The sequence below is a fragment of the Alteromonas sp. G4i13 genome, from assembly GCF_054960505.1.
In genome coordinates this window covers 115,343-173,013 of the sequence record NZ_JBHNYX010000004.1, presented here as the reverse complement: position 1 = coordinate 173,013, position 57,671 = coordinate 115,343, and the positions used below count along the sequence as shown (strand labels likewise).

The window sequence follows — 57,671 nt, the reverse complement described above, 5'->3', positions numbered from 1 at the left end:
TGAACGTGGCACCCGCTTGAAGCATCTTTGCTACGCAACGATTTGTGTTTTTCGGAATCGCGTGTGTGGCTAACCAATCAGGATTTCCTGCTGCAGTTGGCAATCCTTCAATGTGAAACAAATCTTTCACTGCCAGACCTAGTCCGCTAAGCGGCAATTTACTTTGACTTTTTGCCTGATTCAGCGCTTTTCCTGACGCCGAAAATGCGTCATCTTTAACACTACCGTCAAGACTGAATGCGATTTCTAGGTTTTTAATTGCCTGTGTGAACTTGGCATCACAGGGCTTCAGTACAAAAGGAGAGCTCACAGCGCGTTACTTATTCGTTATTGTTTCTTTATTCGTCTTTAGATTAATGAAACAACTGTTTCATTAAAAAGTCAAGAGAAACGAACGTTACTTCATTGGGCATTTTAGTACGTACATTATTTTCTGTGAGTTACATAATTGGTAAAGCGCTGAGTAAATCGTTAAAGAACACTAAATAAGTTGCTAAAAGCCTTGGGGGTTTTGCTTCAGGTATGCAACTTCTTCTGGTGTCGACTCGCGCCCTAAAATTCGGTTGCGGTGAGGGTAGCGGCCAAACATTTCAATTATCTGTTGATGGCGCTTTTCAAAGGAGAATTCTCTTTCAAGGCCTTCTTGTGAAAATAGTTCCAATGCGACGTCGTGGATTGCGAGTGATTCACTATGCATAAACGGCATATACAGAAACGCTCGCTGCTGCGGTGTAAGTACCTTATCGGCTTCAACACTTACCGCTTCTTGCGCAAGAACCAAAGCAATGCTGTCTGCACTGAATGCATCTTTGTCATTGCGATGAATATTTCGCGAGAATTGATCGAGAAGAATTATTTCGGCAAGACGACCGGTAGCCGTCGCTCGCCAAGGCCACAACTCGCCCTTTATGGCTGCTGCACGCAATTTTGAAAATCGCGAAGTGATCGTTTTATCTAGTGCTGCATCTTCCTTAAACCATTGCTCTGGGGAGAGTTCTCCAAACCAAAAGTCTAGCACACCGTTAGCTTCTTCCATGACTACTTGCGTTTTATCCATATCAACTCCAACCACACGCTTTTAGCAGTGAAATTAAATTAACAGGTACGTTTTTATGCATTAAAACCCAAAATAAGCGTTGTGAATTAATACTTATACCCATTTTTAAGCGCTTTAGTTCCCTTTACGCTTGCAAAATAACAATTCTCTGCTATCCGCTCTCTTTATAGTATTGCTTAAAAAGTGTTCTGTGGGAAGGGTTAACGCTTTGGACTTTCTAGCTCATCCATTTGAATGTAGATGTCAGTAATCGCGTCGACGCGGTCTGCGGCCTGGCTTCCTAATACTTCGTAGGTGAGGTTACACAGTGATGCAACCAGGCTCATTGGAGCCGCGTAACTATCAAAAGGCGAGTCACTGCCAATGTGAGTAACGAGCAGGTGGTCGACATCGTGACGATATCCTTGGCCCGTTGGATCGGTAATTAATACGGTTTTACAGTGTTTAATGCTATTTAAAACAAACTTGAATTGACGGGTTCTACGACGAAAACCAAAAAGTACGACAAGATCATTTTCGGTTAGGTCGATAATATCTTCACTAAGTGTTTGACCGGGCTGAGGAAGCACACGGACCGACGCACGAATTTGTTTGAGCTGCTGCCTAAAATGAAGTGCAATGGGGTAGGCGTTTCTAAAACCAATCAAGGTGACCTGGCCTGCTGATGCCAGCAATTTAGCAATATCTGTCAACGCCTCTGAGGAAGTGCTATCAAATGTATTGGCCAAATTCTTACTATCATTCTCATGCTGAAGTACGCCACTTGAAGGGCTTACAACAGGCACGCCTTGCTCACGTAGCTGAACAAGCGCCTCTTTAGCTTGCTGGTGCGAGTCAAACCCCAGCTGGCGAAAGAAGCGACTGACTGTGGCCTTTGACGTCCCCGTTATTTCTGCAATTAAAGACGTAGATTGACTTAATACTGCGATAGGATTCTGCTGAATATAATGCGCAATAGCCTTGCCCGAAGGGGACAAAGAGGCATAGTGGTTTTCAATTTGCTGTAAAACGTCGCTAGGGCTATTTTTTGTCATTGGTATCGCCTTATACATCTTATGCAATTATTTCACGACTTTTGTGCGATATACAAACACTACCTGAATTCAACGCGTTCACGTACTTCAAAATAGGTTTTTCGAAGCCGACTATTGAAGTAGAACATTATAATAAGCGTTGTTGCTCATTACTAAAAAACGCTTACAAGTTTCCACTGCTCTTAAAAAACCTTATCTATATAGAGAGTTACGAATGCGCAGTAAAGTATAGGGCTAAAGTAGCACTTAATTAATCACTCATGCTTTGCAAATTGGCACTACACTTTCATAGACATAAACCGTAAAAATTCACAAAAGTGTCATCGGTTGGTAATTACCTTGTTGGTTTAGCATCGATTCTAGTTAGTAAAAACGTTTGGGGAATAGATCAGCGAACCTAGCATGATTGAGAGAAAGAGGTGAGTTGTGGCAAAGCTGTGGTCTGAATTGATCTTGCTCTTTGTGGTGATTCCCTTTGCCGTTCTCTACTGGATAAAGCATTTTGCAAATTATCTCATGCCTATTTTAGGTGTTATGGGACTTTGTTGCTTAGCTATCTTGTTAGCAGATAAGCAATTTAAACGCATTAAATTGTGGCATTGGGAAGACTATCGAACGCATTTAAAAAGTACGTTAAGGTTATTTTTGCCTTGGGCGAGCTTACTGGCGCTGGTAGTTTACTTTTTTAAACCGGAATTGTTCCTACATTGGCCTATGAACCAGCCATGGATGTGGGTAGCTACATTATTGATTTATCCGTTAGTGTCGGTCATCCCGCAAGAGATCATTTTTCGAACGTACTTTTTCCACCGTTACAAGCGAATACTACCTTCGAAATATGCAAGGTGGGCCTTAAGTACTTTTTTATTTGGTCTAGCCCACTTAGTGTACGGTAACTGGATTGCTGTAGTCATTTCTTGGATTGGCGGTGGCATTTTCGGTTATAGGTATATGCAAACTAACTCGACGCCCGTGGTGGTTATAGAACACGCTATATGGGGCAGTTTTTTATTTACCATCGGGCTGGGATCTTATTTAGTTATCGCGTCGTAGTTATTTATATTAAAAACCGAAACACATGAACGCCAAGGAGTGAGGTGATGTTCAGTGCGCAACAAATATTACAACCCTCTATTTTAAATAATCGAGCGGGGCTTTCTTTCTCGCAAACCGACAGCGAACCTTTTATACAAACTTTGCTTCAACAAAGTGACGAAGGTGGCGCAATAAGCAGTTTATCAAGTGCACAGTCGCTACTCTCTCAGCTTTGGGAGAACTTTGTTTATCGATTACCGGGGTTGGCACTAGGCTTAGTTATCATGGCGGCGTTTATCCTTTTAGCGCCGCATATTGCCAAGGTTTTAGTTAAACCGTTAACCCGTACGACCACATCTCCACTGCTGCGCTCAGTCATTCAAAGAAGTGTCAGTTTAGTCTTAATTTTACTCGGTATTTATCTATTTTTGTTCTTAGCTGGGCTCACCGGATTTGCAATCGCGGTGGTGAGTGGTACAGGTGTGGTGGGGCTTATTCTTGGTTTCGCCTTTCGCGACATCGCCGAGAACTTTATTTCAAGCCTACTGCTTACTATTCAACGCCCCTTTAGAATAGGGGATATCGTACAAATCAACGATTTCACCGGCATCATTCAGAAAGTTACGGCACGTGCGACTACACTGGTGGATTTTGACGGCAACCATATTCAAATACCTAACGCGACTATTTACAAAGGGGTAATCAAAAACCTTACGGCCAACCCGCTAATGCGTGGTCAGTTTGTTATTGGCGTTGGCTACGATGCTGATATACAACACGCTCAGCAGATGGCGCAAGAAATTACGTCAGCACAAGACAACGTGTTAATCGACCCTGAACCGCAAATTCTTATCGATGAATTAGGCCCCTCGACCTACAACATCAAGGTTTATTTTTGGGTGGATGTAGAGAAAACGAGTGTACTAAAAATGGCGTCGGTGCTGATGCGTAAAATCACTCAGGCCTTCTTAGAGGCGAATATCAGTATGCCTGATGATGCGAGAGAGCGCATTTTCCCTGAGGGTATGCATATTTATCATGCTTCCGAAAAAGGCGCTTCAAGCGCTAACCCTTCAGAAAACGTAGCAAATGAGTTAAGTGAAAGTACGACAGAACAAAAGAACGTAAAAAGCTTGGATAGCGAAGAGAATAGTGGAGCCACAGAAAATCGAAACGAAAGGTCAAGTGCAAAAGAGGCTGGAAATACGCGCCCACAAGAATCGAAAATCAATGATGATGTGTCTTCCGAAGCCCATGAGATACGAGAGCAGGCTCGGAATTCGAGAGATCCGGAAGCAGGAGAAAATATTCTTTAACATTTGTTATGTGAAGGATTATTGGAATGTGTCATTTGCCCTTTTTCAAATCTAGAAGGGAACCGAACATATTGAACGTGCTTCGGCAAAGCTAGCCAGAGGTGAGGAGATGTTTAGCAAAAGCTGGGCTAGTGGATTTGCTCGTCGCGCTATTAAACAGGCGCGACGGGCGATAGATTACATCTACCAAGGAATCCTTGCCATAAGTTGACATGCGCTTTCATGACGCTGCTGTATTGGTTGAATCCGTCTTGTGACTGTTGCCTGATGTAGCGTTTGAATTCCTCGTGCAGCGACGGCTGCGCAAGCCAGTCTTCCCATAATGGGGCTAGTTTGTAATGGTATTGATTTACCAAACTTCCTACAGGTTGTATTTCCTCAATAAAGAAAAGGTAGAATACATTACGCAATATTTTTGCTTTGTCGCTAGCGCGACCTTCTGGGCAGCTTACAGCATCAAGCTCGGTTTCAAGCATATCCGTAAGCAATGAGAGGTTTTGCGTTAAGGTTTGTTGTGTATGCCAAAGTGTAGCGGGTAACCTGGCTGAGCGTATAATTTTTAGCTGTTGTTCAAGCTCGCTGCTCTCAATAATCTTCTCACTATTATTTTCATTCGTAGCCTCTGTTTCTGTATCGCTCGATGCTGTATTGGAAGAATACACATCGCTCAAGAGCAATTCTTTGTTACTTAAGTTGTTAATATAATAAAGCGCGTTTACGCTAGAAAGTGCGTCTTTATTATTCTCAACTGAGAAAAGACGTTCAGGTGTATTAAGCGCCAGACGCAACTCTTGGCTCCCTTGGACTAGGTTTGCCCACGTTTTACTGTATTCTTGTGTCTTTTGTTCACGCCACGATGCGATGGTTGCTGCCAGTGCCGCGTTTCTCTTGTTAGACTCGTTTTCTTTCGTGAGCGCTGCTTCACAGCTTTTGAGTACAGTAAGCAGCTTGCTCTCATAAACAAGCCGCTGTGATGGCAGCTGACTTTTTCCTAGCGACGTATTGCGTTCGGCAACTACAGTGCCCAGCTCACAATCTTGCAGCGCATAAAACTCACGCAGGTTTATACTCACGCCCTCAATAGCGTGTTTAAGCGTGGCGGAGTCAGCAAGTTTGGGAAGCGGGGTGGTAATCTTATCGTTAAACGAATCGGGGAGGGGCGTATCGAGTACACGCGAGAGTCGTGCGGCGTAATCGTCAATGCTTTGCTTTACGGTACTACCGCCAAAACAGCCTAGCAAAGCAAACATGGCAACACTGATGACACCAGCGCGGCAAGCGTTTCTTAGTTGCGAAACTTTTAGGTGCCATGGTTTCGCTTGGGAAATATTCACGCGGAGGCACCAGTATGAAGTCCGCGCCCGCCATCGACATAAATGATTTGTCCAGTGATGTAAGGGGCTGATGCCAAGAACGACAATGTTTTAGCAATGTCATTTGGTGTACCTAGTTCACCCAGTGGAATACTCGATATCAGTTTGTCTTTTTCGTCCTCGTCCATTTCCCGTTCTGGCCACAAAATTGCTCCTGGCGCAATACCATTTACGCGAACGTTGGGGGCTAAGTCTATAGCTAACGATTGGGTTAGTGAGGCAAGACCGGATTTAGCAATGAGGTAAACACTGTGTTTGGGGAGTGGACGGTCAATATGCATGTCGACCATATTGATAATGCAGCCTTTACTTACCGCTAATGCGGGGGCCAATGTTTGTGACAAAAACAATGGCCCCTTCACGTTACTGCCTATCAGAGATACCCAGTCGTCTTCTGAAATTTCGCCCACCGGAGTGGGGTAAAAACTAGAAGCATTATTTACTAAAACGTTTATCTGACCCCAAATGCCTAATGCTCGCTGCCCAAGTGCACTTACTTCGTCTGAATTACAAAGGTTGGCTTGGAGACAGGTAGCAGAGTCCTCCCGCTGACTATTTAGCTTTTCAGCCAGCGCAAGTGCCTCGTCTTTAGAGTGCCCATAATGGATAATAACGCGATAGCCTTCGCTATGGAGCTGACACGCCATGGCGGCGCCAATTCGCTTTGCTGCCCCGGTAATGAGTGCTACAGGGCCTGAGTTTGTCATAATAAAAGCTACTCTCTATTCTAAGTCTTCATATGTTTATATGCTGTTCTTACACATGTTAAGCGCTATCTAATGTAGGATTTCTACGGTAATTCACGCATAAACCAGGTAACAGACAATAACGTACAGGCTTGTTCGTATGTCGCTTTGTATATCGCGCTATACATTGCCTATGCGCGGCACTACTTAGGAATTAGGGGCTGTAAATGTCATCTAATATTTGTTTGGCTTGCGCTATGTAGTGCGCGCCAAATAATAACCCGTGATTTAAAATATGGTAAAGCTGGTAAATTGGTTTTCTTAATCGGTAATTTTTTTCAATTGGGGTGTGTTGATGGTAACCCTCAAAGAATGATTGGGGAAAGCCACCAAACAATTCGGCCATGGCAAGGTCGGTTTCGGCGTCCCCAACGTACACCGCTGGGTCGAATAAGACTGGCCCTTTCTTGTTAAATCCCGCGTTACCCGTCCATAAATCTCCATGAAGTAGGGAAGGGTGGGGTTGATGTAAGCTTAAGAGATGTCTTACTCGAGTAACAATATCGTCTATATTGCCATCTCCGCTTTTCCATGTACCAATTGATGCCAAGCGTTCTAGCATGCTACCAATCCGCTTTTCTGCAAAAAAGTCAGCCCAAGACGCCATTCTTCCATTGGTTTGTACACTGGCACCAATGTAATTGTCATGCGGCCATCCATAGCTGGTGTAGGCGTTAACCGCATGAAGTGCAGCGAGTTGCTGCCCTAAAATGAAATAGTCATTTTCAGAAGGTTCAATAAATCGAACATGAGAAAGTACCAAATATTCCATATTAGGCGTTTCATTGGCTGTAATTCCATGGCAAATGACTCGCGGGGTAGCAATGGTTTGCGTGTTAGCGATGGCCGCTAGTCCTTCGGCTTCATGAGATAATTGCTGAGTATCATCATATTTGCGGGTTTTAACAAAGTAGCGATGGGTCGTATCTTTTATGATGTAACTTTCGTGTGTATCTCCGCCACTTACTCGTTCGGCTTTTTGGCAGCTAAAAAACTGCTGGGTTTCATCTGAAATATGCTCGCTGATAAAATGCCACATATTGCACGCTCTGCTTGTTTTAATGCTTTTTTCAAGGCGATTGGAGTGTTGAGTGACTCTTTCCTATGGCACACTAGAACACCAGCGAAGAGCTAGTCCAGCAACCTTTATCGCCTTACACTAAAGTATGGGATAAAAACGGTGAAATGCATAAATTACAACTCAAAATCTTCCTAAACGAAATCAAACCTTCACAAATTAGCCAATAAAGGCTTTTCGATATTGAAGTTGCCCCTACACTGGTTATAATCCACCACTTGCTTTAATACTGAGAAAACTCAGTAAGTTCGAGGCGTATACAGTTTTGCAGTACCAATGCGCTGTATTTTTATGCTGTACTTTAGTCGCTTTAAATAAAGCAAGTTTCGAGTGCTATAAAGCACGATTAAATTTTCAAAATATGCATGTGGCGCAGAGTAGGCGTCACCACTGTAAAGGAATTAAAATGCCTGTAATTACCCTTCCTGATGGAAGCCAACGCGCTTTCGATAACTCTGTTTCTGTACTAGATGTTGCAAACGATATTGGCCCTGGTTTAGCCAAAGCAACCATTGCGGGGAAAGTAAACGGCGAACTTGTAGACGCTGTTGACATGATTGACGCGGACGCACAACTTCAAATAATCACTGCAAAAGACGATGAAGGTTTAGAAATTCTTCGTCACAGTTGCGCGCACTTGTTAGGTCACGCTATCAAACAACTTTGGCCTAACACCAAAATGGCTATCGGCCCAGTTATCGACAACGGTTTTTACTACGATGTTGATATGGAAGAAAGCCTAACCCAGGAAGATTTAGCCAAACTAGAAAAGCGAATGCTTGAACTGGCTAAAACCAATTACAACGTGGTTAAGAATAAAGTGAGCTGGCAAGAAGCACGCGACGCATTTGAAGCGCGCGGCGAAAGCTACAAAATGGAAATTCTTGATGAGAACATCAGCAAGGACGACCGCCCGGCACTTTATCACCATGAAGAATACACAGATATGTGTCGTGGCCCTCACGTGCCAAACATGAAGTTCTGTCACCACTTCAAACTAATGAAAGTGGCAGGTGCTTACTGGCGTGGCGACAGCGACAACAAAATGCTTCAGCGTATTTACGGTACTGCGTGGGCAGATAAAAAGCAGCTTAAATCTTACCTACAGCGCCTAGAAGAAGCGGAAAAGCGCGACCACCGTAAAATTGGTAAAGCACTTAACCTTTTCCATTGGCAAGAAGAAGCACCGGGTATGGTGTTTTGGCACAACGACGGTTGGTCAATTTACACCGAGCTAGAAAGCTATGTGCGTAAGAAGCTTCGTGAATACGATTATGACGAAGTTAAAGGTCCATTAATGATGGACCGTACGCTTTGGGAAAAATCGGGTCACTGGGACAAATACGCTGAAAACATGTTCACCACTGAATCTGAAAAGCGTGAATATGCCGTTAAGCCAATGAACTGCCCAGGCCACGTACAGATTTTCAACCAGGGTTTGAAATCGTACCGCGACCTGCCTCTTCGTATGGCTGAGTTTGGCTGCTGTCACCGTAACGAACCATCGGGCGCACTACACGGTCTAATGCGTGTTCGTGGCTTTACGCAAGACGATGCTCACATTTTTTGTACTGAAGAACAGATCCTAGAAGAGGTGAGTGGCTGTATTAAGATGGTGTACGAGACATACGCTGCGTTTGGTTTCGAAAACATCAAAGTTAAGCTGTCTACTCGCCCAGAAAAGCGCGTAGGTGCTGACGAGATTTGGGACAAATCGGAAGCTGCGCTTGCAGATGCACTTAAAGCTAATGACATCGAGTTCGATTATCAACCTGGAGAAGGTGCGTTCTACGGACCGAAAATTGAGTTTACACTGCACGATTGCTTAGACCGTGCATGGCAGTGCGGAACCGTACAGCTAGATTTTTCAATGCCAGGTCGCTTGGGCTCTACTTATGTAGCTGAAGATGGCGAGCGCAAAGTACCGGTAATGATTCACCGCGCTATTTTGGGTTCATTAGAACGCTTCATTGGAATTTTGACCGAAGAATTTGCAGGTTTCTTCCCACTCTGGTTGGCGCCTCAGCAGGTTGTGGTAATGAATATTACTGACAAACAAGCTGATTACGCATCAAATTGTGTAAAAAAACTGCAAGATTTAGGGTTTAGAGCAAAGTCTGACTTGCGAAATGAGAAGATCGGCTTTAAAATCCGCGAGCACACATTAAAGCGTATTCCATATATGCTAGTTGTGGGCGATAAAGAAATGGAAGCGGGCGAAGTAGCAGTGCGCTCTCGTCGCGGCGACGACCTAGGCAAAATGAGCCTGGAAGACTTTATTGCCATGGCTCAACAAGAAGTTGTAGAAAAGGCAATTAAATAGTTGAGCAATTTGTGTATAATGCACAAATAAGGTGTCTGCTTTTGGTTTTACTTTAGGTCAATCGACCATCCCAGAAGCAGACAAAAGAATTAAATGTTTGGAGGAATAGCACATTAAAGGCGCTAACAACAAGGCTCAGGGCGACAAAGCCCGCATTAACGATGAGATTAAAGCCAGAGAAGTAAGATTAATTGGCAAAGACGGTGAACAGGTTGGTGTGGTTTCGCTAGCAGATGCTACGCGTGCCGCTGAAGAAGCGAGCCTAGATCTAGTAGAAATCAGTCCAAATGCCGAGCCGCCAGTCTGTAAAGTTATGGACTATGGCAAATTCCTCTTCGAAAAAAGTAAAGCTCAAAAAGAGCAGAAGAAAAAACAGAAGCAAATTCAGGTCAAGGAGATTAAATTTCGCCCTGGCACTGATGAAGGCGATTACCAGGTCAAACTGCGCAACCTGCGTCGCTTTCTTGAAGGTGGTGATAAAGCCAAAGTTACGATCCGCTTCCGCGGTCGTGAAATGGCGCACCAAGACATCGGTATCGATCTACTAAACCGCGTTAGAACCGATTTAGAAGATATCGCTACATGCGAGTCTTTCCCACGTCGTGTGGAAGGCCGTCAGATGATCATGGTGCTAGCCCCAAATAAGAAGTAGTAACGGTCTAAAGTTTTAAGGAATCTGCACCCTTAAACACCTTGCTGCTAAACATTAACCGGTATGAAGTGACTGCAACACGAAAAATACCGATATTAAACAATGCGGAGTTTTAGCAATGCCTAAAATGAAAACTGTAAGCGGTGCCGCCAAACGTTTCAAGAAAACGGGTTCTGGCCGCTTTAAAAGCAAACAGTCTCACTTACGTCACATTCTGACTAAGAAGAGTTCTAAGCGTAAACGTCACCTTCGTGGCAAAAAACTGGTTCATGACTCTGATACCAAATTGGTTCAGCGCATGTTGCCTTACGTATAAGACTTAGGAGACTGATTAATGGCTAGAGTAAAACGCGGCACTATCGCACGTGCTCGTCACAAAAAAGTCCTCAAGCAGGCAAAAGGTTATTACGGCGCACGTTCACGTGTATATCGCGTAGCGGTACAAGCTGTAACTAAAGCTGGTCAATATGCTTACCGTGACCGTCGTCAGCGCAAGCGTCAATTCCGTCAACTATGGATTGCACGTATTAACGCTGCTGCTCGTCAAAATGGTATGTCATACAGCCGTTTCATTAACGGTTTGAAGAAAGCGTCTGTTGAAATCGATCGTAAGATCCTTGCCGACATCGCAGTACATGACAAAGCAGCTTTCAGCGCACTAGTCGAAGCGGCTAAAGGCGCATTAGCTTAATTATTAACTAATTAAGTTTAAGTTCTTTCGGAAAAAGGCGAGCAGGATGCTCGCCTTTTTTCGTTTTTGGGGTTCAGACTTTGTTTTAAACTTGTTTAGTCCATTGTTTAACAACGTCCTTCTAATATCCACTTGTTGAGTATCTGTAGAAAAGCGCGCCTTCTCTAGCTTTACTCTAGGTTTTCATGCGCAAAGAACAAAAGAGTAGGGGGGCTTCTACATGTTGAATTTTAAACACAAAAAAGCAGAACCAAAGCTCTGCTTATATTCGCAGCTTAGTACTAAGTACTATTATTTTTTCTCTACACGCCCGTAGCGGTCTGAAAACCTAACTATATCATCTTCACCAAGGTATGCGCCCGATTGAACCTCTATAAGCTCTAGCGGGATTTTTCCGGGGTTTTCTAATGCGTGTACTGCACCGATTGGGATATAGACAGATTCGTTCTCTTTTACTAATTGAGTATTGTCATCAATAGTCACATTGGCACTGCCCGATACCACAATCCAATGCTCAGCGCGGTGGTGGTGCATTTGCACAGATAGTTTTTCACCAGGTTTTACCGTAATACGTTTAACTTGAAAGCGTGCACCGCTGTCAATTGAATCGTAGCTACCCCACGGACGGAAAACTTCGCGATGGAATTCGAACTCAGGGCGTTTTTCAGCTTTTAGTCTGTTGACCACGGCCTTAATGCTTTGAGCGTCATCTTTATGTGCGACCATAACGGCATCTTTGGTTTCGACAACAATAACGTCTTCTAAGCCAATGACAGATACTAATCGCTGTTCTGCGTTCACGTAACTATTTTTAGTATTTTCTAAAATCGTATCGCCTACACAAACGTTGCCGTTGTCATCTTTATCGGCAGTTTCCCAAAGCGATGTCCAACTGCCTACATCGCTCCACCCTGCATCTAATGGCACCATTGCAGCGCTGTCAGTTTTTTCCATCACTGCATAGTCAATAGAGTCGTCAGGACACGTAGCAAAAATTTCAGAGTCAACACGAATAAAGTCTAAATCAGGTGCTTCAGTTTCAATTGCGCGACGGCAAATCTCTAGCATCTCGGGGTGATACTTACCTAATTCTTCAATATAACGGCTGGCTTTAAACATAAACATGCCGCTATTCCAGAAAAAATCACCTGACTCAACGTACTGTTTTGCTGTTTCAAGTTCTGGCTTTTCGACAAACTCAGCTACCTCAAATCCAACATTCAGTACATTTCCAGCCTTGATGTAGCCATAGCCGGTGTGGGCCTGGTCTGGAACTATACCAAAAGTTACAAGCTTTCCTTCGTTTGCTAATACTTCTGCTTTAGTAATGGCACTATGAAATGCGCTTTGGTCTTTAATTAAATGATCCGCAGCGAGGACAAGAAGAACAGGGTCATTCTCATTTTTTGTGGCATGTAATGCCGCAAGTGCTATTGCTGGTGCAGTGTTTCGCCCAACGGGCTCTAATAAAATACCATCATGCTCTATATTTTTTTTACGAAGCTGCTCAGCAACTAAAAATCGATGCGCATCGTTACATATAAATACAGGAGGCTCGGCATTGGTTCCTTTAAGTCGAGTAATTGTATCTTGAAGCATCGTGCTGTTGGATGTAAGCGACAAAAACTGTTTTGGAAGAGCGGCGCGAGACTTTGGCCAAAGGCGGCTACCAGTGCCGCCAGCCAATACAACAGGTTTCATATGATGATGTCCTTTTCTTGATTTGGTGTACTTCTAATATGCGTTTTTGTTAATGAATCCATTAAATACAGTCATGAATACAATTTTAATATCGAACCAAATAGACCAGCGGTGTATATAGTCTAAATCGTACTCTACACGCTGTACCATCTTGTTCGTGGTTTCCGTTTCACCGCGCAAACCATTCACTTGTGCCCAACCCGTAATACCAGGCTTAACTTTATGTCGCAGCATGTAACCTGTGATGATCTTACGATATTCCTCATTGTGAGCAACCGCGTGCGGGCGAGGGCCTACAATTGACATGCGACCCTGCAGAACATTGATAAACTGAGGTAGTTCATCTAACGATGTGCGCCTTAAGAAACCACCTATTTTGGTTAAACGCGCGTCGTTTTTCGTTGCTTGCTTAACAACTGCTCCGTTGTCTTGCGTAGTCATAGACCGGAATTTGTAAACCGTAATTTGTTTACCATCTAATCCGTAACGCTTTTGTTTGAAAATGACTGGCCCTTTAGATGTGAGCTTAACTGCGGCCGCAATTGCTAACATGGGAACGGATATCAACATTAAGATCAGACTGCTTAATACAACATCTTCAAACCGCTTCAAAACGTCACTGGCGCCTTGGAAAGGGGTGTCATATACACTTAGTGCCTGTACATTACCCACGGTTTGCCAGCGAGCGTTAAGCAAGTTGTACATAAAGAAGTTCGGAATTACATAAACGTTAGCGGTGGTATCGCTGCACTGTTCAAGAATTGCACGAATGCGATTTTCTGCACTCATTGGCAATGCTATGTAGATGTAATCAACTTCGTTGCGCTTGGCCATTTCAATGGCTTCTTCAATGTTGCCGAGCACAGCGCCCTGCATCTCATGAGGGAGACGTTCTGCTTCACGGTCATCATAAATACCGTTAAAGCGAATACCTAAATGTTCGTTCTGTTGTATCTGAAGAGCAACATTCGCACCTAAATGAGTAGCGCCAATGATAATTGAACGGCGTGTGTTCAAGCCACTTTTGCGAATGCGGAAGAGGAACTTGCGCATAATAAAGCGCCACAGAATCAAAACGACAAACGAAGATGCAAACCAAAGCAATATTGCAGGTGGGGGCGTTTTTATTTCTTGAACGAAAAAGTACCCCATTGACATGGTACCGAGAACGCTCAATGTCCATGTGATTGCAGCCGCTCTTAGCATTTCAGGCGTTCTGTGCCCACGCCACGACCGATATAACTCAACGCCTTCGGCAGAAATTTGAAAGCAAATAACGTTTACAAAAAGAAGAATTAAGCTGGTGGTATCTATCTGGGTACCGTAATACGCTGCTGCTGAATAATACAAAATCGTTACCAGCGAAAGATCGATGAGTCTGTAAATGGTTGAAAAACCACTTTGGTTCCTGACTACCAAACCACCATTAGTATTAGACTCAACGGGGTGAGCTTTAAGTGCTTTGTTAGATTCTACTCTATTGTCCATTTAAGTAATCTCTAAGTGAAAAAGTGAAGCCTGTAGCCAAAGCTAACGACAACAAAAACAAGCTAAGCCATGAATTAAGAAGAATAGCGAAGACAACTTATGGAAGTTAGGCAAATACTGTGCCCACTTTTAAGCGCGTAAGATGAATAATCACAACGTGCTGATTATATTCGCGTTGAAATTTTTCACGTCTAACGCTTAAGTGCTCTAGCAACAGCGTATTATATGGATATTGTAATTTTATTACAAAAACAAAGTTCATTCCGTACTAATTTGGTGCAAAATGAGTAGAATACGGCGCTAGCGCTTTTCATGAACAATATAAATAAGATAGCATATACCGCATTTGCAGCCTTGGACATATAGATGCAACAATACCTAAGTATAAGTTGCAGTACTTTGTTAACTGACTGTTGAGTCAAACAATACAGAGCAAATTGACTTTCGCTCTAATGTGTTCGCTAGTAATGTTCACAGCCTAGTAAAGCAAAAGCGGCACGCCTATTGCTCGACATTGATTATCCATGAACTATTAAGGCATTCACCTTGTTTAGTTTGTAAGAATTACACATATTCCGGCTGTTTCGCGGTTTATAGCGTTTACGTAAGGATGTATTTAAAAGCGCTATATCGAAATAATGCACCGTTTTAATACACCCAAGCCATCGTAGGAAGGAAATAACATGTTAAAAAGGACCAAAAGCATAATAGCTATGTCGGTAATTTGCGCCACACCGACTCTATTTGCCCAAGAGGCTGGTCGAATTCAAGCTGGGCAATTTGATTTGATCCCTTCATTTACGTCTTCGATGGCGTATGTTGACAACGTAGCTTATGCACGAGATGACGATCCTGAAATTTATAGTTGGCGAGCGACTATTTCTCCAGAGTTAATTGCTGCTACACAGATTGACGGCAATCCGTTCCAAGTAGGCTATCGTTTAGAAAGAGGTGTGTTTTTTTCAAGCAGCGCTGATGACTATACAGACCACTTTATTGAAGCATCAGGAGAATATGAACTAAATAGTAGGCATAGAGTTAATGCAATTGCCCAATACGAAGATGGACATGAAGAGCGCGGTACTGGCTTTTCTTTAGGACTAGGTACAGCCATCACAACACCTGACCGTTACAAAAGCACTTCTTTTGGCGGTGAGTATTCCTACGGTGCTGTTACATCAGACGGAGTAGTAACGCTAAAAGCAAACCGTGAGACGTTAGATTATGATCGAAGTGAACAAGCCTATTTGATTAGAGATCGGGTAAAAAACAAAGTCGGCGCTGAATTGGGTTATCGTATTGGCTCTGCGACAACAGCACTGCTCGATGTAACGCAAACGTTTGTGAGGTATGACAACCAGACGGGTATTACAACTAGAGATAGTGACGAAACACGAGTTTTACTTGGTGTTAGGTGGGAGTCTACGGCAGCGACTACTGGCTTTGCAAAAGTGGGTTATAAAGAAAAAGATTTCGAGGCCGCTACGAGAAGTACTTTCTATGGAACCGATTGGGAAGTCGGTATAGAGTGGCAGCCTATTTCATATTCTACGTTTCGATTTTCTACGAATGCAGACACTAGGGAAACCAACGGAGAAGGTAATTTCATAAGAGGTAGAGATTACACTGCGGCGTGGAATCACGAGTGGCTAAGCCGGTTGAGCTCTTCAATTAGTATAACGCGTGAAACAAACGAGTACATTCTTGATGAAGATGGCATTGAAAATAGGGATGACGAGTTGATGCGTTACATGGCGTCATTAAATTACCAGGCTCGTAGGTACTTGTCTTTTTCCCTATTCTATCAGTTGGCAGATCGTGATAGTAACCGCGATTCAATTGGCTATGACCGAAATGTTGTAGGAATTTCCGCTGAGGTTACGTTGTGAAGCAACATTTGATGATTAAAACAGTATTTTTATTTTTAATTTTCGTTACGAGCTCTGCCTTCGCTCAGGAAGGAAACTTGAGCATGAGTCAGTATCAACTTGGATCAGGTGACAGAATAAAAATCAGTGTTTTTGGCCAAGATGATCTTTCGATGGAAGTACGTCTACCTGACGTCGGTACAATTAATTATCCATTCTTAGGGGAAATTAAATTGGTTGGCTTAACTGCCGATGAAGTCGAAAAGAAAATTTATGATGGCTTGCTAGGGGATTATTTGGTTAACCCTTCTGTCTCAGTAGCTATCGTTGAATACAGGCCCTTCTTTATTGATGGTGAAGTGAAAAGGCCGGGCGGCTATCCATATCAACCAGGCCTTTCTGTTAATAAAGCGGCTGCGTTAGCCGGCGGTTACACAGAGCGAGCGGCCCGCGACAAAATTACCATAATTCGTGAAAAGGACGGCAGAACAAACGAATTCACAGTAACCGTGAGCGATATGATTCAGCCTGGTGATATTATCACCATCAATCAGCGTTTCTTCTAAATTACGTAGCGTGCAGGAAATAAAATGGCAGTAAATGGCAGGGAAGAGTTCAATGCTGGTGTGTTTGAAAATGAGACCATCGACATTGCTCATTATTTGGGAATTATTAAGCGTTACGCATTTCGAATTGTATCATTAGCAATTGCATTTACGATCTTAGTTGCATTGTTAGTCATGCGTATGACGCCCATGTTCACTTCTACTACAACTATTTTGGTAGAGGCAGAAAAGGCGAATGTTGTTTCAATAGAAGAAGTATATGGTCTTGATACAAAGCGAAAGGACTATATGCAAACGCAATTTGAAATACTGCAATCCCGTCAAATTGCAGAACGCACGGTTGAAAGCTTATCGCTTTATAATAACGAAGAGTTTATGCCAGTTGATGAGGGCCCTAGTCTATTCGATGAACTAAAAGCTAGGATAGTCGAAGCTTTACCGTTTCTTCCGCAGGAAGAGCCTAAAGATTTAACTGAAGAGCAAATTTTAGCGGCTAAAAAGCGCAAAGCTACTTCACTCTTAATGAGCGCACTTACCGTTGAAATGGTCGACAATACGCAAGTAATGAGAATAACCATTACTACTGAATCACCTACACTTTCAGCGGAACTAGCTAACGCAGTTGCAGACGTATACATTGAAAACTATCTGCAGGCTAAGCTTGATATGACTGCAAAAGCAACGTCTTTTCTTACAGATAGCTTAGAAGGCCTCAAGCAAAAGCTTACTGTGGCTGAACGCAATCTTGCTAAGTTTTATGAACAAAATCAAGTTGTTAATATAGATGGTGTAGTAGGCTTAGCGGCCGATGAGCTAGAGCAGCTGAGCAAGCAATTACTCGATGCGCAAACCGCACTTAAGCTGAATGCTGTTATTTATAGACAAACGCGCAACGATGTATCGTTAGAAGACATAGCGCGTCTTCCTGAAGTACTGAATCACCCAACAATCAGAGATGTTCGACGTGACGAAGCAAAGGCGATGACGCGCGTGAGCGAACTGAGTAAAGTTTATGGCCCTAAACACCCTAGAATGATTGCTGCGAATGCAGAGCTCTCTTCTATTCGGGAAACACTGAGTAGTCAGATTAGAGATTTGATAACGAGTATTACAACGCAATACGAAGTGTCGGAAGACCGCGTTGCGCAGCTAGAGCAAGAAGTAGCGCAAGCAAAGGCAGAATTCCGTTCGCTGTCAGCGTTAGACAATCAGCGGCGAGCTCTGCAACGTGAAGTTGATATTAATCAGCAGCTTTACAACTCTTTCTTTACTCGTTTGAAGGAAACCGATGAGCTGGGCGGCTTTGAGTCAGCAAATGCGCGAGTGCTCGACGCGGCGTTACCCAAATATACGCCTTCAGAACCTAACAAAAAGCTGTTAATAGGTGCCGCTTTTGTTTTTAGTATGGGCTTTGGCGTTTTCTTGGCTATTGCCATGGAAACCCTAAACAGCGGTATTCGCTCGGTAGAAGATGTTGAGCGTAAACTTGGACAGCGTATGTTAGGTCTTATCCCATGGCTTCCACACAAGAAGAAGACTGACTTACCAATTCGTTCTTTCTTTGATGGTAAAAAGCATCAATTTGCAGAGTCGGTTCGTACCCTGCGAACTAGCCTATCATTATTGAATTTAGATAAAGAGCAGCAGGCCATAATGATTACATCGAGCGTGCCTAAAGAAGGTAAAACTACCGTTTCGATTAATTTAGCGTTTGCCTTGGGGCAGCTGGATAAGACCATACTGATTGATGCCGACTTACGTCGCCCTAGCGTTGGCAAGCAATTTGGCATTCCAAATTACCAGCCCGGTGTTGCGAACTTAATCTTAAAATCACATACTTTTGATGAATGCTTAGTGCAGGATGAAGAATCTAAGATAGATATATTATCCGCAGGAACTATCCCATCAAATCCACAAGAATTGCTAGCTGACAAAGGCTTCGGCGAACTTATCGCCCAGCTTAAGACCCAGTACAAATACGTTGTTGTTGATACTGCACCAACTCAAGCTGTTAGTGACTCTATGGTTATTGCAAACTCATGTGATTCTGTAATCTACGTAGTTCGTGCAGACAGTACCAGTGAGAAGTTAATAAATAATGGTTTGTCTCGATTCCTTCAAGTTGGTCATCGTCTTGATGGGGTAGTGCTAAATCAAGTAGACTTACGTAAATCTGGTGCAGCACAAAGGTATGCTGGATTCTACGACCAATACGGTTATACGAGTCATAAAGACAGCTAACAGTAATTATTGATAGATATACATAGCCATATATTGCCTGGCATCGACGACGGTGCCAGGTCTTTAGATATCGCCTTAGAAATGGCACAGCAAGCTGTTGACTGTGGCGTAAGTCACATGGTTTGCACGCCACATATCCACGAAGGCTACTTCGACAATTCCCATAGTACAATAAAGCCTGTATTTGACGAGTTTGTGAAAGCTGTCAAAACAGCGGCGATTCCCCTAACACTTTCTTATGCAGCTGAAGTGAGAGTGAATGAGCTTATTCCCGTTTGGTTCAAACAAGGGGAGCTACCATTCATCGGTGAATTAAGCGATAAAAAAATACTTCTGCTTGAAATGCCTCATAGCCATGTTCCCCAGGGGCTTGAGACCCTAGTTAAATGGTTATTAAGAAATAATGTTCAGCCTCTTATAGCGCATCCAGAACGAAATCGGGAGTTGTTAGCAGAGCCAACTAAATTTAGCTGGCTTCAGCGACAAGGGTGTTTGTTTCAAGTTACCGCTGGCGCTTTGACGGGGCGATTTGGAGACAACGTAGCACAATTTGCATTAAGTTTAATGCAGCGAAAAGCATTTCATGTCGTTGCCTCTGATACCCATGATTTAGTACGACGGCCTAATGACATGAGAGATGCGTTTGACGTTGTCGCCGCCTTCGATAGGGTCTTCGCTCAAGACGTTTTCATTAACAAGCCTGGTGAAATAATAGGTAAAGCACTTAGGCACGGTGTTTAATGAAGGCGTTTAATCTCGCTAGCCACTACAACCAACAAACTTTTAGTACTTCGCTCAAATGGATCGTAGCGCTTATGGCGTTATGGAGTTTAGTGTGGAGTGTGCAGCTTTTTATTGCGGGTAATGCGTACTATAGCGTAAAGAATAACATTGATATGTGGCAGCAAAGGCCTGAGCGTGCGACTACAGAGAAGATAGAGCGAGCTCTAAATAAAATAGAAACAGCGCTTAGTTATTTCCCGAAAAACGCACTCTACTATCAAGTACAAGGGCAATTATTTGAATGGAAAGCATATAGTGTGGGTGAAGCCGGCGTGTCGAGCGACACTCAAACAGCAGCTTTTGATTCGACGAGAAATTTATACCAAGCCTTTACCGCCTACGAAAAGAGTCTAGAGCTAAGACCGAATTGGAGCGGCAGTTGGATAGGGCTAGCGTCAGTTAAGTGGAAACAGAGAGAATTAGATAGTGCATTCTATGATTATGTAACGCGTGCCGTTGATGTGGGAGCACAAGATGCCATAGTGCACAAATTTATCGTAGAGTATGGCTTAGACATGTTTGCCGCACGCTCGGTGCATTACGTAAAAGTGAAAGATCTATTAAAGCGCCATTTAGATTTAGGAATTCAAAATCCACTTAGCAGAAATTTTGTTTTAGAAGCTATCCAAAAGCATAGCGCAGAGGAAGTAGTGTGTCGTTGGTTGAATACTTCGAGTTACCCTGTCAAAAAGCGTATACCTAATTGCGTGACATACGACTAAAAACGACCGAAATTAACTTTTTCCTTTCAACCAGTCCCAAAGCCCCAGTGAAAATCCTTCGAAAAGGTTTATTCCTAACCAACTTTTGAAAATATAAAGAAGTACCAAACCAAGTATTAACGATACGCAGAAAAAAAGCGCAACAGTTGCTGCCATAGCAATTCTGCCAATTCTACTTTCAGTTCTGGATAAATCTCGTTTATCTGTTCCAGCTAACAGTACGAAATAATAGCGGCTGCGTAGGAGGCTAATGGTGCCCCGAACATCCACTTTATGATTACCCCAACGTCTTCCCGCAAGCGCAGTATTTAAATGAGATAATTGTTCATCAGAGAATGAGTCAGCTACTTTTTTCGGCATACGCTCAAGCATGTGTTGAACGTTAGGCTCTTCTCTAACGGGGCGTTTAATTTTTAAAACCACACTGCGTCCTTTTACGATAAAACGATCGAGAAAAAATTGAGTTAAGCAGTTTATCTATGTGACTGCCTTCCCATAGAAATATCTCTGCTTAGCGCTCCAAATGCTAGAAGAACAATAAATATAGCCGTATTTGCTGGTGCTTGTAGAGGGAAATCCACACTGCTGTGCAAAGCCATGCCGATAGTTGCCATAATACTTGCAAAAGCGGTGCCCCTGGGTAAAGGGTGGCGTCTATTTCGAACCGCGCTAAGTGCATTTTTAGTACACAGCAGCACTAGCAGAGCAAGAACAAAGGCACCTACGACACCAAACTCAATGCTAAATTGAAGATATTCGTTGTGTGCGTGATCGTAAAAGTGCTGAATACTTTCACTCTGAAATTGAGGGTAAACGGTGTAAAAAGTTCCACCTCCGGTACCTATTAGTCCGTATTCACCTAATAGGGGTAGTACGTCTGTAATTACTTCATCTCTGCTTTCTTGTGCGAAGTTCGTTTGCTCTAAGCGCTGTTGCACTTGCTTGAGGCCAAAAAGACTACTGACTAACAAAATATCGATAATCAACATGCTGATAAACAAAGTGATATAGCTTTTTTGACGGGGCTTAAAGTAAATCAAGCCGAGCGTGGCTGTAATTGTCATGGCTATAAAAAATGCGCTATTACCCATTCGAGAACGGGACATGACTAACGCAATCACCATTATAATTATGCCTATTCTAAATAGTACTTTGTTACTTAGCCAAAACTTCACCAGCCTTCGCAGCCTTTCTCTTTTACTGGTGGTGTTGTCTTGATGCAAACTCGCTATCAAATACCCGATTGCGGCACTCAAACAGAGCATTAGAAAATTTGCGTAATGATTCTTGTAAATATAGCTGCCAGTCGCGATGTGCGAAACCGGCTGTTTGAACACCAGGCTGTACTTAATACCTGAAAGTACTTCTAGTGCGCCGTAGATAGCTTGAAATATGCCAGCTGCGCTAATGACTATAAGGGTGTAGCGTAAACGCTTAGCTGAATTGACAAGGGTTAATGCGATGAAAAATAGAAAGCAATAGGCAAGAGACTTGAAGAAAGTTACGTCGCTCTGGCCTACATCAAAACTCAAAGATAGCCACTTTGAAGTAACGTTCTCTTGGTTACCCCATTGCTCACTTAAGAAGTAGCTTACACGTTCAGGTCTTATTGCCTCGACCAGCGCAAAGGGTAGAGGAACAATATTGATAAGCTGCCAAGCAAGAAAAATAACCCAAAGAATAATGAATGTTCGATATTTTGTGTAGAGTTGATGAAGTAGAGAAGTGTTTAGCAGAACCAAGGTGCCGCCAATTGAAAACAGCGACATTTGCATCAGCGCCCACGCCCACGGGCGGTTTGCTCCCAACGACAGAGGAAGCCAGAACAAAGTGAATAAAAGAAAACCGAAAAGAAACTTTTCGGTTTTCAGAACATTAACCATAAACAACTACAACAAAAATAGTTAAAGTTTAAGCAGTTACATTTTGGTTAGTTGGCAGAAATTGTTGTATCACCACCACCTGCACCCGCTGCCCCAGTACCGACACCAAGCGGAGAAAACGTATTGCCCGTTCCACCTGCTGCAGTAGCTGTTAATGTGCTTGGATCTACACCAGCATTAATAACTGCTAGCAGTGCATCGTCTTCACTAATTACCTGCATTTGAAGAGCGATATTGTAGATCTCGCTGGCACTCTCAGGAAACATTAAAACAGTAATCGTTATGATTTGAGATGCTTGATCTGGAAACTGTGTAAATCCAGCGATGGCTAATTCGAACCCTGTGGCATTTTCGTTAAGTAAACCTACTAAAGATTCAAATGAATCTTGGTTGTCAGATAAATACGCAGTGCCTGCAGCATCGAAGTAAAGACCTTCATTGATTACAGTCTGACTAACTTGATTTGCGGCGTCTTGTATATTCGCTCCGTTATCAAGTTCATTAACAAGTAACGTTCTTACTTGAGTGCCCGGTGCGCTATTTTCTTGCGCTGAAGAAACAGGCGTTAGCAAAACCAGTGCAATCAAAAGTAGAGATAAAATAACGTTGCTACGCATAGCTTATCCTTTTAAATAAAACGTCGGGTCAGCGTCTTGCTAACACTATTAGTGATCATTGTATAACAAATAAGCGTGCTAGGTCTTCACTTTGTTATACAACTTTTCGGCTAAGCAACTTAATTTTGCCAAAGCGTAGGCTTTGCGAAATAAAAACCTTGCTGATAAGCAACGTCGAGTTGAGTTAATGCCACTGACTCTGCTTCATTCTCAACAAGCTCAGCAATTACGTTGATATTTAATCCTCGAGCTATGCTCAACAAGCTACTCACAAACAACTGATTATCTTTATCTGTGTGAATATCTTTCGTAAGCTTGCCGGAAATTTTTACAAAATGAGGCTGAATAGCCCTCAATCCTGCAAGTGATGCAAGATTTTCTCCAAAGTGCTCAATTGTTACGCGGCAGCCTAATGTCATTAGAGTCTTGCAAAAAGATATGGTGTCATCTTTATGGTGAATGAGTGCTGAGTCTTCGAATTCGAACACCAACTTAGTGCAAAGTGCCGTGTTTTGGTTCAATTGTGCAACTAGCCAGGTTCTGAAATGGGAATTAGCTAGAGATGCATTTGCAATATTAATGGCCACATCACATTTTGCCTGAGAAAGCTTTTTAAAAACGAGGGTTGCTACCAACTTATCGACCTCTGGAATAAGGTTCAATCGTTCTGAAGCGGGGATTAACTGCGACATTGGTATAACACTGCCGCTTTCTTTGTCTTTGAAGCGTGCGAAAGCCTCAAAATATGAGGGAGTGTTTTCTGCAATACTCATGACAGGTTGTATCAGCATGTCAGCGTACTGTTGCTCCAATATCACATTAAGCCTCTCTCTCCATGCAGTATTACTGTGTATATGAGAGAGTTCTGAAGCAAATTGCCATCCATTAGCTTGTTTAGTTGCAGCCATAAGCGCGCTGTCAGCATTTTCCATAATTTCGGAAAAAGACTGCTTATCGCTAAATTGCGCCACGCCCATCCACACCGAACGAATTCCGTCTTTGAGAGGATTGCAATGTACGAGAGTTTCACTTAAATCTTCGATTTTATTTGAACATTCTCTCTTTGATATGGCTTCAGTGACTAGTGCAAAGTCGGCGCCTGATAGCCTGAATAAGTGTGTAGTCTCAGCCGACTCTCTGGAGAACTGCTTAAGAATGTTGGCAACTGAAGTAACGTAATTGTCGCCCTCTTGGGCTCCGAGAGAAGTATTAATAGCGTTGAGGTGCGCTAATCGTATTATAACTAAATAACCTTCATCTGAATGGGCTGTCGAACTTAATAAAGCGTTCATGTGACGAGTGAAGGCACTTCTGTTTTGAACGCCCGTAAGGCTGTCTTCGTACGCTTGCGCCTTGAAGTGTTCTGCTTTTTGGGAAAGTTCTTTAAACATCCCTTCTACAGATGAAGACAGCTTATTCACTGCTTGAGTGATAAATGTAAGCTCTTGGGTAAATGGCTTATAGTTTATTTGAGAAAACTTTTGGTTTTGAATGTCATTAATCTTGTGAACCACAATTCTAAGCGGTTTTGTAATAGCGGTAATTATGAAAAGCAACGCGATGTAGGCTACAACGAACGCGGCAAAAAACATAAAGGCACTTTGTTTGACACTTTCATAAAGCGTTTCATTTGCAAGCCCTGGGTGGCTTTGGACTGTTAGCTCTCCGGCCAGGGTCCAGCCGTCGTTTAATTCAGTTCGTTGAACGGGTGGTGTGACTTCTACTAAATTAGTGAACCACGCAGGCACTGAATCTTGAGTATTTGGGTTTTTACGCTCAATCAGTAAATTACCTTCCATGTCAGAGACCGTAATATACTGATAGAAACCCCTGTCAAAAATGGCATTTACCATAGTCTCCGCAACAATTATTCCGTTGGGTTCGCCAATGTAAGGCGTGATGGAAAGGCCTAAAGACGTTGCTGTATCTTGAGCGTGAGTCGCTAGTTGTTCGTTTACATATTCTCGAGTTAGCTTTACATTTATAATGAAAGAGCCAGCAAATACTAAAACCAAAAAAATGGCTAAGCTCGTACTTAATTGGGTAGATAGTCTCATTATTTTTCTTTATCTCCGTACATTACGCGGTCTAGTCGCTCTACCATGTCGTCCCACATTTTCATTGGGCCACTACCTCTCAACTTGCGGCCTGTTCCCATCGCTTTCGCAGCCCACAATCCATTACCATTAAAACTGTAAATAGGGGATAAGTCTCTGCGCTTATTCGCCGGTAAAATTCGCCGATTAATATTGTCTAAAACTAAAGGTACTGAGGTAGGCGTTTCATAATAAGCTAGCACCATGTGAGGTTGACGTAATTCTAATGCCGTTACATACATAAGCCTTAATTGACTTTCTGGTACACCTAGCTCAATGAGTGAGAAATATTTCGCAATGGTGTAGTCTTCGCAGTCGCCTGCGCCAGTGGCAATAAACTCTATCGGGGTGGCCCAGTAGTCCTTTTCGTTCCAGTGAACAAGATCGTCAACAAAATCGAAACGGTTAAAGAAGCGGTTGATAGAATAGAGTTTTTCATCAATCGCCTCTTGTTGTAATTCATCGATCAGTTGTCGCCAATCAGCAACATCTTCGGCAGCGTTACTGCCATATACGTCATTAATCCGCTTATAAACCTGCTCGGTAAAGACCGTTTTTTGTTGAGCAATACCGGACGCGACGACAAATACGCAAGACATCATAATAACGCCAGCGCGAAAAGCAGTAATTAAACTGCGGAGTTTGACTGGGTTCTGTGTTCGCGTGACGTAGCGTTCTTTTTGGTGCAAGCCGTGGATACTTTATGCAATAGATTAAGGCGAATGTAAAAAATGTTTCACTACAACGTTGTACGCTGTCTCACCTGTGATTGCGATATGATGGCAAACTTGGTGATAACTTGAAAGGTTTTTGCTTAATTGAATTATCTTTTACTCAAAAGTGATCATAATTGGCATAATTCGTGTTTCTTATAAGCTAGGCAAATCATGTACCGCCCTCGAAAGCTTCGATAAGCACTTGCCATCATTTAGCATTGAAGGGCGGAAACCATGTACGAATATCAATAACACCTGATATCATTAGAACTGCTTGTAGTTTTATTACAACGAAAAGGAACTTTCATGAAGTACTCAGCGCGTCCAGCGGTGTTTATCATAAATTCACTTGAAGGCGGCGGCGCTGAACGAGTTATGGTTAAACTATTAACCATAATGGGATCTTATTTCGAAGAAAAAACGATTCCCGTCCATCTTATTCTTTTGGATGATCTCCCTGAATCTCATCAATGCCCGGCGTTCGTCGATAAAACTGTACTGGACTCTCAGGGGAGCCTAGTCGAGGGTTATCGACAGCTAAAGCCTGTTTTGGAAAAGATTGGTCCTGAGTATGTATTCAGTTTCTTAACGCGAAGTAATTTTCTAAACGTCGCGCTTTCTAAGCGTTTAGGGTTCAAATCAATTATTAGTGAAAGGGTTAATACTACCAGCCATCTGTCAGGTGGCTTAAAGGATAAGGTGAGCCGATTACTTGTTAGATTGCTATATAATAAAGCCGATAGCGTAGTGGCTGTTTCTGAAGGTGTAAAAGCCGATTTAATCCAAAATTATGCAGTGCCGAAAGACAAAGTAACTGTGTTATATAACCCCTACGATATTGAACAATTGAAGGAACAGGCCGAGGAGAGTGTATTAGACCTCCCTGCTAAACCTTACATTATTGGTGTAGGGCGATTAGTAAAGAACAAGAATTTTTCACTTTTAATCAACGCTTACGCTAAAGCAAATATCTCAGAAAACCTTGTTATTCTGGGAGTAGGTGATGAAGAGCTTAAACTGAAAAACCTCGCAATAGAGCAGGGGGTAGGTGACAAAGTTCATTTCTTGGGGTTTAAATCTAACCCATACCCTTATGTAAGCAGCGCCGAATTTTTTGTTAGCACATCAAATGCAGAGGGTTTTCCCAATGCCATCGTTGAAGCAATGTGCTTAGGGAAAGCCGTAGTCGCTACTAACTGTGAATCAGGTCCCGCTGAAATTCTTGCTGAGAAATATCCTTATCACGTATCTGGTGCTAGCGAAGAGAAAAACGGTATTCTATGTGAACTCAATAACGTTCAGGGTGTTTGCGGCGCTTTAAAACTGCTCGAAAACGACAGCGTTCGCACTTCCTATGCAGCCAAAAGTAGAAGCTGTGCACAGCAATTCTCTTACCAAGCCTTCCAGGAGAAGGTGGTTGCAATAATAGATAAGGTTTGTAAATAAGCATGTTCGAAGGGTTAAAAGTTGTCGTTGGCCTGATCAGTTTCATTCTGGTGTATCGTACTGTCACTGGCAATTGTAATAAATACCTAGCGTTTGCGATTTGCGCAATATGGCTAAGGTTTTTCTTGGCAGCATTTCATACGATTACGTATCCTTCTCTTATCGCAGGTTTTTCTATTAATGCACTTTCCAGTATTTCTGTTGCTGGGTTAGGGCTTTTCTTCCTGCCGTTTGCTGTTTTTACTTTAAGGAAATTGTTTCCTTTTTACTTGTTCTTTATTGCAATTGCAGTAAGTGGGTTTGTAAATATGCAGATTCCAGGCGCCATAAACGTACTGGTTAAATGGTGTTATTTCTTAGTTTTGACTGGAGCGCTATTCCTTTCTATTCGAATGCAAGGTCAGAACGAAACCTTTAGGAAGCTTTTAGTACCATTTTTCATGCCCGTAACATTACAAATTTTATCTATTTTGCTTGGTCATGCAAAAGCAGCTGAAGCTGACGGCTCTACCAGTTTCATAGGGGGCTATAATCACGAAGCGGCTTTCTCAATGATTATAGTAAGCTTTATATTTGTGATTGGGCTGACGAAACCGAACTCAATTCGTTTTAGAACTAGCTTGTTCTCTTTATCTGTAATTCTTCTCATCTCAGTAAACTATCGAACCTCAGTACTCACGATATTGCCGATAGCCGCAGTTTTCTATTTCACACTGGTTGAGCAGCGTTTAAAGCCCTCGCAAAAGGTTCCTGTGCTGAGCATTGTAACTATGGCTATTGTTTTGGCATTCATGGTGCTTTCTTTCACTATGCGAGAAAGGTTTTCAGACGTTGGTCTTCTAATAAGCAACTTAGATATCATTTTTAAATCGCCTATCTATTTCAGTGAGGCAGAAAAAGACATCATGTCCGCTCGAGTCTTCATTTGGAGTCAGTACATCGATGCTTACAATAACGCTGGAGCGCTTAATCAATTGATCGGTTTTGGTCCCGACTCTTGGAAGGGCGTCTTTGCAAAATATGCACATAACACATACGTTTCAAACCTTTATGAATATGGTGTTATCGGCTTTTCCGCGTTTATATTTATGTGCGCTTTTTGCTTACAGCAAGCGTTTAATATCGCCAACAGGGGCTTATCTAAGATAGTAGCTTTCTCTGTTATTGGTTTTTTCATAATGAATATGGCAACCATGCCGCTGTGGAACATTGAGGGGCTAATCTTCTTCGCTATTTTGATTAGTGTCGTTTTCGCACTAGCGACGACTAAAAGGTCGATACACGCTAATAAACGTGACAGAAACTTAAATCATGAGGTTCGTAAGGTAATATGAAGATATGCGCGATAGGGTTACGGGGAATACCAGATGTTATGGGAGGCATTGAGTCTCATTGTCAGCAGTTGTACCCGCGGATAACGAAAAGCGATGTTTCTGTAACAGTTATTGCGCGCTCCCCCTACGTTAGCCAAAAGCAGTACAACTTTGAAGGAGTTGATGTAAGAAGTGTTTGGACACTGAAGCACAAGTTTTTAGAAACGTTCATGCACACGTTTTTAGCGATTTTGTACGCAAGAATATTTGTTAATCCAGATGTTGTTCACCTTCATGCTATTGGACCTGCGTTATTCACACCCTTAGCGAGACTGCTTGGGATGAAAGTGGTCGTTACACATCACGGCGCCGACTATGACAGACAGAAATGGAATGGGCTTGCGAAGTTTATGCTTAGAACTGGCGAAAAAATGGGAGTTCTTTTCGCAAACAAAATTTTTGTAGTGGGTAAAACATTAACACAACGATTAAAAGAGCAGTTTCCGAAGCATTCTGAAAAAATTAACTATGTGCCTAACGGAATGTTGCCATCATTCACTGGCTCAATTTCTGCGAGTGCACTTCCAAAAGAACTCAACATATCATCACAAAACTACATTTTGACAGTAGGGAGGCTAGTTCCAGAAAAAGGCTTTCATGACCTTATAGCCGCTTACAAAGCTTCTGATAGCGAACTTAAACTCGTTATTGTTGGTAAAGCAGATCATCAAGATGAATACGCCTCCTCCCTTGTACAACAGGCCAGTGAAAACATTTTGTTTGCAGGCCGTCGATCTGGCGATGAACTTAAGGCTTTATACAAGCATGCGAGAGTATTCGTTCTACCCTCATACCACGAGGGACTGCCAATAGTAGCGTTGGAAGCTATAAGTGCAGGAACCCCTGTTCTTTTAAGCGATATTTTGCCAAATAAGGATATAGTTGCCGCTCAGGACAGTTATTTCACTGTTGGCGATACTTCCGCGTTATCAAAAAAACTCACGGATTTAGAGAATCTAAATTTGAATCTCAATCAAGAAGCGTTTTTACATGAGTTTAACTGGGATCGAATAGCAGAAAAAACGTTAACATTAATGAAGGGAACAGACTCCGGGGATGAAAAAGCATGAGTATGAAAATATCAGTAGTCATAACCACTTTTAATCGCCCAGAGTTTTTAATAGAAGCCTTGGAGGGCATTAAAAATCAGTACTGCTCACCACACGAGGTGATCATTATCGATGATAATTCAAGTGTTTCTTATAAAAGCGCGATGCCTATAGTTGATTCAACAGCAGCTAAATACTATCGACAAAATATTTCATGTGGAGCAAATAAAGCCAGAAATTTAGGTGTCGAGTATGCTACGGGTGATATTGTTGCGTTTCTCGATGATGACGACGTCTGGTTGCCAGAGTACCTGAAGACTTTGCAAGAAGTTTATCAGAGTGGGGCAGAAGCGGTCGTGACCGGCTTCAAGCAATTGGGGAAAGAAGACGTTATTGTTGTCAATAAGGATATTCTCGTGAGCAAGCCTTCATTGTTAAGAGGAAACACTTACTGTGGAATGAGTGGGTTTAGCGCTAAACGACAGCTTCTACTTAAAAATACGTTTGATGAGTCGCTAAATAACGGTCAAGACTGGGACATGTATGTTCGACTTTTTCAACAAAACATCACATTTGTAAATATTCCCAAACCGCTTTTCCTTTATAGATTTCAAAATGAAGACGGAATTGGCGCAAAAGTCAGAAAAATGAAGCCTGCTGACATAGATAAAAGACTTGGGTCAGCCTATAAACACAAAGATTTTCTGGGCGACTATTGGTTTAATAAACGCGTAAGTGATCAAATATTGTTTTCTCTAAAGCATAAAAACAAAAAACTGTCTTGGGTTTTTAAATCACTAAAGGTTGCTGGTTTTAAGGCAACAATTGTTTTTTTCTATAATGCCGTCAAGCGTAAAGTACTTAACAAGCCAATGTCTATTTAGCGTTGCAATAGTTCCGTCTATTTGAATGTAAATCTCAGTTTTCTACGTGGTTCTTATGACTTCAAAAATTAAAGTTTCAGTGATAGTTCCTGTTTGGAACGACGCTCGAAGAATTGTTAAGTGTGTAAACGCGCTGAAAGCGCAGCATTTTGCTAAAGACACTTTCGAAATAATTATCGTTGATAATGGCTCTAATGATGACACTTTCAAGGTCGTTTCAGAAATTGACGGGATCACGGCGATACAGGAATTTGCGCCTGGTTCTTATGCTGCTAGAAACAAAGGCTTGTCAATAGCCAAAGGGGGCTATGTTGCATTTACTGATGCAGATTGCGTCCCAGACGAAAAATGGTTAGAAGAATTGGTTAATTGCGCAGAAAAACAAAAAGATTTTGGTGTCATAGCTGGCGATATTCACTTTTTTAAAGATGAGGATGAAGAAGTTGATGAAGCATCGATAGCGTACGAGAACTTTTTCTCTATGGACCAAGAGGCCTATGCCAAGAAAGGAGTTTGCATAACGGCAAACTGGCTTTCCAAAAGAGAAGATCTTTTACATTTGGGAGGCTTTAACGCGAAAGTTAAATCTGGCGGCGATCACGACATGGCCAAACGCCTCACTCAATCAGGCTTAAGAGTTGTATTTTGTAGTGAAGCTCTCGTAAAGCACCCAGCTAGAAATAAATCTGAAATACTAAAGAAAAGAAGGCGTGTTATCGGTGGAGCTTGGGATAAGACAGAACAAAAATTTAAATCAATTAAGCTCACTTGGGATGCCATCAAACTTTACGTAAAGCGAACCCTCATAGTCTTCTTCACCAGCAATGCATCGTTTAAGGAAAGAATTTCGGTATTTGGGGTTATAACGTCAATCTTTTTCGTTTCACTTTCTGAAATCTTAAAGCTCGCTGGTGGAAAACAAAGTGCTAGAAGCTAATAGAAGGAATTATTTACGTTGAGCAGATTAGTAAGCGCTACTTCATGGACAACACTTGCAACGTTGGTCAATCTCGTATTGACGATGGTACAACTTGCGTTTCTCGTGAGGATATTAGCGCCCTCAGTTTTTGGACAATTCGCCGTAGTTAATATGGTGATTGAAGTTTTTGTTGCGTTTGCGCTTGGCGGCATCTCTAATTTTCTTATTTTTAAGCGAGATGCGGACCAACAAACGAGTAATGCGATTTATTATCTTGCTTTAATAATTGGCGCAATTTTTAGTGTTCTTCTATATCTGCTTACACCTTATATAGCTAGTGCTCTTGGTTACGAAGCTATAATACAAGAGCTTCGACTGGCAACTTTGCTTCTTGTAGTCTCATCGCTATCGTCACAATATCAAGCTGTCGGTATGAAGCACTTTAAGCATCAAAGCATTGCGCAAATTGATGTAGCAGCAAAGCTTTTATCATTTAGTTTTGCAATTTCATTTCCTGAGCTTGAGCTATTGTGCTTAGTAGGTGCAATTATCATTTATCAAGTAGCTAAATTGTTGGGTTTCATGCTCTTTTTGGGAAAATTTGTGAACCTTTCGTTATCTGCTAATACAGGAATATTTAAAGAGGCTTTCAACTACGGCATTTTTGATTTTGGTTCTCAAGCGATAAACATTGTTAGAAAGCAACTCGATGTAATGATTCTTGCTATTACATTACCAAGTAGTGAGATGGGTGTTTATCACGTCATCAAACAATTAGCCAGTAGACCTGCACAAGCGCTACAACCAATTATAGGTAAAGTGGCATTACCTGCGTTTGCTGAAGTCAAACAGAACAACGAAAAATTTCAGAGAGTCTATAAAGATATCTACTTCTTACAATTGTTTGTTTTAGCGTTTATTTACGTGCCCGTGATTGTTGCATCTGAATTAGTAGCGACACTATTTTTTGGAGACTCGTACGCTCAATATAGTTTGGTACTTTCGTTACTCGCGGGCTTTTGGTTTATTAGAGTTGCTTCCTCTAATCTTGTAGGGCCATTGGTCCAATCTACAGGGCATACTAAGCGTAACTTTTTGTGGAATATTTACGTGATGATCCCCAATGCGCTAGTTATATATATTTCTTCTATGTTTGGTGTTGAAGCGCTTGTATTTTCAATGGTTGTATTTCAAGTAACGTTATTTCCTATTGTTAATTTTTACTTTGTTAAATACATAACGGGTGTTGAATTTTCATATTCGTTGAGAAGTATGTTGATTGTTGTGCTTGCTTTTTCTATTCCAATCGCGGTATTCCACATATTCTTGGTTCCTTTAATACCTGATTTGTGGTTCATGCAAGAGACTTCTGTTGCTGCCTTTACAGTTGCTGTTGCGTTAGTTTTATATTTCCAATATTCAGAAGTAAAAAGTTCTGTTCAGCGAATAAAAGGGTTTTAAATGTCTGGCACTAAGCAAGTTTGTTTTTTTGTAAGGAGCTTTCCGGTTCTTTCTCAAACATTCGTTTTAAATCAAGTTAAAGATTTGGTGACAGAGGGAGTGGATGTTCATGTTTTGGCCGTGAACCCCATAAAGAATGATAATGACGTGGCTACGGAGGTTTTTGGAACTCGTGCGCAGGTAAATGTAACGTCTATTTTGCCCTCTGAACACGATAAAACCTCCTACTTATATATGCTATTTGGCTTCCTCTATTGCTTGTGTTCGCCAAAGAGATTTAGGCTTATTAAATTGTTTTTCTATTTTCTAATAAGAAGAAACAAGTTTTTAGCAAAAGACTTGATGTGTATTGTTTGGTTTTTAAAGTCAAGAGACATCAAAATCGATAACTGTGTTGCCCATTTTGGGAGTAATGGTGTCATTTTTGATTATCTCGTTAAAGCAGAACTCATCGAGTGTGACAATTTATTTACGATATTTCACGGCTACGAAATCAGCCGATACGATCAGCTAGCTATTTGGGAAAAGCTCTACGGTAAATTAGGTGGTAAATTACTTCCCATCAGTGAACATTGGAAAAGAAAACTAGTGAGTCTAGGTGTGGCGCCTTCAAGAATAGAAGTAGTTCACATGGGCGTTGATGTTGATCGTTTTTCTTACAATGAAAAAGCTGCTTCCACCCCTCTTTCAATTCTTTCTGTTGCGCGAGCTACCGAAAAGAAAGGGTTACATTTTGCTATCGAAGCAGTATTAATGTGTCCTTTAGAGTGCCGCTATACAATTATTGGTGATGGCGTATTACTTCCTGAGCTTCGCAATAAAGCTAACAATCATCCAAACGGACATAGAGTCATATTCAAAGGTGCACAGCCCTCAAGCGTAGTAGCGAGCTCGCTCAAATCTACTGACCTATTTTTGCTTCCATCCGTTCGTGATTCATCTGGCGACATGGAAGGTATTCCGGTGTCACTTATGGAAGCCATGGCAAGTGGAGTAATCGTCCTGTCCACAGTTCACAGTGGTATTCCTGAATTAATTACAGATGGCGAGTCTGGCTTCTTAGTTCCCGAAAAAGACAGTGGGGCTATAAGTCGGAAAATTGTCGAGATTAGCAAAAATCAAAATCTCAACATTATTCGAAAGAATGCCCGCTGCAAAGTAGACGACGAATTCAATGCTCGAAAGCTTCAGACGCGCTTGCTAGAAATTTTAAAATTAAAAACGGTTTAATAAAATGAAAATTCTCATAATTGGTAATCATACATGCGGTAATCGAGGTGATGGTGCGATCATTCGTGGGTTAATTGAGGAGGTTGAAGAGCAACAGCCAGGTGCGAACGTTGATGTGATGTCTCGATTTCCAGTTAGCTCAGAGTTTTTACTAGGGAAACCTTTCATTTTCGATTGGATTTACAAGTATCAGCGTTTCAAAGGTGGCTTGAAAGCAAAGCTACAGAATCGAATTTACAAGTCAACGTTAAAAAAGCATCTTGTCAATTCGGCAGAGAGTACGAAGATAGATACAAGATTACCTCAAGAGTTTAAGGATTACATAAAGTCTCTTAAAGAGTATGACTATGTTATTCAAGTTGGAGGGTCGTTCTTCGTAGATCTTTACGGGGTAGGGCAGTTCTATCATGCTTTGTGTACTCTGGCTTCAGGCACACCATTACTCATATTAGGGCACTCTGTAGGACCATTTGAGAATAAGGAGTTTTGTGATGTATCAAAATTGGTTTTCAATCGTGCCAAAGTACTTGCACTAAGAGAGTCAGTGAGTAAAGACCTATTAGAAGAAAAGTTTGAGCTTCCTAGGAGTTACTATGAAGGTGCGGATACTGCATGGTTAGTGAGAAGCAATCATGTTGCTATTGAGAACGCTGCACTTATTGAATTTGTAGAATCAGAAAATACGATAGCCATAACACTCAGGGAGTTAAAACCATTTGATAAGAGGTTAGGAATATCACAGGACCTTTACGAAGATAAGTATGCAGAAATTTGTAACCACTTAATCAGAAAAGGGTTCAACATACTCGCGTGCTCTACTTGCACTGGTATTGATGGCTATCAAAAAGACGACAGGATGGTTGCGTTAAGAGTACAGAAGAAAATAGATTTTCCAGAAAAATTCAAAGTTGTTTTGGATGAGTTGAATGACGTACAGTTAGGTACACTTCTTTCTAAGTGTCAGCTTACCATAGGAACCAGGTTGCACAGTGCTATCATTTCTATGAACTTCGGAACTCCAGCATTTGCGCTTAACTACGAGCACAAATCTGAGGGTATTATGAATCAATTAGGCCTTCCAACGTTTGGTACTCATTTATCGGAATTGGTAGACGGTTCACTTATTAATAAAGTGGATAATTGTTTGGCAGACTTGGTCAACGTGCGTGGAAAGGTTCACTGCGCTGTAGAAAATGAAAAGTCACGTGCAAGAAATATGATTAGTCTTTCGTTTAAGTAAGATAAACAAACTGTCACTATATTTTACAGTTTTGAAACTGCGCTCTCTAAGTCTCTGTAATTTAAGAGTTATAATGTTGGCGCAATTAATGCATGATTGGTGTGTAGAAAGCTGCGGAAGCTTCTATCCCAAAATTATCAAAGGAAGTAGTTGTATGAAATTGTTTTTTAAAGCTGCATTGATAGCGTCAGTCGTCTTATTTACAAGTGCCGCAAACGCTGCTTTTATAAACTTCGATAATGAAGTTGGCTCTGCCTCAGGATACGCGAGTCAGGATAATAGCTCAGGTACATTGTTGTCGAGTAACTCTGGCGCCACTTTGGAGCTAGGTGGAAACCGTTGGATTGATATTCTAATGAACGTTACCATCACAAGTAGCTCTATTCTTAAATTTTCATTCGAAGCGTCAGGCTTGAATGCTGAATTGTACGGTATTGGTTTTGACAATAATGATACCTACACGTACGGACAAATTGATTCGTTTGCTTTTTTCGGTGGTTCACAACTTAACAAGATAGTTAGAGAAAACCCGTTAAACGCTTTCGGAAATTATTCAGTAGGTGACGGAATCGTAAACTATTCATTAAATATTGGCGATTTTTTCACAGGTACGTTTGACAGAATCATTTTTGTCCTTGATAACGATGAAAATCAAACAGGTTCATTCGCCTCGTTTTCTAACGTAGAAATTTGTGACAATGTACTCGTTTGCCAAACTGCAGCGATTACAGAAGTTCCAGCGCCAAGCCACCTTGGCTTTGCAGGTTTAGCTCTGTTAATCGTCGGTGCGCTACGTAGAAAAATAAGATAGTCGTTTTTAAAATTATAGGTGCGCAAATGGCCTATAAATAACGAAAATAGAGAATACGCCCGGTGCTAATCATCGGGCGTTTTTATTTGAGATCACTACGTTCTACGTTACAGTTGTTTCTTCAAAAATACATCGACTAAGAGTTGAGGGTGTCGTAGCATAAAGAGCGTTGTTTATGCCTTGTTCATATCAAATGTAAGTGAAGGTTAAAAGGAATCAGGAACCTTTCAAGTTTTTTGTAGAAGATATTTTAAGTTTCGTCTATAAAAAGGAGCCAGCGTAAATCCACGCTAGCGCTTTTTTACCATTTCTTCACTGCCTCATAAATAATCTGGTCTACCTCATTTAGCTCGTCTATACATTCCATTATGTTTGGATCGTTATAGATCTTATTTGCCTCTTCGCTATTTGGCGTCGTATTTTTGCTGCTTATAGTAATTCTAGTATCAAAACTTTTATTAAACTTTGTTTTCCAGCTTTCTAAATCTTCTAAGATTCCTACACTAGAAAATCTTTTTAAGTTTTCTATAGCTGAACTAGCCGCTTCATCCTTGTTCGCCAGAATCTCTTCAGGGTCATTAAAATGCGAGAAAAAACGAGCATAAGTAGTGCATGATAACTTCGCTTTTTCAGACGTTAAGTATGCAGATATTTCACTCTCGCTTTTAACCCATGAAGACTGTTTGAAGCGATTATAAATATATTCAGAAACAAAGCGTTTGTTTGGTTCTCTCAGAATAGTGATGAAGTTCCAATTTTTATGAAATTGCTGAGTAACCTCAGGTCTAGCTCTACAATGACCGGTTACATACACTTGATTCTTATAGTGCAGAAAATTAATCAGTTGGGCTTCTCTTGCTAACATCATATCGATATCTAATATCTCGCTACAAATTTTGCTCCCTTTTAAATCTATACTTCCAACAAATCGAGAAGCTTTAAAAACTTTTGGATAAAGAGATTGATATATCGCATCAGATAGAGATACCCCCCCACACTTTGGAACGTGGCAAAAAAACACTTTTGGGTAACCTTCCAACAAATTAGTCACTTTCTTTTTAATAAATTGATTCACACTCGTCCCTAAAAAGCCGATTATTTTCAAAATTAATTCTAAAATTTAGAAGCAAAAATTAGACCCAAATATACACTTTAGATGTTTGGTCAATCTAACCTATATGAAGCAGCATATGAGAGGATATGACTAATATATTTCATGATGATTTCATTATCCCCAAAAGCTTGTTTTACCCTAAAGTTATTCCCTGTAAAAATAATAGTCTAATCATTTATTTTTCTAATTCTCGGTGATTGAGATACTTTTAAAAATTGCACGTGATGAGTTGGTGGACTGTTTAACTTTGTCATTGTCTAAAACCAAGACGAGGTAGTTTACTTGGCCTGTAATGTGTTTCCCTATGAGGAACGAAACTCGACTACTCGTACCGCTAAAGCTGTCAGTGCCATCTATCCCCCAGTTTTGACTGCCGACAAATCTAACTACTCGGTTGCTGTCTACATCTTTATCTGTTTCAAATCCAATTCCGATTATCTCTGCGCTTCCTTCTATGGCTAGTTCAAGGTTTATCATCGAATTGCCTGTCAATTCATAATCTATGGGAAAAATCTGCCAATTGTTGCCTGTGAGAGTAATAGCGCTTTCAGCTGTGATAATTGTTGCACCGTACTCATATTGACTTGTTAGTTCTTCATATACAGCATCATTTGGATTAAGCTCCCAGGTAACCTCGGGTTTTTCAGTTACTAGCTGTAGTCCAATCGTTCCTGAAAAGTTTGGGATTTGATATTCATCTGAAATAAATAGTTTAGGGGAAGCAACGCTTTTTAAAGACTCGATGTATTCAATATCATCTGAATAAGCATGCTCTTGAAGATATTCAAAATTGAATTCGTATCTGGCGTCTAACGTATCTTGGTTGAAACATAGGTCATTAATGCTAGTACTTCCTATATATTTTTCTTTGTCAAAAATACAATACCCTGCTGAATTACCAGAATCTTGAGTGAAAACAATATTGTTTTTAGAGGTTACCCAGAAGGTAGTGTCACCATTTACACGAGATGCAGCGATGCCGTTTCGTTCAACATCAATTACGTTCTCAAAAATAAATGTTCTTCCTGCGGGCTTGGCAATCAAGCCTCCCGCTTTTATAGCGGTCCATTCCTTACCTGTTTCATCGCCCAAATTGTGAATGTGATTGTGAAAAATATAGCTTGGTCCAAGTGTATTCGGTGCAATACTGATACCTGCATACCCCTGTTCAATCTCGTTGTTATAAACCAATACATTTTGCTGACCGCCGTCTATCTCTATTACGTCATCGTTGGCATAAGCAAGATAATTACCGTAAATAGCGGAATTCTTGACAAAGCCACCACGGCGCTCGGTATTCATTCTTCCTTCAATTACGTCGTTGAACCTGTGTTCATGCGAGCCATAAAACCGGTTGTTTCTTACTATGAATTCGCCTCTATACAAATCACTATCGTGGTATGCCCAAACTTGAAGTGCATTTGCACCTTTTGGGTGCCCATGCTGCCAACTATTCGCGGACAAATTAGGGCTATGCACTTCGCATTCTTCAATCACAGCAATGCCGCTACGCTCTAAATAAATCCCAGAGTCGTAGTTAATCGGAGAGCTACTAGTAGTGCTTGAATAAGCAATCCCATCTCTTATATCGTTAGCTCTTCTGCCGTAGCCAGAGACATTGCATCCCTTAATCCAAATATGATGGGCCTTTTTGGCAAAAATGCCGTACCGTTCCCCGCCAGTTACCGTCAAGTTCTCTAGCATGATATACGAATTGTTACCGATATTTACTGCAGAAAGCGCGTCGTTACCTGCTTCGATCACTGGACCATCGCCAATAATTTTGGCATAACCGTTTGCAGCACCCTGAATATTTAGCGCTTCTAAGTCAAGCTGACCCCCTGAATATATTTCTGATAGATAATAGATTTTATCTGGATCGATAGGGGGGGAATTTGGCTTTGTTTTAGTTTGAAACTTATGTTCTTCAACATTTCCATTCGAATCGGTTACGGCGACTTCGATAAAGTAAGTTGTGTCGGCATTGAGGTACACAATGCTGCCTGCGAAAGCTCCATGAATTGGTTCCCAAGATAAATCCAAGCCTTTTCGCCAATGTGTGTCATCTTCTTCTCTAAAGCGTACGCTAGCTACGCTATCTTCATCCTGCCCGTAAATAACCATCCCGACAGAGTTAATCAACGGTGTTGCAGTGTTTATAAATCCAGAGGCCGAGGCTGCGAAAATTACAGAAGGGTCGAGGCCTGCTGCTATAGCGGACTCGTAAATTTCGTTCTGGGTTAATGTGGAATGTTTTGAAATTGTTCTCATCCACTTTGCAGTATCAACGGGATATAGAGCAAATAACGCGGTAGCCTGTTCAGTGTTAATACTTAAAAAGCGAGCGTTCTTCTCCTTTTCCGTAATTTTGTAAGAAGGAGAGAGAATATCTTGGGCGTAGAGGATGGCAATTTCTGAGTGAAATTTTTTGACATACAATTTTGTCTTGTCAGGACCTTCATAACTCTCTAAGAGTGACCGAACATCATTTTCGTCATTGATATTTTTACTAAGGTAGTCGTATAAAATCTCACCTGGCTGACCTACATGATTTTGCTGAGCTGTGTTTTGGTGCACACTTGAACAAGATAGTACGCATATAGACACTAAGACTATGAAGACAGAACGAATTCGCAGAAACTTTACGTTAAATAAGTTCATCGTATGTCCCTATTATTGATAAAATTGAAGAAGTAAAACAGCTACAACATAGATAACGGTAATATGAGTTGTTTTACGGAACAAGGTAAGGAATTAGATCTTTACATTAGGTTGCGATTACGAGCTAGAGAATCTCGACCCCGATTTAATTAAAAGTGAAAATGTCGGTCCACAGTGCGTGCATAAGCTTATAAAAACTGGAAAGCCTATCTAGAGCTATTGGTAAAACGATGCATTATACCCAATGCGTTTTCAAATATACCTATTATAAGACCAACTAAACTCTGTTTAGTGCTTTCACATATGATGACCGCTTAAAACTCAAGTTCACTGTTTTTAACAAAAAATTGTCAGCTTAAGTCCCATCGTACTTTTTCTAGCAATGTATCAAAGCAGCAAGGCAACTATCTATTTAAAATCTATAAAATTTTTATGGGTTACTTGCCTTTATATAGCTTTGCTGTTTTGTAAAGATGGGCTCTAGATAGACATTTTCTTGTATCGAGTACCATGGGCGCATATGATTATTATCTCGATAGAAAAAGCCTCTTTTTTCGTCTCTCGTGTTACAGACTCCTTCTTTGCATAAATGTGCTATTGGATCGATTATTTCGATATCATTTATTTGCTTTAATTTTCTGAGAGCATCCTCATGTTCAGCATATTTCGAGCGGACTGAAGCTTCAGGTATGCTGCTTGGTAGGTTTTTTCGAACTGCTATTATAGGGTCAAACTCTATTCCTTTAGGCTCACCAGTTAACACAAAAACGTATCTTATTTTTTCTTTCAAAAAAGCTATGAACTCATCGTATTCGCTAATTCTAATGTTCTTTTCTCGCTCACGCTCAACTCTCTCTCGCGGAAGATATGAGTCGAAGCTGTAGAACGATGTTACTACTTTTTCAAACTTAACTTTTTCGACTAACTTTTTGTAGTCTTGTAAGTTGTTGCAATTCCATTTTGGATTTTTCATCGACGGCGTTACAAAACAACCGCTCTGAGTGAGGAAGTAAACATTGAATTCGTTTTCTAAACTTTCAATATATGGATAGAGCTGCTCTATATGACTCGCTCCTAAAACTAAGATGTTTTTATCAGAATTACCTTCAATAAATCTCACTTTTAGGGATGCTATTTCCAAATTCGCTTCTGGGTAGTTCCAGTCCTCTTTTGCTTCTATTGCTGATTGAACGAGTAGTTGATTACTTGGAGTTAGGCGAAACAAGAATCCATTCGTGTAGAAAATAGATAGCCCAAAAGCCATAGATAGAAAAGCAAACTGCAATGGTTGAAGACAATACCTTGCTCTTTCAAGTCGGTAGTCTTTTAAAGTCTTAGATTCGATGAATGTAAAGCTAAGAGCGCCAAGAAACACCGATAAAGGCATGCCAATAACCCACCAATAGCTCCCTAGTTCAAAGTAATATCCAGCTACTACCACTGGCCAGTGCCAGAGATAAATAGAGTATGACCACTTGCCGAATAAGTGAGCTAATCGGTTGCTAACAAGCTGAGAGTTACCGTTGTTTGCTATAAGCACTGCACACGTCCCCGCAATCGGCATTATCGATGCGTATCCAGGCCATGGTGTTGAAGAAGAAAAAACAAAAAATGACAAGACAATTAAAAACAAGCCAGTTACCTGTAGCGGAGTTTTGAAATTATCTTTTATTGCAATGGGGTATAGGAAAACCAATCCACCAGCTAGCATTTGCCAAGCTCTAGTAGGTAAAAGAAAGTATGCTGCGCTGCTTGATTTCGCAGTAACAAATATCGAAAAGCAAAATGCCAAAATGGTGGTAACTAAAATGAGTACTTTGATTTTGTGTATCGATAGAAACTTTCTCAAAAAGACTAAAATTAGTGGATAAATTAGATAGAACTGCCATTCAACGGAGAGGCTCCATGTATGAAGAAGCCATTTTTCGTTAGAGTCAGGGTTGAAGTAATTTGATTCCGTCCAGTACACAATGTTCGAAACGAAAGTTAAGCTCGCTGCTGAATGCTTGCCTAAGTTTAGATAGTCAATTGGTGGAAGTAAAAATAGCCCAATGACTATTAAAAAGAAGCAAAGTGCGGCTAGAGCCGGGATAATTCTTCGTACTCTAGCTTTGTAAAAATCAATAGTCGAAAAACTCTCTCTTTCAATGCCCTTAATTATAATCATGGTCATCAAAAAACCAGAGATCACAAAAAATACATCTACTCCTGCAAAGCCACCAGGTAACCATTTATGATTAAAATGAAAAATAACAACAGATATAACGGCTATCGCTCGCAGAGCATTAATGTCTTCCCTAAATTTCATTATGTTGCGCTTCTATAAAGTGTTTGAAAGAAATATTGTTAAGTGCAAGATTTAAAGCATGGTTGAGTGCGGTCTTAATAATTTCTGACAATACCCGTGCTTATCATTTAAGTTCTTTGTGAATGCAAGTATGAAGCCACACTTTTTGACTCACTTAGCTAGATTAGCTTTAGTCTGTATCGTTTGTATGACGTTTTTAAAAATGTGATGTGAAGAATAGAATTTTTAAGGCTGAGATAAAAATTAGCCATTATCAGCTATATAGGGTAGCGGTAATGTCAGTCACTCGTGTAAACTACCGCTTTTATTTCAGGCAAGCCTTAGCGCGCAGAATAATTCTTCCTATGCTTTGGCCATGCAGTCATCATGTAAATTGAGGAAAACATGGAGCTTGACGCTATTATCAATCAGGCACAAAGCCAGATTGACGCTGCACAAGATGCAGCCACATTAGACCAAGTTAGGGTCGAATTCATGGGTAAGAAAGGTAAACTTACCGACTTACTTAAAGGGCTTGGAAAGTTATCTAACGAAGAACGTCCTGCCGCAGGCCAAAAGATTAACCAAGCTAAACAGGTTATTCAGCAAGCTATTTCTGCTAAAGGTGAGTTTTTACGCACTGAAGAGCTTAACAAGAAGCTAGCAGAAGAGGCAGTAGATGTAACTTTGCCTGGTCGCACAGAAAAGCCAGGAAACTTACACCCGGTTAGCCGCACGATTGCACGCATTGAGTCTTTCTTTGGCGAGCTTGGCTTTTCAGTTAAAACTGGCCCTGAAATTGAAGATGGTTTTCACAACTTCGACGCGCTGAACATTCCTGCGAATCACCCCGCGCGTGCAGACCATGATACTTTTTATTTCAACCCAGACATGATGCTTCGTACGCAAACCTCTGGTGTTCAAATTCGTACTATGGAAGCGGAAAAGCCACCATTGCGTATTATCTCGCCAGGCCGCGTGTATCGTAACGACTACGACCAAACACACACGCCGATGTTCCACCAAGTGGAAGGTTTGATGGTTGATAAGAATGTCAGCTTTACCGATCTTAAAGGTATCTTGCACGACTTCTTACATCACTTCTTTGAAGAGTCACTAGAAATTCGCTTCCGTCCGTCTTACTTCCCGTTTACTGAGCCTTCAGCTGAAGTAGACGTTATGGGTAAAAACGGTCAGTGGCTTGAAGTATTGGGTTGCGGCATGGTGCACCCAAATGTACTTAAAGCGGTAGGTATCGACCCAGAAGAGTACACAGGTTTTGCCTTTGGTATGGGCGTAGAGCGCTTAACTATGCTTCGTTATGGTGTTAACGACTTACGCGCGTTCTTTGAAAACGATCTTCGTTTCCTTAAGCAGTTCAACTAAGGCAGAGAGTACACATGAAATTCAGTGAAAAATGGTTAAGAGAGTGGGTTAACCCGTCGCTGTCGGCACATGAGCTGTCTGAACAGTTGAGCATGGCTGGCCTTGAAGTAGACGGTGTTGAGCCAGTAGCAGGCGATTTTAAAGGCGTGCTAGTAGGTGAAGTCGTTGAGTGTGGTCAGCACCCGAACGCCGACAAACTGCGCGTAACTAAAATAAACGTAGGTGGCGATGAGCTACTTGATATCGTTTGCGGTGCGCCTAACTGCCGTCAGGGCATTAAAGTAGCAGTTGCTGTTGTTGGTGCTGTATTGCCAGGCGACTTTAAAATTAAGAAAGCAAAGCTTCGCGGCGAGCCGTCATTCGGTATGCTATGTAGCTTCTCTGAGCTAGGTATTAGCGACGACCACGATGGTATTATCGAGCTTCCAGTCGATGCACCTATTGGCGCAGACATTCGCGATTACCTTGGACTTGATGACAACGCAATCGAAGTTGACCTGACACCAAACCGTGCAGACTGCTTGGGTATTCGCGGCATTGCCCGTGAAGTTGGCGTGCTTAATAACCTTGACGTTTGCGAACCTGAAGTAGCAGCGGTAGACGCAACTATTGATGACAAATTATCAATTATGCTAAGCGCTGATGACGCATGCCCGCGCTATTTGGGCCGTGTGGTTAAGGGTGTTAACGTTAAAGCAGCATCGCCACTATGGCTAGTTGAAAAGCTGCGTCGCTGCGGCATTCGCAGCATCGACCCCATTGTAGATGTGACTAACTTTGTATTGCTAGAGCTTGGTCAGCCAATGCACGCGTTTAATCTTGCTAGCATTGAAGGCAACGTTAACGTGCGTATGGCAAAAGAAGGCGAAACGCTTACGCTACTTGACGAAACCGAAGCTAAGTTACAAAGCAATACTTTAGTTATCGCTGATGACAACAAAGCGTTAGCTATGGCAGGTATTTTCGGCGGCTTACATTCTGGTGTTACCACCGAAACCCAAGATATTTTACTTGAAAGTGCTTTCTTTAGCCGTGATGCGATTATGGGCCGTGCCCGTCAGTACGGTTTGCATACCGATGCGTCGCACCGTTACGAGCGTGGTGTAGACCCACAGCTTCAGCGTAAAGCCATGGAGCGCGCTACTGCACTGGTACTAGAAATTTGCGGTGGTGAAGCTGGCCCTGTTGTTGAAGCAGTGGCTGAAGACAAGCTACCCAAGCAGGCTACGGTTACGCTTCGTCGCGAACGTTTGTCTCGTGTACTAGGCATTAGCATTGACGATGCAAAAGTAACCGAAATGCTAAACCGCCTTGGTTTAGACGTAACGCAAACCGAAGCTGGCTGGGAAGCGGTTGCGCCAAGCTATCGTTTCGATATTTCAATTGAAGAAGATTTGATTGAAGAAATTGCGCGCGTATACGGTTACAACAACATTCCAAACGTGGCACCAAAAGCGACGTTGGCAATGCTGCCTTCGCAAGAAGCCAAGCTTCCGTTAAACACAATGAAGTCATTGCTTCTAAGCCGTGGCTACAATGAAGCAATTACCTATTCGTTTGTAGACCCTAAAATTCAAAACGCATTATTCCCAGACGTAAAAGGTATGGTGTTACCACACCCAATTTCATCTGATATGTCGGTAATGCGTGTAAGTTTATGGCCGGGATTAGTTGGTGCTACTGCTTATAATCAGAAGCGTCAGCAACAACGTGTTCGCATGTTTGAAACCGGATTACGCTTTATTCCTCAACAAGATGCGCCAAATGGTGTATTGCAACAGCAAGTAATTGGTGGTGTAGTAGCAGGGCGTCGTAATGAAGAACATTGGGACTTGGGCGACAGCCCGGTTGATTTCTTCGATGCAAAAGCCGATGTTGAGGCGTTATTGGCACTTACAGGCAGAACCGGTGAGTTCCAGTTCGTTACAGGGCAACACAGTGCGTTACACCCTGGCATGACGGCAAAAATTTTGCTTAATGATGAAGAAGTTGGCTATATTGGTGCTATACACCCGCAGTTCACTAAATTGCTTGGTGTTAACGGCCGTGTATTTGTGTTCGAACTAGTGGTAGATGCCATTACTGATCGCAAGTTACCGTCAGCCGTACCAGTATCGCGCTTCCCATCGAATCGCCGTGATATTGCTATTACGGTTAAAGATGAAGTGCGTGTAGGGAATGTTCTTTCTTACATAGAAAATATTGGCGTAAATCAACTAGTTGCTCTAAACTTGTTCGATGAGTACAAAGGCAAGGGAATTGAGCCTGGCTATAAGAGCCTTGCTTTGTCACTTCATTTACAAGATCCGGATAAAACCTTGGAAGAAGCTGAGATTCAGCAAGCTGTAGATACTGTGGTTAAAGGTCTGGAATCTGAGTTTGGGGCCGCGTTAAGAGAGTAAACTATGGCATTGACCAAAGCCGAGATGGCTGAACACCTATTCGAGAAACTAGGCATTAACAAGCGTGATGCGAAGGATCTGGTAGAGCTTTTTTTCGAAGAGATTAAAGGCGCTCTGGAATCTGGTGAGCAAGTAAAACTGTCAGGTTTTGGCAACTTTGACCTGCGTGATAAAAATGAACGTCCTGGCCGCAATCCAAAAACCGGTGAAGACATTCCAATTAAAGCACGTCGTGTGGTTACATTCCGCCCGGGTCAAAAATTGAAAAGCCGAGTTGAAAACTCTGCACCTGTCGACCAATAATCTTTAGGTCGTTACAATACTGAAAAAGAGCGGGGTCTCTCGCTCTTTTTGTATTGCTTCTTTTATACAGTGCCGTCGCACTGGTTTTCATATGCAACTTCTTTGGAGGAAAGTGTGAAGAAAGCACTTGTTGTTCTTGCTATTATTGTTGCTGCTACGTTTTCATGGTTTGCTTATCTGTCGCTAGATGCAGACAAACGAGACCAAGACGCAGCGCAAGTTCCGCTAATCACAGTCATGGAAATTCTTCACGCTAGCGATTTGCAGGAAGGCGTTAAGCAGGCTGTGAAAGATGGGAATATCGAAGTAGTAGATTCTTGGATGGTACAAGCCCGTGAAGTAGGGCAGGCTGCCAACCTGTCATCTGAAGATATGGATTATCTTAATTCAGAAACTGCGAAAGACTACGTCGTATTCAATGCTAAGCGCCAGCTGTACAACGAAGCGTTTGAAGCGCGTTATTATGCGTTGGAAGAGGTAGAAACGCTTAAAGAGCAGTATCCGGAAGCCAAGGACTTGTTTGCTCGTACTGATGCGCTGATTGAAAAGCGTGACGCTATCATTAAACAAATTGCTGTCGCTATTTCAGGAAGCGAGCAGCCTGGTGAAGCCGCGCTTAAAGAAGCACGTGAGCAATGGTTAGCGCAGGCGGGTGAGTAGGCTATTGCTCGCGCTGCACTCAAACACTCACCAGAAACCTATACCACAGACCAGCTTCATACCCCTCTTTACTTTTCATACTATAAAATTACTGAAAGCTTAATTTGAAAATGTACGCAATATGGCGTACATTTGGCGTGCTGAGTGGGTTACAAGGAAATAAAGCAACAGGTCATTGACTGTCTAAATAAAGGATACGTTTCCCATGAGCAGAGAAACGATATTGATGTTAAAAATCTATTGGCAATAGGGCAAGTGTCGCTTGAGGAAGTTGCCGAAATTATAGGTCGAAGTCGTGGAAACGATTATTCTTCCAGCCCTCATCATTATGATAGCAGCATTGCAGTACACGTAATTAAGACAAGGCTAGCCGGTCAATATTGGTATGTTAAATGGTATTTCGTAGAGCCGAACAGCGTTTTTATTAGCGTCCATCATTAAGGAAAAGATATGAAAATTTTCAAAGTAGGCGAGTCGCAAAAAGCGGCATGTAACAAGTGCCAATCATTTGAAAATGCGACATTTCAACTTAGAGATGTTCCTTTCAGTGATGGTACGGGTGTGGTTAAAAAGGTTTTGGTAGGGGTATGTGATAAGTGTGAAAATGTGACTGTATTACCTCACCAATCTACACCTGCGGTTAAACGTCAATATGAAGCAAAGCGAAAGCCAGTGGAAGGGCGTTTACCTGCGCATTTAATCGATATTTTAAATTTGGCGACAATGGAAATCGGTGCAACTACAGACTTTGTTCCAAGCATGATGAAGTATTACATTCATACACTGTCTGAAGATGAAAAATCAGCAAAAAAGATAGCCAGTTACCTTCAAAGTGACTTGGCAAAAGGTAGATCAGAAAAGCGCCTATCGCTTAAAGGGCGTAAGATTTTCGAAGACATAGAGCATCTTAAGTCACTATCGCACATAGAGAACACTACTGATTTATTGAAAGGTATTATCCTCAAGATAAACGAAGATGTGCTGATTAAAAAAAGGCTTAAACCAATCGAAAACCTTAAGAACATAATGGCGGCAGTCGCATAACCAAAAGCTGCAATGCGAGTTTTGGCGAGCGCAGTTAACTTTGTTCAGGATTGTGCTAAGTTAACTTACCGAAATATCTGCAAATTTAGCGCTCGTCAGCAAAGCCAAATCGGCAGGAGCAAGGGCCACTTCTAACCCTCGCTTTCCAGCGCTTACGTGCATAGTGGTGAGGCTTTCAGCGCTTTTGTGAATTACGCTTGCTAACCGCTTTTTCTGGCCTAACGGACTTACCCCACCTAACACATAGCCTGTTGCAACCATTACTGCATTTGCTTGCGCCATTTCTACCTTTTTAACACCTAACGCTTTGGCCATTTTCTTTTCGCTAAGTTTGGTGTTTACAGGGACCACGGCCACGGCAAGCTTGTTGTTATCTGTACTCACTACCAAAGTTTTAAAAACGGTATCCGCGTCAAGGTTTAGCTTCTCAACCGCTTCTAGCCCGTAAGATACCGCATTTGCATCGTGGTCATACTTTAATACCGTGTGTGCGATACGTTTTTTGGTAAGTAGAGTGATTGCAGGTGTCATTCAACCTCTTTTCTATAAAATGTTCGGCTGTATATGGGCGCATTGGGGAGTAACGGTGTAGCAGCGTGCGTTGCGTAGTCGTTAAATCCAGACGCGTAAAATTCTGAAAGCGGGTGTCCAGATTGTCCGCCAGGTAGCGTTAAAATGGCATCTTCTAAATAGCCAGGGCTGACAAATAATCGCTCAGAAGCGCCGAAGCTAGGTGCCTGTACGGCGGGCATGTATGTATCGCCAAACCCCTCCACTTGCTGCATGTTTAACATGTTACCAACTAGCGGAATTTGATCGGCAAATGGATGTTTAACAGACAGTGCGTTCACTTTGCCCCAAGCTAATGTTTCCATATTAGCTTCTACTGGTGAATACTTGTCTAATAACTTGTGTTTGGCGCGCCTGTAGGCGTCTACAAGTAGCTCGTCAAAACTTTCAATATCGACAGGCAGCCAAGATTCAGGCTGACTATGAATAAGTTGCCACACAGCTGGTTCAATGCCACGTAAAAGTGTACGACTGTTTACACCTTGTTGGTCTAATGTTGAAAGCACGCCTCCAAAAAGGGTTTGTACCACCTCTTGCCTAAAATATTTTACCAGGGTGTAGCCAACCGAATCTTCACATGCGCATTCATCCCAAGTGTTTAGATATGCAAGGTCTGGCTTAAATTCGATATCTTGCATGTTGAGCAGCCCATATAAAAGATGCTGCCAAGGAATAAGAAAGCGGGCGTGATTATCTAACTGAATGGCGTAAAAATCAGTCTCAGTAAAGATGTCCTTTTCAAATAAGCGGTCTCTTATTTGTTGTCCGCGTGCACCCAGCGCGTAACCACCGTCGCCCCAGACTTTGAAATCATCAGCTGAAATTACTCTGGCATTTGCAGTCCATATTCTTCCTATATCGGGGTTTAGAACCATGGGAAGCTTTAGTGCACGCTTAGGTGGTGTGTTTACTGCTTCTTGTTCTTTTATAGCAGTGAATGAAGCCTGCTGCCTTTCCATAACCGCGCCGCCAGGAAGCCAAGCCGCATTGCCGCTTTCATCAACAATCACGAGGTTTTGCGTGGGAATAGCAATGCGTTGGCCCATCTTTATCGCTGCTTGGACATTTTTTGCATTGCCGAAGTTTATTATTCCCAAGTTAGCAGCAAACGGATGATGCGCTACCCAATTAAGTGCATAGCGCTTGCCATTGAGTTCTTTCACTGGCCCATACGAGCTTACTTCAAACTCAAATGTGTGCTCACCATCAGGTAAAGGAATACGCTCTGTTACCGTACTTGTGGCCGTCGATTCGCCTAGCTCAATCCAATCTACATTGTCTAAATTTGCATTCGTAAAACCCCAAGCGATATGCCCGTTGGTGCCTACAACAATGCCAGGAATACCCGGCAGGGAAACCCCGGTTACTTGCACATCGCCGCCCGATTCTTGATAGTTTAGCTGGGCGCGATACCAGATGATGGGAACCCGCAATCCTAAATGCATGTCGTTTGCTAAAAGGCCTGCGCTTGTCGTGGTGTGACTCCCGGTCACCGCCCAGTTATTGCTACCAATATCAGGAAGCTCAGTACCGTTATATTGTGCACGGGCAATAGCAGTATTGTCGCTATCGTTTGAGTACTGAGTAGTCGCGTCTTCAGGCTCTTGCTTAAGACTCTCGTCATTACTATCTTCTGGTGAGTGAGTAATTGGGCGTAGCGATGCAGGGTACTCTGGAATAGGTGCTTCAAGCAATGGTATCTCGCTGGCATCTAGCGCTGCCTGATAATTACTCGGCTGAGTAATGAAGCTGTATACATCATTGCCAAAAGTTGAAAGCAGTGCCTCTCTTGCTAAATCAAGCTCTACTTGGCTACCTTGTAAATCCAAATACATACTGTAAATCACAAGAATACTGTCGGTGGGGCGCCATTGTTTTATATCAACGCCTGCAGCTAGGTATTCAAAAGGTGGCAACGTATACTCGGACAATGCGTCATTTACGCCGTGGGCGTAACGTACAAGTAGTTCTTGTTGTTTTGAGGGAAGGTTATCGAATACGGCTTTTGCTCGTTTCTCAAATTGATGAAAGCGGGCTTTCTTATCGATATCTAGGGCAATGTCGCCCACCCACTGTGACAAACTACCCGATGCGGCGCGGCGCTGTAAATCCATTTGAAAAAAGCGATCTTGAGCATGCGCAAAACCCAGTGCATAGGCTGCGTCGAAAATATCGTTGGCTTTAATAACGGCTTGGCCTAGTTCGTCACGGCTTAGCTCAGTAGGTGCGTTTACGTGATAGGTGGCGCTATTTCCGTCAAGTGCGGGCAAACTCATACGAAGCGAGATGTACAATCCCAGTACCGTTAAAAAAAGCAGTGCTAAAACACTTAAAACCAACCACTTGAACCAATTTATCACGTGTAAAACTCCCTATTTTTCTCTATCCTAACCACAGAACTTGCAAAATTGAAGTGATGTTTTATGACACATACTAAGGCGGTGCCGTGGGGCCATTAATGTTGGATTGTCAGGCCGAAGAACTTCTGCCTGAAGAAAAGGAAAAGCTAACACATCCAGTAGTGGGTGGCGTTATTTTATTTAGCCGCAACTATCATGATAAACGTCAGCTCTCTGCGCTGGTTCAAGATATAAGGCGCTTTGCAAAGCGTCCAGTACTGATCGCCGTCGATCATGAAGGAGGCCGCGTTCAGCGTTTTCGTGAAGGCTTTACTGCCATACCTGCAATGGGCGATATTTTAAGGCAGTCAGAGCATCAAGATGAAAGTGCTACATACGCAAAAGCGTGTGGATTAGTATTGGCTTATGAACTTAAAACCTTAGATATCGATTTTAGCTTTGCACCGGTGCTTGATATAAATGGTGTATCGCAAGTTATTGGTGACAGGGCATTCTCAGACAATGCAGACGACGTTATTCGCCTTGCCGCTCATCTAATCCAAGGTTTAAAAGCCGTAAATATGCCAGCTATTGGAAAGCACTTTCCTGGGCATGGCAGTGTAGCGCCAGATTCTCATGTAGCGTTACCCGTCGATGAACGCGAATTTGATGAAATACGCAGTACCGATATGGTGGTTTTTGAACGCTTAATTGAGCGTGCGTTGCTTGATGGCGTTATGCCTGCCCATGTTATTTATAATCAGGTGTGCGATAAGCCTGCGGGTTTCTCAACTAAATGGCTGCAGGATATCCTTAAACAGGATCTAGGCTTTGGCGGCGCAGTATTTTCTGATGACTTGTCTATGCACGGCGCAAGTGTTGTGGGAAGTTACGTTGAGCGTGCTGAGACAGCGCTGGAAGCAGGTTGCGACATGGTACTTGCGTGCAACAATCCGAAAGGGGCTGAGACTATCCTTGATGGATTGGAAATGCGCTTTGCTAACCTGTCTCACAACGATTTACAAAAGCAAGAGCGCGTTATGGCGCTTTACGATCGTATTATGCCAGTAGGGCTTAATGATAAATACGACAGTGCGGTTGAGCTGGTGAAGCGTTTAAGCGAACGGTAGTTTTTATAACTACCGTTTTTCATTTTCTGTTTTTTAATGCCGTTTGCTTAAACTGGTACTTCGTCTACGCCAGCTTCTACATTCATAAATCGCGCAAAAGTGAAGAGAAAATCGCTCAGGCGATTTAAATAAGCATGTACAACTTCTGGCACGTCATAATGTTTAGATAGGCTAATGACAGCACGTTCAGCTCGGCGGCATACAGCACGACAAACATGAGCCTGCGCAGCAGCCTTACTTCCGCCAGGCAGTACAAAAGACGTATTAGGCGGCATTTGACGGGTAATATTGTCTATAAGGCTTTCTAGGTTCTCAATATCAGTTTGCGTCAGCGTTGAGCTTGCTGAAATAGCAAAGCCAGCTTGAAACAGGTTGCGCTGAATGTCCTGGAGCATTGGCTTATGTTTGTCAGTAACATGCGCTGCTAGTAGCCCGATGTGGCTATTAAGTTCGTCCATATCGCCGTAGCTTTGTACTACTAAATCATCCTTATCTACACGTACGGCCTTGTCAGCGTAAATTTGCGTGCTGCCCTTATCACCAGTGCGAGTGTAAATCTTCATAAAAACCTATATCTCTCTATCAATCGCAAATGTTATTTTTTGTATTTAAAACCAAAGCACTTACACTAAGCGTTTACTTAAATCACTCGCTAACGTCAGGGCGATTGTAGCGACGAATTTGTACTACAAAACCAAACAGCGGGTGGTCGAAATAATGCAGTTGCGTACTGATTACACGTCTTTGCTCAGCTAACGGAACCGAAACCAGTTTGTACGCTGTTGATGTCGCTTGACGAGGCTTAGCAGCATTACCAGAGCTGTCATCTTCACTGCTGAAGTAGCTCATTGGCACCGGCTGGCGATAAAACATCTCGCCATCTACATGAAGGTAAGGTACGCGGTTGATATATTTAAGAAATACTTTGATAGTGCCGTCAATTTCCCAAATGGGGGTTCTTAATGAAGCATCGGTAGTGTCATCTTCACCTTGCTCTACAATTATCGGCGTATCAAGCGCTTTAAATGCGCCATACTCTATAGCCTGTGGGTTTGACAAACGGCGGTCCAAATCGGAAAAAATATCTGAAACAGCAAGAAATTGATCAGTGCCATGCGCTGCAGTTTTATCAGCTTCAAAAGCAGTACTTACACCACTTAGGCTGTTTTCATCTGTGCTCGATGTGTTTTTATAAGCATCATTATCAGTAAGAGCGGCGGTGGAGCCGTAACCAAACTCTGGAGCGGAATCGTCAGTTTCATTGTTTACATTATCAACGTGTTTTGGAGCTCGCATATCACCGTTCAAGTCAAACTGCTGCGCGTAGTTTTGCCCACCATAAAGACGCACGTTGAAAGCTTTGTTCTTACCAAACATAACTGGTTGACGCCAGGTTGCATGAAACAAACGTTCTAGCTCGCGATTTGAGCGTATTTGGCGAGAAATTGAAGACAGTGCTTGCTGATTACTGGTAAGCAGATGCGCTTTTGAAGCAAGCGGCCAGTCGTGTCCTTCAATGATAATAGGTAAACTTGCTGGAGCGGGTAGCCTATTATCCGGCTGATTCACCTTCCATACAATTACAGGTTGAAGCGCGCTGCTTCTAGACTTGCTCTCGCTTATCGAAACGCCTGAGTTTAGTTCGTCGTCGCCTGGAACAACAACGTTCAGTGCAGTGGTTACCTCAGCGCTAAGCCATGGCTTCGCTTCTTCACAGTACTTAAATACAGGCACCGTGACAGGTGAGGAATCTTTTACGCCGAAGAATGACGTCCAATAGCTGGCGATGGTTGCAGCATCAGGAGCGGGTGTCGCGTCGTCAGTGATGATCCCCTCATTTGAGTAGTCAAGGCTATCGCTATAGTCTGAGTCTGTTGAAGAATAAGTAGCGCCATACTCATCGCCATTAATGGTTTCGCTTTGTGCCTGACTCGCTACGTCTGGTGTAGGAGTTGGCTCATTGGCTGTTAAGCCGGATGTTTCATTATATCCATAGCCCGCTTCTTCAGAGTAAGAGCTAGGAGACTTGTCACCGTACTGCGCACTGTTATCTTTAGGCAGCGACAAAAAATCTACATCTTTTGCGGGCACGCTCAAAAGTCCGTTGCTAGGCCACTTAACCGATGTATCAGCGCCGCAAACGGCTAACCCTTGTTTTAGATAGCTTATATCAGGCGAAATGATATCGCTGATGATGTCTGCCTGAGCGCGAGGGGCTGACAAGTTGTCAGCCAAAGAAAACTGCTCTTCTAACTCAGTAAGTGCCACGTTGCGCTTAAACGCAATTACTTCCACATCGAACCACCAGTTGTCATTGGCGTTAGCTGCAGTTGAAATTGTCGTTAAGAAAATGGCGCTTATTGATGCAACTAACGGGCACCAGCGAGATAACTTCATGTTACCGCGACTCCTTTGCAAAATCGGCAATAATATCGCTAATAAACGCGATGCGCTCTTTAGCTGTTTCGGTCTTTTTCACCAAACGCAGTTTTTGGCTTCCTTCAAACTTAAAGGTGTTTGGTTTGGTTTGCACCAAACTAATAATATAGCCTGGGTTAACCTTAGTGGTTTCTTTAAACTCTATGGTACCGCCTTGGGCCGACAAGTCTACTTTTAGAATGCCTAACGCCTGGGCTTTTAGTTTAATTTCAGCCACTTCTATCAAGTTTTTAGCTGGCTCTGGTAATAGGCCAAAGCGGTCAATACATTCTACCTGGAATTCATCAATGTCGTCTTGCGACGTACAGCTTGCCAGACGTTTGTATAGCGATAGGCGAGTGTTAACGTCGGCAATATAGTCTTCAGGCAATAGGGCTGGAATACGCAGTTCAACTTCGGTATGGCCCGAGGTCGCGTCGTCTAATGATGGCTCTCGGCCTTCTTTAAGCGCGTTAACGGCTTTATCGAGCATATCCATATACAAACTGAAACCAATACTCGCTATTTGCCCCGATTGATCGTCGCCTAGCAGCTCACCGGCACCACGAATTTCTAAATCGTGGGTAGCAAGCGCAAAACCTGCACCTAAATCTTCAAGCTGCGATATTGCTTCTAAACGTTTTACTGCATCTTTGGTCATGCGCTTTGGATGAGGCGTTAATAAGTAGGCGTACGCTTGGTGATGCGAGCGACCCACACGACCACGAAGCTGGTGCAGCTGCGCTAAACCTAAATGGTCGGCTCTATCCATAATAATGGTATTCGCACTTGGTACGTCGATACCTGTTTCAATGATGGTAGTACACACAAGTACGTTGTAGCGCTGGTGGTAGAAGTCGCTCATTACGCCTTCAAGTTCACGCTCGCGCATTTGCCCGTGACCCACTGCAATACGGGCTTCGGGAACGATTTCAGCGATTTCTTCGGCCGTTCGCGCAATGCTATCCACTTCGTTGTGAAGGAAGTAAACCTGACCACCGCGCAGTATCTCACGCATAATGGCTTCGCGAATAACGGCTTTATTACGCTGCTGCACAAAGGTCTTAATTGATAAACGACGGGCCGGGGCTGTGGCAATAATCGATAAGTCGCGCATGCCTGATAACGCCATGTTAAGCGTACGAGGAATAGGCGTTGCCGTAAGGGTAAGGATATCAACATCGGCACGTAATGACTTAAGTTTCTCTTTTTGACGCACGCCAAAGCGATGTTCTTCGTCGATGATCACAAGGCCTAAATCTTTGTATTTAATATCGCTAGACAGCAGTTTATGTGTGCCTACTACGATATCTACTTTCCCTTCTCCTATGCGCTCAACCACAGATTTTTGCGCTTTACCGCTTACAAAACGGCTCATCACTTCAATTTCAAACGGCCATGCCGCGAAACGGTCTTTGAAGTTCTCGTAATGCTGCTGAGCCAGTAGGGTAGTGGGCACCAAAATAGCCACCTGTTTACCTGCATTAGCAGCAAGGAAGGCCGCGCGCATGGCAACCTCGGTTTTACCGAAACCTACGTCACCGCAAACGAGGCGATCCATAGCCGATGGACTGCCCATGTCGTGCATAACCGCTGCAATGGCTTGGGCTTGGTCAGGCGTTTCTTCAAAGGGGAAGCTGTCTGAGAACGCTTGGTAGTCGTCCCAGTTAATTTTATACGCAAAACCTGGCTTGGCTGCGCGGCGGGCATATACATCTAAAAGCTCGGCGGCCACGTCACGAACTTTTTCGGCGGCTTTTTGCTTGGCTTTTGTCCATGCGTCTGAGCCCAAGGCGCTTACTGGCGCGCTGTCGGCGTCGCCACCGGTGTAGCGTGAAATTAAGTGAAGCGAGGCCACAGGCACGTAAAGCTTAGATTGCTTAGCATACTCGATGCACAAATATTCGGTTGCTACGCCGCCCGCGTCCAACGTTTGAAGACCCAAATAGCGGCCAACACCGTGGTCGAGATGCACCACAGGCTGACCAATAGAAAGTTCCGCCAGGTTGCGGATAATGGCGCTTTCGTCGGTGGCGGTGCGTTTATCGCGAAGGCGGCGCTGGCTTACCTTTTGCCCTAATAGTTCGGTTTCGGTAATGAATAACAGCTCGCCTTCCTGAGTTTGCCAGCGGAAACTGTTATCAACCATACCCACGGTAATGCCAATGGCGTCGTGGCTTGCGATAAAATCGCTAAAGCTATCAACAATCTTTGGCTTGATGCCCGCTTTGGCAAGTACCGTAAGCAAGCCCTCTCGGCGACCTTGGGTTTCAGCACAAAACAGTACTTTAGCCCCGTTGTCAGTGGCTTGATTTACCGTTTTAATGAGGCGCTCAGCAGGTACTTTTTTCTGCGAGTTAATCGCGATGTCGTCAAGCTTTTCGCATTGAAGGTTGCTAGTACCTGATTTTTCTTCAAGTACCTTGCTGGAAAGGGATGCACGTGGCCACTGTTTTATGGCACCAAATAGCTCATTTATAGGTAAAAACAGCTCGTCTGGTGCAAGCAGTGGACGGGCTAAGTTATAACGATACTGCTCGTAACGTTCTTGTACGTCGGCCCAGAAAAACTCGCTGGCGTCTTGCACATCACCGTGAAGTAATAGCAGGCTTTTAGGGTGAAGATAGTCAAAAAGCGTAGCGGTTTTTTCAAAGAAGAGGGGAAGATAATATTCCACACCGCTCGGCATGGTGCCCTTGCTTACCTGAGAAAATACGCTTTCAGATGCATTGTTTGCGTCGAACTTTTCTAAAAACTGCTGGCGGAAAAGCGTGATTGCCTCTTTGTCTGTAGGAAATTCTCGTGCTGGTAGCAAGCGAATTTCGTTAACAGCCTCGCCAGAGCGTTGGGTTTCAGTATCGAAATAGCGAATGGAGTCGATTTCGTCATCAAACAAGTCTATTCGAAATGGCTGGTCGCTTCCCATCGGAAAAAGGTCGATGATGCTGCCGCGCACCG

The 57,671-nt window shown here is 42.6% G+C and carries 47 protein-coding genes (2 of these 47 running past the window's edge); 26 read left to right on the top strand and 21 right to left on the bottom strand.

What is annotated here, in order from left to right; genetic code table 11:
• The 3 genes from ACFI6J_RS03230 to ACFI6J_RS03220 all read right to left on the bottom strand — a co-directional run.
• Positions 1-310: the beginning of an amidase gene (locus ACFI6J_RS03230; protein WP_348670659.1), read on the bottom strand. It extends 956 nt beyond the left edge of the window; 310 of the gene's 1,266 nt are visible here — the first part of the coding sequence; the start codon lies at positions 308-310; its stop codon lies off the left edge, out of view.
• A gap of 183 nt (positions 311-493) precedes the next feature.
• The gene (locus ACFI6J_RS03225; RefSeq protein WP_014949092.1) at positions 494-1,057 is read right to left on the bottom strand and encodes a DUF924 family protein; all 564 of its coding nucleotides are present in this window, start codon (positions 1,055-1,057) and stop codon (positions 494-496) included.
• 200 nt (positions 1,058-1,257) lie between these two features.
• A complete protein-coding gene (locus ACFI6J_RS03220) occupies positions 1,258-2,091 on the bottom strand; it encodes a MurR/RpiR family transcriptional regulator (protein ID WP_348670658.1) in 834 nt (277 codons plus the stop codon).
• 426 nt (positions 2,092-2,517) lie between these two features.
• Here ACFI6J_RS03220 and ACFI6J_RS03215 point away from each other — a divergent pair, with 426 nt between their 5' ends.
• Positions 2,518-3,144, top strand: a complete 627-nt coding sequence (locus tag ACFI6J_RS03215) for a CPBP family intramembrane glutamic endopeptidase (RefSeq protein ID WP_014976215.1) — start codon at positions 2,518-2,520, stop codon at positions 3,142-3,144.
• A gap of 47 nt (positions 3,145-3,191) precedes the next feature.
• Positions 3,192-4,442: a mechanosensitive ion channel family protein gene (locus ACFI6J_RS03210; protein WP_239246112.1), complete on the top strand. Its 1,251-nt coding sequence runs from the start codon at positions 3,192-3,194 to the stop codon at positions 4,440-4,442.
• Between the two features lie 152 nt (positions 4,443-4,594).
• Here ACFI6J_RS03210 and ACFI6J_RS03205 read toward each other — a convergent pair whose 3' ends face one another.
• The 3 genes from ACFI6J_RS03205 to ACFI6J_RS03195 form a co-directional block, all read right to left on the bottom strand.
• Complete coding sequence (locus tag ACFI6J_RS03205; RefSeq protein ID WP_275444900.1) at positions 4,595-5,692, bottom strand: DUF3080 family protein; 1,098 nt, start codon at positions 5,690-5,692, stop codon at positions 4,595-4,597.
• Positions 5,693-5,772: 80 nt separating this feature from the next.
• Entirely contained in the window at positions 5,773-6,522 is a 750-nt protein-coding gene (locus ACFI6J_RS03200; protein ID WP_131136258.1) for a pteridine reductase, read from the bottom strand.
• 193 nt (positions 6,523-6,715) lie between these two features.
• Positions 6,716-7,600, bottom strand: coding sequence for a fructosamine kinase family protein (locus tag ACFI6J_RS03195; protein ID WP_348670657.1), 885 nt, complete (start codon positions 7,598-7,600; stop codon positions 6,716-6,718).
• 445 nt (positions 7,601-8,045) lie between these two features.
• Here ACFI6J_RS03195 and thrS point away from each other — a divergent pair, with 445 nt between their 5' ends.
• The 4 genes from thrS to rplT all read left to right on the top strand — a co-directional run bounded on the left by thrS (position 8,046) and on the right by rplT (position 11,305).
• Positions 8,046-9,962, top strand: a complete 1,917-nt coding sequence (gene thrS / locus ACFI6J_RS03190; RefSeq protein WP_348670656.1) for a threonine--tRNA ligase — start codon at positions 8,046-8,048, stop codon at positions 9,960-9,962.
• Positions 9,963-10,074: 112 nt separating this feature from the next.
• Entirely contained in the window at positions 10,075-10,614 is a 540-nt protein-coding gene (infC, locus tag ACFI6J_RS03185) for a translation initiation factor IF-3 (RefSeq protein WP_081099357.1), read from the top strand.
• Positions 10,615-10,732: 118 nt separating this feature from the next.
• Complete coding sequence (rpmI, locus tag ACFI6J_RS03180) at positions 10,733-10,930, top strand: 50S ribosomal protein L35 (protein WP_012518091.1); 198 nt, start codon at positions 10,733-10,735, stop codon at positions 10,928-10,930.
• 18 nt (positions 10,931-10,948) lie between these two features.
• On the top strand, positions 10,949-11,305 hold the full coding sequence (gene rplT / locus ACFI6J_RS03175; protein ID WP_012518092.1) for a 50S ribosomal protein L20: 357 nt from the start codon (positions 10,949-10,951) through the stop codon (positions 11,303-11,305).
• 291 nt (positions 11,306-11,596) lie between these two features.
• On the opposite strand, the gene ACFI6J_RS03170 is transcribed toward rplT, so the two are convergent.
• Positions 11,597-13,006: a mannose-1-phosphate guanylyltransferase/mannose-6-phosphate isomerase gene (locus tag ACFI6J_RS03170; protein ID WP_348671080.1), complete on the bottom strand. Its 1,410-nt coding sequence runs from the start codon at positions 13,004-13,006 to the stop codon at positions 11,597-11,599.
• Between the two features lie 33 nt (positions 13,007-13,039).
• Positions 13,040-14,494 carry an undecaprenyl-phosphate glucose phosphotransferase gene (locus ACFI6J_RS03165; protein WP_014949101.1) on the bottom strand — a complete coding sequence of 485 codons (1,455 nt, stop codon included), beginning with the start codon at positions 14,492-14,494 and terminating at the stop codon, positions 13,040-13,042.
• Between the two features lie 683 nt (positions 14,495-15,177).
• Between ACFI6J_RS03165 and ACFI6J_RS03160 the strand changes: the two genes are divergently transcribed.
• From ACFI6J_RS03160 to ACFI6J_RS03140, 5 genes are read left to right on the top strand one after another with little or no spacing between them, the layout of a single operon-like run.
• Entirely contained in the window at positions 15,178-16,383 is a 1,206-nt protein-coding gene (locus ACFI6J_RS03160) for an outer membrane beta-barrel protein (protein WP_348671079.1), read from the top strand.
• An 11-nt stretch (positions 16,384-16,394) separates the two neighbouring features.
• Positions 16,395-16,928 carry a polysaccharide biosynthesis/export family protein gene (locus ACFI6J_RS03155; RefSeq protein ID WP_039230079.1) on the top strand — a complete coding sequence of 178 codons (534 nt, stop codon included), beginning with the start codon at positions 16,395-16,397 and terminating at the stop codon, positions 16,926-16,928.
• Positions 16,929-16,952: 24 nt separating this feature from the next.
• Positions 16,953-19,169 (top strand): GumC family protein, encoded by a 2,217-nt coding sequence (locus ACFI6J_RS03150; RefSeq protein WP_281715225.1) that lies wholly within the window; start codon positions 16,953-16,955, stop codon positions 19,167-19,169.
• Positions 19,170-19,178: 9 nt separating this feature from the next.
• The gene (locus ACFI6J_RS03145) at positions 19,179-19,910 is read left to right on the top strand and encodes a tyrosine-protein phosphatase (RefSeq protein WP_462555436.1); all 732 of its coding nucleotides are present in this window, start codon (positions 19,179-19,181) and stop codon (positions 19,908-19,910) included.
• Positions 19,910-20,674: a VpsP family polysaccharide biosynthesis protein gene (locus ACFI6J_RS03140; RefSeq protein ID WP_462555438.1), complete on the top strand. Its 765-nt coding sequence runs from the start codon at positions 19,910-19,912 to the stop codon at positions 20,672-20,674. The genes ACFI6J_RS03145 and ACFI6J_RS03140 overlap by 1 nt, the downstream gene beginning before the upstream one ends.
• 12 nt (positions 20,675-20,686) lie before the next feature.
• Here ACFI6J_RS03140 and ACFI6J_RS03135 read toward each other — a convergent pair whose 3' ends face one another.
• The 5 genes from ACFI6J_RS03135 to ACFI6J_RS03115 all read right to left on the bottom strand — a co-directional run bounded on the left by ACFI6J_RS03135 (position 20,687) and on the right by ACFI6J_RS03115 (position 25,959).
• Entirely contained in the window at positions 20,687-21,097 is a 411-nt protein-coding gene (locus ACFI6J_RS03135) for a 3-phosphoshikimate 1-carboxyvinyltransferase (RefSeq protein WP_101564143.1), read from the bottom strand.
• A 50-nt stretch (positions 21,098-21,147) separates the two neighbouring features.
• On the bottom strand, positions 21,148-22,557 hold the full coding sequence (locus tag ACFI6J_RS03130; RefSeq protein WP_462555440.1) for an O-antigen ligase family protein: 1,410 nt from the start codon (positions 22,555-22,557) through the stop codon (positions 21,148-21,150).
• A gap of 47 nt (positions 22,558-22,604) precedes the next feature.
• The gene (locus ACFI6J_RS03125) at positions 22,605-23,174 is read right to left on the bottom strand and encodes a hypothetical protein (protein WP_462555442.1); all 570 of its coding nucleotides are present in this window, start codon (positions 23,172-23,174) and stop codon (positions 22,605-22,607) included.
• A gap of 119 nt (positions 23,175-23,293) precedes the next feature.
• Entirely contained in the window at positions 23,294-25,231 is a 1,938-nt protein-coding gene (locus tag ACFI6J_RS03120; protein ID WP_462555444.1) for a bifunctional diguanylate cyclase/phosphodiesterase, read from the bottom strand.
• Entirely contained in the window at positions 25,231-25,959 is a 729-nt protein-coding gene (locus tag ACFI6J_RS03115) for a transglutaminase-like cysteine peptidase (RefSeq protein WP_101564149.1), read from the bottom strand. The genes ACFI6J_RS03120 and ACFI6J_RS03115 overlap by 1 nt, the downstream gene beginning before the upstream one ends.
• A gap of 333 nt (positions 25,960-26,292) precedes the next feature.
• Between ACFI6J_RS03115 and ACFI6J_RS03110 the strand changes: the two genes are divergently transcribed.
• The 9 genes from ACFI6J_RS03110 (at position 26,293) to ACFI6J_RS03070 (ending at position 36,399) form a co-directional block, all read left to right on the top strand.
• A complete protein-coding gene (locus tag ACFI6J_RS03110) occupies positions 26,293-27,432 on the top strand; it encodes a glycosyltransferase (protein WP_462555447.1) in 1,140 nt (379 codons plus the stop codon).
• A 2-nt stretch (positions 27,433-27,434) separates the two neighbouring features.
• Positions 27,435-28,766: an O-antigen ligase family protein gene (locus ACFI6J_RS03105; protein WP_334039517.1), complete on the top strand. Its 1,332-nt coding sequence runs from the start codon at positions 27,435-27,437 to the stop codon at positions 28,764-28,766.
• Positions 28,763-29,875 carry a glycosyltransferase family 4 protein gene (locus tag ACFI6J_RS03100; RefSeq protein WP_334039518.1) on the top strand — a complete coding sequence of 371 codons (1,113 nt, stop codon included), beginning with the start codon at positions 28,763-28,765 and terminating at the stop codon, positions 29,873-29,875. The genes ACFI6J_RS03105 and ACFI6J_RS03100 overlap by 4 nt, the downstream gene beginning before the upstream one ends.
• A gap of 2 nt (positions 29,876-29,877) precedes the next feature.
• Positions 29,878-30,738 carry a glycosyltransferase family 2 protein gene (locus ACFI6J_RS03095; protein WP_334039519.1) on the top strand — a complete coding sequence of 287 codons (861 nt, stop codon included), beginning with the start codon at positions 29,878-29,880 and terminating at the stop codon, positions 30,736-30,738.
• 55 nt (positions 30,739-30,793) lie between these two features.
• Positions 30,794-31,675: a glycosyltransferase family 2 protein gene (locus ACFI6J_RS03090; protein WP_462555450.1), complete on the top strand. Its 882-nt coding sequence runs from the start codon at positions 30,794-30,796 to the stop codon at positions 31,673-31,675.
• A gap of 18 nt (positions 31,676-31,693) precedes the next feature.
• Complete coding sequence (locus ACFI6J_RS03085) at positions 31,694-33,118, top strand: oligosaccharide flippase family protein (RefSeq protein WP_334039521.1); 1,425 nt, start codon at positions 31,694-31,696, stop codon at positions 33,116-33,118.
• Positions 33,119-34,348 (top strand): glycosyltransferase, encoded by a 1,230-nt coding sequence (locus ACFI6J_RS03080; protein ID WP_462555453.1) that lies wholly within the window; start codon positions 33,119-33,121, stop codon positions 34,346-34,348.
• 4 nt (positions 34,349-34,352) lie between these two features.
• A complete protein-coding gene (wcaK, locus tag ACFI6J_RS03075; RefSeq protein ID WP_462555455.1) occupies positions 34,353-35,588 on the top strand; it encodes a colanic acid biosynthesis pyruvyl transferase WcaK in 1,236 nt (411 codons plus the stop codon).
• A 154-nt stretch (positions 35,589-35,742) separates the two neighbouring features.
• The gene (locus ACFI6J_RS03070) at positions 35,743-36,399 is read left to right on the top strand and encodes a hypothetical protein (RefSeq protein WP_334039524.1); all 657 of its coding nucleotides are present in this window, start codon (positions 35,743-35,745) and stop codon (positions 36,397-36,399) included.
• Positions 36,400-36,700: 301 nt separating this feature from the next.
• Here ACFI6J_RS03070 and ACFI6J_RS03065 read toward each other — a convergent pair whose 3' ends face one another.
• From ACFI6J_RS03065 to ACFI6J_RS03055, 3 genes are all read right to left on the bottom strand, one after another.
• Positions 36,701-37,474 carry a sulfotransferase family 2 domain-containing protein gene (locus tag ACFI6J_RS03065; RefSeq protein WP_334039525.1) on the bottom strand — a complete coding sequence of 258 codons (774 nt, stop codon included), beginning with the start codon at positions 37,472-37,474 and terminating at the stop codon, positions 36,701-36,703.
• A 222-nt stretch (positions 37,475-37,696) separates the two neighbouring features.
• Entirely contained in the window at positions 37,697-40,090 is a 2,394-nt protein-coding gene (locus tag ACFI6J_RS03060; protein ID WP_462585694.1) for a right-handed parallel beta-helix repeat-containing protein, read from the bottom strand.
• Positions 40,091-40,604: 514 nt separating this feature from the next.
• Positions 40,605-42,482, bottom strand: coding sequence for an acyltransferase family protein (locus tag ACFI6J_RS03055; RefSeq protein WP_462555460.1), 1,878 nt, complete (start codon positions 42,480-42,482; stop codon positions 40,605-40,607).
• A gap of 384 nt (positions 42,483-42,866) precedes the next feature.
• Here ACFI6J_RS03055 and pheS point away from each other — a divergent pair, with 384 nt between their 5' ends.
• The 5 genes from pheS to ACFI6J_RS03030 all read left to right on the top strand — a co-directional run bounded on the left by pheS (position 42,867) and on the right by ACFI6J_RS03030 (position 48,256).
• Positions 42,867-43,847, top strand: coding sequence for a phenylalanine--tRNA ligase subunit alpha (gene pheS / locus ACFI6J_RS03050; RefSeq protein WP_012518127.1), 981 nt, complete (start codon positions 42,867-42,869; stop codon positions 43,845-43,847).
• Between the two features lie 14 nt (positions 43,848-43,861).
• Positions 43,862-46,249 (top strand): phenylalanine--tRNA ligase subunit beta, encoded by a 2,388-nt coding sequence (pheT, locus tag ACFI6J_RS03045; RefSeq protein ID WP_348671096.1) that lies wholly within the window; start codon positions 43,862-43,864, stop codon positions 46,247-46,249.
• Between the two features lie 3 nt (positions 46,250-46,252).
• A complete protein-coding gene (gene ihfA, locus ACFI6J_RS03040; RefSeq protein WP_014949129.1) occupies positions 46,253-46,552 on the top strand; it encodes an integration host factor subunit alpha in 300 nt (99 codons plus the stop codon).
• Positions 46,553-46,666: 114 nt separating this feature from the next.
• Positions 46,667-47,212, top strand: a complete 546-nt coding sequence (locus ACFI6J_RS03035; RefSeq protein ID WP_156086266.1) for a hypothetical protein — start codon at positions 46,667-46,669, stop codon at positions 47,210-47,212.
• A 450-nt stretch (positions 47,213-47,662) separates the two neighbouring features.
• Positions 47,663-48,256, top strand: a complete 594-nt coding sequence (locus ACFI6J_RS03030) for a hypothetical protein (RefSeq protein ID WP_156086267.1) — start codon at positions 47,663-47,665, stop codon at positions 48,254-48,256.
• A gap of 60 nt (positions 48,257-48,316) precedes the next feature.
• Here ACFI6J_RS03030 and ybaK read toward each other — a convergent pair whose 3' ends face one another.
• Positions 48,317-48,787, bottom strand: a complete 471-nt coding sequence (ybaK, locus tag ACFI6J_RS03025) for a Cys-tRNA(Pro) deacylase (RefSeq protein WP_156086268.1) — start codon at positions 48,785-48,787, stop codon at positions 48,317-48,319.
• Positions 48,784-51,186, bottom strand: coding sequence for a penicillin acylase family protein (locus ACFI6J_RS03020; protein WP_156086269.1), 2,403 nt, complete (start codon positions 51,184-51,186; stop codon positions 48,784-48,786). The genes ybaK and ACFI6J_RS03020 overlap by 4 nt, the downstream gene beginning before the upstream one ends.
• A gap of 98 nt (positions 51,187-51,284) precedes the next feature.
• On the opposite strand from ACFI6J_RS03020, the gene nagZ reads away from it, so the two are divergent.
• Entirely contained in the window at positions 51,285-52,295 is a 1,011-nt protein-coding gene (gene nagZ, locus ACFI6J_RS03015; RefSeq protein ID WP_156087330.1) for a beta-N-acetylhexosaminidase, read from the top strand.
• Positions 52,296-52,342: 47 nt separating this feature from the next.
• On the opposite strand, the gene ACFI6J_RS03010 is transcribed toward nagZ, so the two are convergent.
• From ACFI6J_RS03010 to mfd, 3 genes are all read right to left on the bottom strand, one after another.
• Positions 52,343-52,858: a cob(I)yrinic acid a,c-diamide adenosyltransferase gene (locus ACFI6J_RS03010; protein WP_156078233.1), complete on the bottom strand. Its 516-nt coding sequence runs from the start codon at positions 52,856-52,858 to the stop codon at positions 52,343-52,345.
• A gap of 82 nt (positions 52,859-52,940) precedes the next feature.
• Positions 52,941-54,692 carry a CsiV family protein gene (locus tag ACFI6J_RS03005; RefSeq protein WP_156086270.1) on the bottom strand — a complete coding sequence of 584 codons (1,752 nt, stop codon included), beginning with the start codon at positions 54,690-54,692 and terminating at the stop codon, positions 52,941-52,943.
• 1 nt (position 54,693) lies between these two features.
• A protein-coding gene (gene mfd / locus ACFI6J_RS03000; protein ID WP_281715245.1) for a transcription-repair coupling factor crosses the window boundary here: on the bottom strand, positions 54,694-57,671 show its 3' portion. Its footprint extends 520 nt past the window's final position; the window shows 2,978 of its 3,498 coding nt (coding positions 521-3,498); the start codon falls outside the window, past its right edge — the gene reads right to left on this strand; its stop codon occupies positions 54,694-54,696.

Bases quoted from the DNA above. Each gene is read 5' to 3' on its own strand.
- ACFI6J_RS03225 (WP_014949092.1), bottom strand. From the start codon at position 1,057: ATGGATAAAACGCAAGTAGTCATGGAAGAAGCTAACGGTGTGCTAGAC.
- ACFI6J_RS03220 (WP_348670658.1), bottom strand. From the start codon at position 2,091: ATGACAAAAAATAGCCCTAGCGACGTTTTACAGCAAATTGAAAACCAC.
- ACFI6J_RS03210 (WP_239246112.1), top strand. From the start codon at position 3,192: ATGTTCAGTGCGCAACAAATATTACAACCCTCTATTTTAAATAATCGA.
- ACFI6J_RS03205 (WP_275444900.1), bottom strand. From the start codon at position 5,692: ATGTTTGCTTTGCTAGGCTGTTTTGGCGGTAGTACCGTAAAGCAAAGC.
- ACFI6J_RS03200 (WP_131136258.1), bottom strand. From the start codon at position 6,522: ATGACAAACTCAGGCCCTGTAGCACTCATTACCGGGGCAGCAAAGCGA.
- ACFI6J_RS03195 (WP_348670657.1), bottom strand. From the start codon at position 7,600: ATGTGGCATTTTATCAGCGAGCATATTTCAGATGAAACCCAGCAGTTT.
- thrS (WP_348670656.1), top strand. From the start codon at position 8,046: ATGCCTGTAATTACCCTTCCTGATGGAAGCCAACGCGCTTTCGATAAC.
- rpmI (WP_012518091.1), top strand. From the start codon at position 10,733: ATGCCTAAAATGAAAACTGTAAGCGGTGCCGCCAAACGTTTCAAGAAA.
- rplT (WP_012518092.1), top strand. From the start codon at position 10,949: ATGGCTAGAGTAAAACGCGGCACTATCGCACGTGCTCGTCACAAAAAA.
- ACFI6J_RS03170 (WP_348671080.1), bottom strand. From the start codon at position 13,006: ATGAAACCTGTTGTATTGGCTGGCGGCACTGGTAGCCGCCTTTGGCCA.
- ACFI6J_RS03165 (WP_014949101.1), bottom strand. From the start codon at position 14,494: ATGGACAATAGAGTAGAATCTAACAAAGCACTTAAAGCTCACCCCGTT.
- ACFI6J_RS03160 (WP_348671079.1), top strand. From the start codon at position 15,178: ATGTTAAAAAGGACCAAAAGCATAATAGCTATGTCGGTAATTTGCGCC.
- ACFI6J_RS03155 (WP_039230079.1), top strand. From the start codon at position 16,395: ATGATTAAAACAGTATTTTTATTTTTAATTTTCGTTACGAGCTCTGCC.
- ACFI6J_RS03150 (WP_281715225.1), top strand. From the start codon at position 16,953: ATGGCAGTAAATGGCAGGGAAGAGTTCAATGCTGGTGTGTTTGAAAAT.
- ACFI6J_RS03140 (WP_462555438.1), top strand. From the start codon at position 19,910: ATGAAGGCGTTTAATCTCGCTAGCCACTACAACCAACAAACTTTTAGT.
- ACFI6J_RS03130 (WP_462555440.1), bottom strand. From the start codon at position 22,557: ATGGTTAATGTTCTGAAAACCGAAAAGTTTCTTTTCGGTTTTCTTTTA.
- ACFI6J_RS03125 (WP_462555442.1), bottom strand. From the start codon at position 23,174: ATGCGTAGCAACGTTATTTTATCTCTACTTTTGATTGCACTGGTTTTG.
- ACFI6J_RS03120 (WP_462555444.1), bottom strand. From the start codon at position 25,231: ATGAGACTATCTACCCAATTAAGTACGAGCTTAGCCATTTTTTTGGTT.
- ACFI6J_RS03110 (WP_462555447.1), top strand. From the start codon at position 26,293: ATGAAGTACTCAGCGCGTCCAGCGGTGTTTATCATAAATTCACTTGAA.
- ACFI6J_RS03105 (WP_334039517.1), top strand. From the start codon at position 27,435: ATGTTCGAAGGGTTAAAAGTTGTCGTTGGCCTGATCAGTTTCATTCTG.
- ACFI6J_RS03100 (WP_334039518.1), top strand. From the start codon at position 28,763: ATGAAGATATGCGCGATAGGGTTACGGGGAATACCAGATGTTATGGGA.
- ACFI6J_RS03095 (WP_334039519.1), top strand. From the start codon at position 29,878: ATGAAAATATCAGTAGTCATAACCACTTTTAATCGCCCAGAGTTTTTA.
- ACFI6J_RS03090 (WP_462555450.1), top strand. From the start codon at position 30,794: ATGACTTCAAAAATTAAAGTTTCAGTGATAGTTCCTGTTTGGAACGAC.
- ACFI6J_RS03080 (WP_462555453.1), top strand. From the start codon at position 33,119: ATGTCTGGCACTAAGCAAGTTTGTTTTTTTGTAAGGAGCTTTCCGGTT.
- wcaK (WP_462555455.1), top strand. From the start codon at position 34,353: ATGAAAATTCTCATAATTGGTAATCATACATGCGGTAATCGAGGTGAT.
- ACFI6J_RS03070 (WP_334039524.1), top strand. From the start codon at position 35,743: ATGAAATTGTTTTTTAAAGCTGCATTGATAGCGTCAGTCGTCTTATTT.
- ACFI6J_RS03055 (WP_462555460.1), bottom strand. From the start codon at position 42,482: ATGAAATTTAGGGAAGACATTAATGCTCTGCGAGCGATAGCCGTTATA.
- pheS (WP_012518127.1), top strand. From the start codon at position 42,867: ATGGAGCTTGACGCTATTATCAATCAGGCACAAAGCCAGATTGACGCT.
- pheT (WP_348671096.1), top strand. From the start codon at position 43,862: ATGAAATTCAGTGAAAAATGGTTAAGAGAGTGGGTTAACCCGTCGCTG.
- ihfA (WP_014949129.1), top strand. From the start codon at position 46,253: ATGGCATTGACCAAAGCCGAGATGGCTGAACACCTATTCGAGAAACTA.
- ACFI6J_RS03030 (WP_156086267.1), top strand. From the start codon at position 47,663: ATGAAAATTTTCAAAGTAGGCGAGTCGCAAAAAGCGGCATGTAACAAG.
- ybaK (WP_156086268.1), bottom strand. From the start codon at position 48,787: ATGACACCTGCAATCACTCTACTTACCAAAAAACGTATCGCACACACG.
- nagZ (WP_156087330.1), top strand. From the start codon at position 51,285: ATGTTGGATTGTCAGGCCGAAGAACTTCTGCCTGAAGAAAAGGAAAAG.
- ACFI6J_RS03010 (WP_156078233.1), bottom strand. From the start codon at position 52,858: ATGAAGATTTACACTCGCACTGGTGATAAGGGCAGCACGCAAATTTAC.
- ACFI6J_RS03005 (WP_156086270.1), bottom strand. From the start codon at position 54,692: ATGAAGTTATCTCGCTGGTGCCCGTTAGTTGCATCAATAAGCGCCATT.